We start from the raw sequence: 55161 nt of genomic DNA, 5'->3' as shown, positions 1-55161 counted from the left end.
CCAAATCACGGGCCGGTCACGGCCGAAGGCCTCTGGCGGGACCTCAGGCGGTGTGCCGGTCGGTGAGGGTCAGCACCTCGTCGAGGACGGCCAGGCCCTCCTTGGCCTCGGCCTCGGTGACGTTGCACGGCGGCACGACGTGGAAGCGGTTCATGTTGGTGAACGGCCACAGGCCACGCTTCTTGCACTCCGCCGCCAGCTCGGCCATCGGCGCGTTGGCGGCGCCGGCCGCGTTGTAGGGGGTGAGCGGCTCGCGCGTCTCGCGGTTCTTCACCAGCTCGACGGCCCAGAAGACACCGAGGCCGCGGACCTCGCCGATGGACGGGTGCCGCTCGGCCATCGCGCGCAGCTCGGGGCCGATCACGGTCTCGCCGACGTGCTTGGCGTTCTCGACGATGCCCTCCTCGGCCATGGCGTTGATCGTCGCCACGGCGGAGGCGCAGGCCAGCGGGTGGCCCGAGTAGGTCAGGCCGCCCGGGAAGGGGCGCTCGGCGAAGGTCGCGGCGATCTCGCCGCTGATCGCGACGCCGCCCAGCGGGACGTAGCCGGAGTTGACGCCCTTGGCGAAGGTCAGCAGGTCCGGGGTGACGCCCCAGTGGTCGGCGGCGAACCACTCGCCGGTGCGGCCGAAACCGGCCATGACCTCGTCCAGGATGAAGACGATCCCGTAGCGGTCGCAGATCTCGCGGACGCCCGCGAGGTAGCCGGTCGGCGGGATCAGGATGCCGGCGGTGCCGACGACGGTCTCCAGGATGATGGCGGCGACGGTCTGCGGACCCTCGAACGCGATCGTGTCCTCCAGGTGCGCCAGCGCGCGCTCGCACTCCTGCGCCTCGTTCTCGGCGTGGAAGTTGGAGCGGTACGGGTACGGGCCCCAGAAGTGCACGACGCCGGAGACGCCGGTCTCGTTCGGCCAGCGACGCGGGTCGCCGGTCAGCGCGATCGCGTTGGCCGTGGCGCCGTGGTACGAGCGGTAGGTGGAGAGCACCTTCTGGCGGCCGGTGTGCAGCCGCGCCATGCGGATGGCGTTCTCGTTGGCCTCGGCGCCGCCGTTGGTGAAGAAGATCTTGTCGAGGTCGCCCGGGGTGCGCTCCGCGATCAGGCGGGCCGCCTCGGAGCGGGACTCGATGGCGAAGGCCGGCGCGAAGGTGCAGAGCTTGGCGGCCTGCTCCTGGATCGCGGCGACGACCTTGGGGTGCTGGTGGCCGATGTTGGTGTTCACCAGCTGCGAGGAGAAGTCGAGGTAGCGCTTGCCCTCGAAGTCCCAGAAGTACGACCCCTCGGCCCCGGCCACGGCGAGGGGGTCGATCAGGGACTGCGCGGACCACGAGTGGAAGACGTGGGCACGGTCGGCAGCCTTGACCGCCTGGCCGAGTGCCGGGTTTGGGGAGATCGTCATGCGCGCCAGCGTATTTTCCGCCTGTCGCCCCCGGAACGGACAGCTTGTCTGGCGATCCGAGGGCAGGGCGACAGCTTGTCAGCCGAGCTCAGCACGGCATGACGTAGAGCAGGAACTCCGTCTTCTCGCCGTTGCGGTCGTAGGCGGAGCGAGCGCGGTAGTTGTCGTCCGCCGTGTTCCAGCGGATCTGGTACCAGCCACGCACGCGGCCGAGCCGGCGGAGCTCGGCGAGGATCGCGTCGACCGTGCCGCCGCCGCGGTGCCCGGGGTCGACGAAGAGATCGTGCAGGAAACCGCGGGTGCCACGCAGCGGCGAGTGGTCCGGGCTGATGTGGGCCAGCCCGATGGCCCTTCCGTCAGCGTCACGCGCGAGCAGGCACTCGACCGGGTGGTTCTCGTCGTGGATCCAGGCCCAGGATTCCGCGAACCGCTCCTCCGTCAGTTCCACGTGGTAGAACTCGGCATAGCCGGTGAAGAGCTCCCGCCAGCGGGGGTAGTCGGCTTCCGTCGGGGCGGAGATGACGATGTCGCTCATGATGATGCCCTTTCAGCCCTGCGCCAGTCGGTCGGCCAGCCGCTGCTTGGCCTCCGGCCACTCGTCGATGTTCATGCCGAAGTAGACGCTGTCGCGCCAACTGCCGTCACCACGCTGCACCTGGCGGCGGAGCACGCCCTCGCGCTGCGCGCCGAGACGGGCGATGGCGGCCTGCGAGCGCTCGTTGTTGATGTCCGTCTTCCACTGCACCCGGCCGTAGCCGAGCTCCTCGAAGGCGTGGGTGAGCAGCAGCAGCTTGGCCTCGGTGTTGGCGGCGGTGCGCCAGTGGGAGCGGGCGTACCAGGTCCAGCCGATCTCCAGGCGCTCGTCCTGCTCCTGGATGTCCAGAAAGGTGGTCCAGCCCACGGGCCGCCCCGTCGCCAGGTCGACGACGGCGAAGGCCACGAACCGCTTCGGGCCGTGCAGCAGGACGTCGGCGTACTCGGCCAGCTCCTCGGCGCTGCGGGGCGCCGGGCGGATCCAGCGGAAGACCTCCGACGCGTCGGGCTCCAGCGCCTCCCACAGCGCGGGCACGTGGTCGAGGGTGAGCGGCTCCAGCCGGACGTGGCGTCCGGTGAGCACGACAGGAAGCGGGGTCTTCGAGGTCATGTTCGAAACATAGCCGCACTTTGCACTAGAAGCAATGAATATCTGCATTAGTACAATGTCTCCGGGCGCGAAAAAGCCCCCGTCCGGAAGGGCGGGGGCCAGTTCGGAAGAAGCTGCTACAGCAGCGAGTGCACCTGGATCGTCTCGGTCCGGCCGGGGCCGACGCCGATGGCGGAGATGCGGCAGCGGGAGAGCTCCTCCAGCGCCTTCACGTAGTCCTGCGCGTTCTTCGGCAGGTCGTCGAAGGTCTGCGCCTTGGTGATGTCCTCGGACCAGCCGGGCAGCTTCTCGTAGATCGGCTTCGCGTGGTGGAAGTCGGTCTGCGAGAACGGCACCTCTTCGACGCGCTTGCCGTCGATCTCGTACGCGACGCAGACGGGGATCTCCTCCCAGCCGGTCAGCACGTCCAGCTTGGTGAGGAAGACGTCGGTCAGGCCGTTGATCCGGGTCGCGTAGCGGGCGATCGGGGCGTCGAACCAGCCGCAGCGGCGGTCGCGGCCGGTGGTCACGCCGCGCTCGCCGCCGATGCGGCGCAGCGCCTCGCCGTCCTCGTCGAACAGCTCGGTCGGGAACGGGCCGGAGCCGACGCGGGTGGTGTAGGCCTTGAGGATGCCGATCACACGGTCGATCCTGGTGGGACCGATGCCGGTGCCGGTGCAGGCACCGCCGGAGGTCGGGTTGGACGAGGTCACGAACGGATAGGTGCCGTGGTCGACGTCGAGCAGGGTGCCCTGGCCGCCCTCCATCAGCACGACCTTGCCGTCCTCCAGCGCCTGATTGAGCAGCAGCGCGGTGTCGGCGACGAACGGGCGCAGCTTCTCGGCGTAGCCGAGGTACTCCTCGACGACCAGTTCGGCCGGCATGGCCCGGCGGTTGTAGAGCTTGACCAGGATCTGGTTCTTGTCGTTGAGCGCCGCGTCGACCTTCTGCCGCAGGATGCTCTCGTCGAACAGGTCCTGGACCCGGATGCCGATGCGGTTGATCTTGTCGGCGTAGGACGGGCCGATGCCGCGGCCGGTGGTGCCGATCTTCCGCTTGCCCAGGAACCGCTCGGACACCTTGTCCAGGGTCCGGTGGTAGGGGGTGATCAGGTGCGCGTTGCCCGAGATGAGCAGCTTGGACGTGTCCACACCGCGGTCCTGCAGGCCGGCCAGCTCGGAGAGGAGCACGGCCGGGTCGATGACCACACCGTTGCCGATCACCGGGACGCAGTTCGGGCTGAGAATGCCGGAGGGGAGCAGGTGCAGCGCGTACTTCTGGTCGCCTACGACCACCGTGTGACCGGCGTTGTTGCCGCCCTGATAGCGGACCACGTAGTCGACCGAGCCGCCGAGAAGGTCTGTCGCCTTCCCCTTGCCCTCGTCTCCCCACTGAGCACCGACCAGCACGAGTGCGGGCACAGGCGTACACCCCTTTCGGGCGGGGCAAAACTCACGGCGGAAGGCCGCCGCACTGGCCCCGGATAGACCAAGCCCCTGGCGCAAAAGCGCAAGGGGCTCTTACACCGAGAGATTACCCGAGGAAGGACCACGGTGTCGGCTGAGCGTTCGGCGGGCGAGCCCGTGTTGGTCCTGGTCTCCCCTGCGGCGCTGGCCCTGGACGGCGAGTCGGTACGGGTCGCCAAGGACGTGCTCGGCGCTGCCCTGACGATGAAGACGGCGGTGCCGGAGAACCTGTCCGATCTTGATCGACTGCTGGCCCGGCGCGGCCGCAGGCGACCGGTTGTTATCGGCGACGACCGCTATCTGCAACAGGTGGTTCAACTTCTGCATCAGCAGGCCACACTGGACGAAGCCCCCGTCGCGGTGATCCCGGTCGGCCGCGGACCGCGCACCGAACTGGCCCGCGCGCTCGGCGCGGAGGTGCGCCCCGTCCAGGCCGCGCGCGCCGTCGTCCGCGGCGCGGACCGCCCGCTCGATCTGCTCGTCGACGACGGTGGCGGGGTGGTTCTCGGCGGCGTCCGCATCCCCGCGCAGCGTTCGCCCAGGGCGAACAGAGCTCCGTCCACCTGGTGGACAGATCTCGCCGGACTGGTCGTCCGGGCGCTGTCACGGCCGCTCCCCGCACCGCAACAACTCCGGGTGGAGGCGGACGGACAGGTGCTGGCCGATCCCTCGCACCCGCTGCGCGCACTGGCGCTCCGCAGCCACGACGGCGCGGCGGAGCTGCGCATCGACGCCTGCGTCCCGGTCCAGGCCCGCCGGGTCACGGTGGGCGGCTCGCTCTTCACCTACGAGGCGGACCACACCCTGAGCGCGCCGGTCCGCGAGCGCACCTGGACGGTGGAACCGGCCGCCTGGTCCCTGCGGGTGCCGCACCGGCCGTAGTCGCCGCGGCTCCCGGCCCCACCCCGGCGTCCCGCTCCCGGTCTTACTCCGCTTCCCGCTCCGGCCCTACTCCGGCTTCCCGGCGACCCGGAGGTCCGTGCCGGACCGCGTGACGGCATGGCGCGGCAGCGCCTGCGTGGCCGGGCCGCGCAGGACCGCACCGGTCGCGGCGTCGAACGCGGAGTCGTGGCAGGGGCAGACGAAGGCACCGTCCTTCGGTGGCAGGACCGTGCATCCGGCGTGCGTGCACGCGCCGGAGAAGGCGCAGAAGGTACCCGGCTTCGGCTGGACCACGAAGATCGGATCGCCGCTGCCGGGCGCGCTGAGCTGCACCGCGCCGCCGACCGGGACCTTCGAGACCGCGACGCTCACACCCGTGGCCGTCCCGCCTCCCGAGGGACCGCCCGACGGCCCACCCCCTGGCCCGCCCGGCTGCCCGCCCGTCGGTGCGGCGGCGCCCGTCACCGGCCCCCGGGACCGTGCGGTCAGCGCCCCCGCGAGCAGCCCGCCGCCGACCACGGCGAGGACGGCGGTCCCGGTCTCGAGCACCGCGCGCCGCCTGCTCTCGCCGCTCGCGAGCCGGCCCGAACGGCGGGCCCCCAGCCAGGCGTCGAGCGAGAGCGAGGGCGTCCCGGCGAGGAGCAGCGGGGTCCAGGCCGCGAGATACGCCAGGTCGTTGCCGAGGAAGTACGGATACGTCCGCCAACTGACCGTCAGAAAGAGGGTCAGGCTGAGCACCGCACCGCCGGCCGCCGCCATCCGGCCGAAGAGCCCGAGGAGGGTGCCCAGGCCGACCGCGAGCTCGCCGAAGGCGAGAGCGGTGCCGGTCACCGTCGGAGCGTGGCGGGCCAGGCGCAGCAGCGGCGCGGCGGGGCTGTGCTGGGCGAGCGCGGCCTGGAGCTGGGACAGGTACGAGGCGGGATCCCCGGCCCCGGCCAGGTAGTGCGGGTCGCCCAGCTTGACCAGACCGGCGTAGCAGAAGGTCACGCCGAGAAAGAGTCGCAGCGGCAGCAGCGCCTGGCGGCGCAGGGAGTCGGTGGGGAGCGTCATCGTCATGGTCGAGGTCGTCCAGGGTTCGTGTTCGTCAGGCGGTGAACGGCGCTCAGTCCGCCGAAGTGCTGCCACCGGAGGCGGACCGGCACGCGACCGCCGCCGCGCCGTCGAGCTGCGGGCAGAGCTTCGTCCGGGCGGACTTGTCGTGGAAGTTGACGTTCCAGTAGCTGACCATGCCGCCCACACAGGCCGGTCGCTGCCACGGCTGCGGCGCCGCCTCGCACTGGGCGGCCGTCCACCCGGGCCGGTCGATGTTGTACTTCATCAGCCGCGAGCCCGTCCCCCGGGTGCAGGACTGCTGTCCGCCCGCGGTGGGCGCGTTCAGACACCAGCTCAGCGCCTGGACGAAGCTCGCCGGGTGGTTCACGTAGTCGTGCGTCTGCAGGTAGTAGATCGGGGCGTAGAAGTAGCAGGCGGACTGGAAGACCGACGGCTGCTCCGGGCAGGGGTACAGCGGCTCCGCCGCCAGGCGCTGCGCGGGGAGCTGCGCCAGGGCCGCGGGGTCGTCCTCGTCGGGCTCGAAGAGCTGCATGAAGACACCCTCCGAGCAGGCCACCACCTGGTAGGTCTGCCCGAAGCGGTCGCAGAGCCGCTCCGCCTTCGACACGTCCAGATGCGAGACGAACATCGCGCCGTGCCCGATGCCGTGGATGCACGAGGCCGCCAGCTGTGGCGCGCACAGGGTGGTGACGGCGGCCACCGGGTCGGGGCTCTGGGCCAGCGTCTCCTCGACGATGCCGTGCAGGTAGCCGGAGCCGCAGACGTCGTTGCGGAAGGCGGCAGCCTTGCTGAAGCTGCCGTACTTCTTCAGCGCCGCATGCCCGAGGTCGTGCGCGACGGGGTGACAGAACCGGCTGACCTGCGGTTGGACCTCGGTGATGTGCTCCAGGTCGTCGAGGGCGACGCCGGGGTCGGTGCGGTTCAGCTCCGCGACGAGGTGGGTGCGCAGGGTGCTCTGGGTCCACAGCGCGGGCGTGGCCGGGACCGAGGGCGTCGGCGAGGGCCCGGTGGTCGTGGGCGGCGCGGACGCCACGGCCACCGGAACGGCCCACGCGGTCGTCGCGACGGCCCACACTCCTGCGGCGAACAGACAGAATGCGGCCAGGAGAGCGGTTGCTCTGCCCACGATCGTCCCCCTGCGACGTGCACCGATGCTTTGCTGCACGGAACGATGCCATCCGGGGGCGAACGAGTTCCGCCCGGGGCCCCGCTGTCGTCTAACCGTGACATCCGAGGAACACGGCGCTGCCCCCCGAAACGCCGCAATGGCAGACTGGCAGCCATGTCCATTCACGAGAACCTGCTCGGTGGCCCGGAGCCGACGCTCCTGCCCGAGGACGAGCAGCCGTACCAGCAGATGGCCGAGCAGTCCGCGTCCCCCGCGCAGATCGCGGCGGCGCACCCGACCTTCTCCCTGGCCTGGGCCCAGCTGGCGGACGAGTCCTTCGCCGCGGGTCGCGTGGTCGAGTCGTACGCCTACGCGCGCACGGGCTACCACCGGGGCCTGGACCAGCTGCGTCGTGCCGGCTGGAAGGGCCACGGGCCGATCCCGTGGGACCACCGGGGCAACCGCGGCTTCCTGCGCTGCCTGGCCGCGCTGGCCCGCGCCGCCGACTCCATCGGCGAGACCGACGAGGCGGCCCGCTGCTGGGCCTTCCTCAAGGACAGCAGCCCCGAGGCCTACACCGAGCTGAAGCAGTAGACGGTCAGCAGAACGAAGACGAGGGCCCCGGAACCGCCGAGCGGTTCCGGGGCCCTCATACATGACCTACTTCAGCTTGTTGCCCGCCGAGCGCAGCTGCTTGGCGGCCTCCAGCACGCGGGCGGCCATGCCCGCCTCGGCCAGCTTGCCCCAGGTGCGCGGGTCGTAGGTGTTCTTCTTGCCGACCTCGCCGTCGACCTTCAGCACGCCGTCGTAGTTGCGGAACATGTGGTCCACGACCGGGCGGGTGAAGGCGTACTGGGTGTCGGTGTCCAGGTTCATCTTGACGACGCCGTTCTCCAGCGCGGTCTCGATCTCCTCGACGCTCGAGCCGGAGCCGCCGTGGAAGACGAAGTCGAACGGCTCGGTCTTGCCGTACTGCTTGCCGATCGCGTCCTGCAGCTCGCGCAGCAGCTCCGGCTTGAGGACGACGTTGCCCGGCTTGTAGACGCCGTGCACGTTGCCGAAGGAGGCGGCCAGCAGGTAGCGGCCCTTCTCGCCCAGACCCAGGGCCTCGGCGGTGCGCACCGCGTCGTTGACCGTGGTGTAGAGGGAGTCGTTGATCTCGTGGGAGACGCCGTCCTCCTCGCCGCCGGTCGGGGTGATCTCGACCTCGAGGATGATCTTGGCGGCGCGGGCCTGGGCCAGCAGCTCCTCGGCGATGGCCAGGTTGTCGTTCAGGGTCTCGGCGGAGCCGTCCCACATGTGCGACTGGAAGAGCGGGTTCTCGCCGCGGGCCACGCGCTCGGCGGAGATCGCCAGCAGCGGGCGGACGTAGCCGTCCAGCTTGTCCTTGGGGCAGTGGTCGGTGTGCAGGGCGATGTTGACGTCGTACTTCGCGGCCACGATGTACGCGAACTCGGCGAGGGCCACCGCGCCCGTCACCATGTCCTTGCTGTACTGACCGCCCAGGAACTCGGCGCCGCCGGTCGAGATCTGAACGATGCCGTCGCTCTCGGCCTCGGCGAAGCCGCGCAGGGCCGCGTGCAGGGTCTGCGAGGAGGTGACGTTGATCGCGGGGTAGGCGAACTTGCCTGCCTTGGCCCGGTCCAGCATCTCGTTGTAGACCTCGGGCGTTGCGATAGGCATGCGAACCGCTCCTGTCGGGGTGGGCGTCCAACCATGGGGTGAAGGTGCTGACGCCGGACTTCGTCGACCGGGCACCGTGCGCCATTCTCGCACTGCGGTGCAACCCCTTCATCCCCTCGCTCGGCAGGTCACGGGGGGACCTAGGTCCCCCTCCGGACTTCCCGCGGTGCCGGGCGGGACAACGTGCGGTCACCCACGACCGCTACTCTGCGCGGGTGACCCAGAACCTCGCGCTCAACCTGAGCACCCTGCTGGACGCGAAGGCCCTGATCGCTCAGGTCGGTGCGTACGGACTGCTCGCGATCGTCTTCGCCGAGACGGGCCTGCTGATCGGCTTCTTCCTGCCCGGCGACTCGCTGCTGATCCTCGGCGGCGTCGCCGCGTCCGGCGCGGGCAAGGCGCTGCTCGGCACCCAGATGTCGATCGGGACGCTGCTCGTCGGCGCGCCGATCTGCGCGATCGCGGGCGCGCAGCTGGGCCACCTGCTGGGCGTGAAGGTCGGCTCGCGGATGTTCGACCGGCCGAACTCGAAGCTGTTCAAGCGGGACCACGTGGTCAAGGCGGAGCAGTACTTCAACCGCTTCGGCCCGGCGAAGGCCGTGGTCATGGCCCGCTTCGTGCCGGTGGTGCGCACCTTCCTGAACCCGGTGGCGGGGACCCTGGAGATGCCGGCCCGCACCTTCCTGGTCTGGAACGCCGTCGGCGGCCTGGTGTGGACCGAGGCCATGCTGCTGATCGGCTACAAGTTCGGCTCGTCGATGGCTCCGGTGATCGACAAGTACCTGATCCCGGCGGTGGGCCTGATCGTGCTGCTCTCGGTGATCCCGATCATCATCGAGGTGGTGCGCGGTCGCCGCGAGGGCGGCCAGGGCGGCGGGACGGCGCTGGCCGACGGACCGTCCGCGGTCCCGCCCGCGCAGGCCGCGGGCCGCGGAGGACGCCACCGCAAGCGGTGACGCCCTCGCGCGACGAATGCGCCTACAGGCCGAGGTCGCTCAGCTCGTAGGCGAAGAGGTAGGGCAGGCCCGCGTCGGCGATCGCCTGCGCGGCGCTGCGCTCGACGATGGTGGCGACGGCGACGACCTCGCCGCCCGCCTCACGCACCGCCTCGACGGCGGTGAGCGGCGAGCCGCCGGTGGTGGAGGTGTCCTCGACGACCAGGACCCGGCGGCCCTTCACGTCCGTGCCCTCGATCCGGCGCTGCATGCCGTGCGCCTTCTGGGCCTTGCGCACCACGAAGGCGTCCAGGCGCTGCCCGCGCGCCGCGGAGGCGTGCAGCATCGCGGTGGCGACCGGGTCCGCGCCGAGCGTGAGCCCGCCGACGGCGTCGAAGTCGAGGTCCTTGGTGAGGTCGAGCATGACCTGGCCGACGAGCGGGGCGGCCACGCCGTCCAGCGTCACGCGGCGAAGGTCGACGTAGTAGTCCGACTCCAGGCCGGACGAGAGGATGACTTTGCCGTGGACGACGGCCTTGGTCTTGATCTCTTCGAGAAGCGCGTCACGCGTAGTGCTCATGAGGCTCCAGCTTAGCTGCGGAGCTCAGCCGCGGCGCCACGACCAGGTCGTGGTGACCTCGAGAGGTTCGATCGGGGTGACCAGGTGGGGGGCGGTGTTGAGGCCGTTCGGGGGGCCCGACTGCGGTTCGACGCAGAGGGCGTCGGCCTGGTGGTCGAAGACCACCGCCCAGGGGCAGTCGCTGGTGATCCGCAGGGCGAGCTCGTCGCCCCAGGTCAGCGTGGCCTCGACCCCGTCCGGGAAGGCGAAGCAGTCGTCCCAGGGCCCCGGGGCCGGGTCGATGCGGCGGCCCGTCGGCAGGTAGTCCGCGCCGCGCTCCTCCTGCCAGGCGGGCGCGAAGTCCAGCGCGGCCTGCGGTCCGTCGGCGCGCAGCCGCTTGCGGAACCACGGGTGCCAGCCCGCCTGCGCCGGGAAGGAGTCCCGCAGCGCCTCCACCGAGATCGTGATCCTCAGCTGCTCCGGCGTCAGCTCGAACAGCTGGGTCACCCGGCCCGGGTAGGGCCAGGGCTCCGCGAGTTCGTGGACGAGGGCCGCGCTCACGCCCTCGTCCGTCGCGGCGGGCGCGGTCGCGACGCGCCAGCGTCCGCGCAACGCGGTGCCGTGGGCGGCGTGCGGCACCAGGTCGAGCGGCAGCTGGTGCCGGACCGGCCCGTTGTTGAACCGCCCCCGCTCCAGCCGGCCCGCCCACGGCGCCATCGGGAACGAGCCGTATCCGAAGACGTCACCGTTGGGATCCGCGACGTCCTGCGAGGTACGCAGCAGCTCCGTACCGCCCAGGCACAGGCTGCCGAGCCGGCCCCCCGCCCCGGGCAGGAGCGTCACGGCCGCGTCGCCCGCGGAGAGCAGGACGGGGGCGAGGTCGAGCACAGGTGGTCCTTCCTTCCGGAACGGTCGAGCCTTCCGGAGCGGCGGCGGGGAGGTCGTGCGGTCAGCGGGAGCGGCGCAGGGCGCGGGCGAGCAGCAGCGCGCCGCCGAGGAGGGCGACACCGCCGCCCACGAGCCACGGTGTGGGGATGCGGTCCGGCGTGAGGACCGGCGGCTCCCCCATCCGCGGCTCCGGGCCGCCCCACCGCGCCGACGCCCGCGAACGTGCGCTGCGCGCGGGCAGGGCGGGGGCGTAGCGCCCGCGCGGCGGGGCGTGGTCCACCTCCTCGGCGGAGCGGCCGACGATGTGCCGCCGCGCCGGGTCCGCGGTCGCCTCGGCCGGCGTGGGGAGGCCGTCCAGATCGGAGAACTCGGGCAGCGCGGCGAGGTCCTGCAGCTCCTCCTCCAGCGGGCCGAGGTCGTTCAGGTCGCCCAGTCCCTCAACGAGGAAGAACTCCGACGCGTCCGACGGCGGCTCCGGCACGGGCGGGACGTCCTCGTCGGCGCGCTCCGCGAGGTCCAGGCAGAAACGGTCCAGCAGTTTGCGGGCGGCGGTCTGGACGGACGCGCTCGACAGCTCCTCGATACGGCCGGTGCCCTGAAGGGACGTCACGAACAGGACCCGGGTCTCCAGGCCCGGGTCCGGCGTGTCCGGGTCGAGCCGCAGGAGGACCGTCCCGGTGACGCCGCCCGTGCCCACGGCCTGCCGGCCGTCGAGCGCGAAGCGGAACACGTCGGGATCGTCTCCGCCGTCCCCCGCGTCCCCACCGTCTCCGGCGTGACCGTCCCCCGCGTCGAGTCGGCGCAGCTCGCCCCGGTAGGTGATGGAGGTGCTGCCGATCCGCAGCTTCAGCCGCCCCTCGAGCGGGGTCCCGCCGTCCTCGTCGGGGGTGAACCCGGGCAGGCACACCGCGAGCAGCTCGGGCCGGCCCAGGGACCGCCGGAGCGCCTGCGGCGAGAGTGGTACCAGAACCTCATGCTCCATGCCGGCTGAGCCTACCCAGCCGACGGCTCCGAGGAACCGATTCGCACGCGGGGAAGTCGCACCGTGCCGGAGGACGCCGGGCGTCACAGCGGTCCCAGGAGGGTCGCAACCCGCGACGGCGTGCCGGTCGGCTCGGTCAGCGGCTGGACGTCCTGGAGCGCGGAACGGGGCAGCGTCGTGGCCGAGGCGAGGACGAAGTGCCAGGTGGCGTCGCCCGCCGGGAGCTCGCCGCAGGCGACCGCGTCCCGGCCGGCGGCCAGGTAGGCGTGCGGGGTGAGGCCCACCGCGCGCAGGGTGTCGGCGACGGACCACAGGTGGTCGGCCGCGTGGACGACCAGGCGCCCGCCGGGAGCCAGCATCCGGCGGACGAGGCCGTAGAACTCGCGGGTGTAGAGCTTGTCGGCCGCGTCCAGCCCGGCGGAGGGCAGATCGGCGACGATCACGTCGTAGGGGTGCTCCTGGACCGGCGCGGTGCGCAGCCAGCCGAAGGCGTCGGCGGTGACGGTCTGGACCCGCGGGTCGGCCAGCGCCGCGCCGTTCAGCTCGCGCAGCACCGGGTCGTCGGTGCCGAGCCGCAGCAGCACCGGGTCCTGTTCCACGACGGTGACGCGGCGGACCCCTGGCGCGGCCAGGATCTGACGGGCTGCCAACCCGTCCCCGCCGCCGAGGACGAGCACCCGGGCGCGGCGCCCGCCGCGCAGCGCGGGGCGGGTGAGGTCGGCGTGGTACGCGGCCTGGTCGTGGCCGCAGACGGCGAGCCGGCCGCTGAGGTAGAGCCGGGCGGCGTCCGCACTGCGGTCGGTCCCCCCGGCGCCACCGGTCAGGATGATCTGCTGGAACCGGCTCTGCGCGCTGACCCGGACCGGCCCGCCGTAGAGCCGCCGCTGCGCCGCGCGTTCGAACGCGCCGCTGCCGGCCCACGCCAGCGCGAGCACCACGACGACCACGCCGCTGCACAACCCGAGCAACAGCCGCACCCGGGGCGCCGGTTCGGCGCGGAACAGCCAGAACGCGATCAGCCCGCCGGCGACGGTGTTGACCACGCCGGTCAGCAGCGCGCCGGTCAGTTGACCGAGCGTCGGCAGCAGCAGGAACGGGAAGGCGAGCCCGCCGACCAGCGCGCCGACGTAGTCCGCGGCGAACAGGTCCGCGACGGCGCGGCCCGCCTCCTGTCGGCGGATCCGCTGCATCAGCGTCATCAGCAGCGGGATCTCCGCGCCGATCAGCAGACCGATCAGGGAGGCGAAGCCGACCAACGCGACCTGGTAGTGGCCGAGCCAGACGTAGCAGCCGTAGAGCGCGATCACGGAGAGGCCGCCGACCAGCGCGAGCAGGCTCTCGACCAGGGCGAAGGAGGCGGCCGGGCGCAAGGTGAACCGTTTGGCCAACAGGGAGCCGACGCCCATGGCGCAGACCATCACCGAGAGCACGACAGAGGCCTGGGTCACGGAGTCGCCCAACAGGTAGCTGCCGAGGGCGACCAGCTCCAGCTCGTAGACCAACCCGCAGGCGGCGCAGACGAAGGCCGCGAGCAGCACCAGCAGACGGGCGGCTCGGGGGGTGGGGTTGATCACGAAGAAACGCTAGGCGACGGACCCGTCCGGGTTCTGCGCCCGGACGGGTGATCCAAGCAGCATCACTTTGACGCGGCGGACACCTGAGCGGACATCCGGGTCAATCATCCGATGACCGCCCGACGAACGCGCGCTGCGGCCGGACCGTCCGGCGAAGCACGGGACCACTACCAGTCGCGGCGGCGCAGGGTCGAGCGCGTGCAGACCAAACGACCCTCCTGTGGATAGGCGTGCCAGGTGCGCCAGAGGATGCCCTCCTCGTCACCACCGGCGAGCAGCGCGGTGAAAGCGTTCGGGTCTCCGGGGAAGACTCCGGCCAGCCCGTGCGGGTGGTTCTCCACTAGGGCCAGCAACTCCTGGGCCCGGCAGTCGAAATCATGTTTCGTCAGTTTTTCGATGCGCGCCGCGAATTCGTACTCCCAGCCGCGCACCTGCTCGGCGGCCCGGGCCGGCAACGGGGTGCGGCGGCCCGGCATGCAGGCCACCGTCTCGACGCAGGCGTCCGGGCCCTGCTCGTTCCGGTCCAGGACGACCTGGTGGGAGGCGCCGAGAAGGCGCAGTTGGAGGCCGTTCGGGCCGAGGTCGAGATCGAGGACGGCGAGGGCCGGGAGCAGCCCGCTCCCCAGGCACCAGGCGAGATCGCCGGCACGGGTGTCGGTATAGGTCGTGTGGAGGGTGGTGAGCATTCTCGGCTCCGCGTACTCGGGTCACTCGACAACGCCGGGCGCCGCTCGGCATGCGCGGACACACCGCACCATGGCAAAGAAGTGACATGGCTACGGCATGAATGGCATGAACGGACCGAAGGGCACCGCGGCGGAGAGACATTCGGGGACTCAGGAAGCAGCGAAGCACGAATGCTCCGTGTCCGTAGGGGATTTACCCATTTTCGACACCGCTCCCCCATCCGGCCCGCAAATGGCACGAGTTCCCTGGCACGCTGATGGAGACGGCTTTGACGTGCCGTGATTCCCGGCGAACTCGGCGGCGATCTCCAGAACATGTGCCGGGCGATCATTCTGCAGGCATATCCGGCATTTTTCGGGCCGTCAGGATCACTCGTCCGTGTGCCACCCGAACGGACCCGTGTGTCGTCAGCCCCGAAGTGGACACTCACTCCTTCGACGGAGCTGGACGCCCCCGGCGAGAGGCCCGACAATCGGCACCATGAACGACCCCGCCGCGTCACGGCTTCCGGAACCGCGTACCGCGCTGCTCCGAATGGACGAGTACGCCGCCTCCGAACGCCTCTCGGACGTAGACCGGGAGCTGGTCGTCGACCGGCTGCGGGAGCACGCGGTGCAGGGGCGGCTCTCCCACGACACCTTCCTGCGCCGCATGGAGCTGGCCTTCGCCGCCCGCTCCCGGCACGAGCTGGACGAGCTCACCGCCGACCTGCCGACGGAGGGCCGGCTCACCCGGGCGCTGGCCCGGGCCGTCGGCACGCTCGCGACGCTCAAGGTGCGGCTGGACAACGCCTGGCGCACACCGCAGTTGCCGGCACTGCCGTTGCCGCGCGACCCGGCCGGCCCGGTGAAGATCGGCCGGCTGGCCGGCTGCGACCTGAAGCTGGGCGACGAGTCGGTCTCCCGGGTCCACGCCGAACTGCGGCTGGAGGGCGGCGTCTGGCTGCTGCGCGACCTCGGCTCCACCAACGGCACGCAGGTCAACGGCTGGCGGGTGATCGGCACCGTGCCCGTCCGGGCCGGCGACCGGGTCAGCTTCGGTTCCGTCAGCTTCCGGCTCGCCCTCGCGAGCGCGCAGACCGCACGGGCCTGACATAGGGGCCCGGGCCCTTCACCGTGCGCATCACCGGCGCGCTCCACGGCCCCTCCACCCGCGCGGCCTTCGCCTCCGGCCTCCAACCGGTCTTCCTCACCGCCGGCCTCACCGGTCTCGCGGCGGGCCTCCTGGTCCTCACCACGGTCCGCCGCCCGACCCCGGCGACCACGGCTACGCCGATGACCGCCTCGGCGGACGCTCCGGTGGTTGCTCAGCCCGACCCGGCGGGCGCCCGCTGACGCACCACAAAGGCCCGGCCACCGCACAGCTGCGACGGCCGGGCCTTCGGTGGTGGTGCGCGTTCAGCCCGCCGAATAGCCCTCGACGGAGGCGGTCAGGTCGAACGGGCTGAGGTCGCCGATGTTCAACTTGATCCAGCCGTTGACCACCGGCAGGTAGACCAGGCTCGCGATGTTCTGACCCGCCGTCACCGTCAGCGCGCCACCGTAGCTGCGGTAGTCGACGATCCCGCCGCTGTAGTGGGCGTTCAGCGCCGCGAGCCGCACGGCGACCGCCGTCGCACCGGCCGGGATGCCGGCGACACCGGCCACCTTGACCCAAACCGCTCCGTTGCCGGTGATCGGGCCCCGCCGGACGCCGAGTCCGGTCAGGGTGTCGAAAACGGGCGTGGACGCGACGGTGACCATCGCCTGGGTGGACGGAGCCGACGCGGCGGGAAGGTAGAACCCCTCCACCTCGGCGCGGACGTTGGTCCAGCCCGCCGAGTTGCGTACGGTGACCGTCCCATCCGGCGCCACCGGGACGAGCAGCGTCGTGGTGTGCCGCTGGCCTGGGTAGGCGTAGACCCCGTCGGCGCCGGGGCCCGCCCCGCGGCCGCCCTGGAACGTCAGCCGGCTGAAGGCGGTGGAGCCGGACGTCGTGACGCTCAGCTCGACCAGGGGCGACCCTTCGCCCGTCGCATAGGACCAGGTGGTGTTCGGGGCGGAAGGACCGGGGACAGCGGAGAACCGCATCGAGCCGCCGGGGCCGATCTTGGCAGGGTGCTGACTCTGTGTGGTGTCGAGTACGGCGAGCCACTGGGTCGGGTAGCCGATGGAGGCCTCGGGGACGAAGACGAGCCCCTGGGTGCCCGGGGTCAGCGTGGAGTAGCCCTCGACCTCGGCCGAGAGGTAGGCACGCCCGGAGAGGTTCGTCAGGTCCACGTAGCCGCCGGCCCCGACGGGCACGTCGATCAGGCTGCTGCTCGCCTGCCGTGCCGGGTAGAGCACAGTCGGCAGCCCCGGCCGGGTCCTTCCCTCCGCATAGGCCGTCACGGAGCCGGACATCCCGGCGCCGACCGCCGTGACGTTCAACCGCACAGCGGCGGCGTCGCCAGGCACACCCGCGACGCCTGCGACCTTCAGCCGCAGCGTCCGGCCTGGCCCGACGACGCTCCTGGACGTCCCGGTGCCGCGGTAGGTGTCCAGCGTGGTGACCGGCGTCGTCCGCGTGAACTGCGGTCCGACGCTGATGTTCTGCCGGATGCTCGCCGTCTGCCCGCCGGCGTCCGTCACCTTGACGCGGACGGTGTACAGCCCCGCTCGCGCGTAGGTGTGCGGCAGGTTCCAGCAACTGCCCGTGACCGGCTTCGAACCGTCCCCGAAGTCGGCCGTGCACGAGGAGATGGTGAACGGGGAGTGGAAGTCCGCACCGGCGAAGACGACGTTCAACGGCGCTGAAGGCTCGGCCCCGAGCCGGGGGTAGAACACCTGAAGGGGTCCGGGCGGATTGACCGTCTCCCACAGAGTGAAGGAGTGCTGAGTCCCGTCGGTCGGCGAGGTCTCTGTGACGGTCACCTGGTAGCGCTTGCTGCCACCGCCCGGCACGGCCGCGTAGGTGTGGTGGACCACGGGGGCCGTCGTCGTGGCCTCGGACGTCCCGTCACCGAAGTCGTAGGTGCGGCTGACGGTGTCGCCCCACGGGTTGTCATCAACGGCGGTGAAGGCGACGGTGGATCCGTAGGCGACGTTGTCGGCGGACAGGGTCGGGCTCTCGGCCTGGAACGGGTCCTGCGCCTCGAGCGCACCTCGGTCGTAGTAACCCACGCCCGTACCGGAGTTGGACACGAGCGGGTCGTCCACGCGAGCGTTTCCGCGAGCGTCGGTGGGCAGCTCGCCCGGTGCCAGGGCGTCGGCCGAGTCGATCTGCAGCGTGTTGGTCACGCGCGGGTTGCTCGCCCCCGTCCAGGCCCCGGCGCCCAGGTCATGCGCGCCCTGGCCGGACGCGGATCGGAAGGCGGGGACGTCGTTGATCGCCCGCCCCGCCCACTCGTACAGCGGACTGCCATTGACCGTGTAGCCCAGGTTGTAGTCGACCTTGGCGCCGACCGTGGAGTCCGCGACCACCGTGATCGGGCCGGCGAAGACATTGTTCTCGATCACCGTGCCGGTCGACGCATGGTCCACCGTGATCGGCGGCGCAGCAGCCGCACCGCCGTCGAGGGTGCTGCTGACAAGGTCAACCCCCGCCGCCGCGGACACGTGCACGCCCAGCGTCCCGGCGCTGATCCAGTCGGTCGTCAGGACGACGTCCGAGCTACCGGGATCGACCTGAACCGCGGTGCCCGCGTCGTAGAGGAACGAGCGGCTGACCGTGATCTGCGAGCTGTCACCGCCGATCTCCAGGCCCGTGGCGGCGGTCCCTGCCAGCATCCCGAAGCCGTCCAGGGTGACCGCGTGCGCGGAAGTGAGCTGCATCGTCGTCGCACTGAGGCCCTGCAGGCGGAGATCGTGTGCACCGGTGACCGACAACCTGGTCAGGTGCCCGGCCCCGGCGATCGTGATCGGCGCGCCCGGCGTCCCGGAGTGTGTGAGGTCGACGTCCCCGTACTGACCCCAACCCTGCACGTGCACCGTGTCGCCCGGCTGCGCGGCGTCCACCGCGGTCTGCAGCGAGCAGTATGGCTGTGCAGCGGTGCCGGGGCCGTTGTTCGAGCAGCCGGCGAGCTGGTTGTCCACATACAGGTCCGTGCCTGCCGCCGCAGCGGACGAGGCGGGCAACGTCAGCCCCGCCGCCACCACCGCCAGCACCAGCGCACCGGACAAACGCGCACGCTTCATAGCATCCCCCCACCCCTGATCAGCCAAGACGGCGCGGGGATCATGCCACAGCACGGAGGTGGCGCGAAAGCGGTATCCCGTGGCGGGATTTGAGCGGCTCGGCGCGACAGTGGCCAGGGGATCGGGATGCCACGGACGGACGCCCCGGGGCCCCGAACCCTGGGGCTCGGACATCCCCCTGGTGACCACCTCGATGACGCCAGCTCCGGGGTTCTGGTGACCCAGGCCACTCCGTTTTCACGCACCCGTTCACCGCTGACTGTGCCGGCGAGGCAGCCGAACCAACGGTATGATCGATGGTATGGCAACCAAGAAGTACACCGTGACCCTGCCTGAGGAGCTCGCTGAGGAGATCCGTTCCGAGGTGGGCTCCGGTGGCTTCAGCCGTTATGTCACGCGGGCGGTCGAGCGCCAGCGCGAGCGGGACCGGCTGCACGAGGCCGTTTCCTGGTGGGAGTCCGAGTACGGCCTCGTCACGGCCGATGAGCTAGCTGAGGCAGAAGCGGAACGCAGAGAGATCGAGCGAGCCCATGCCGAGCGCGAGGAGCGCGAGAAGAAGGCGCGGAAGGCAGCCGAGCCGTCCGGAGAGGCGGCGTGAGCGCGGGACAGGTGTACCTGCTCGACAGCGAGGGCCTCTCGCAGTGGGTGCGCGGCGAGCGTCGTATGGGCCTACGCCTCAAGGACGCGGACCGCTCGGACATCCCGGTGGTGACCACCTCCATGACCCTCGTCGAGGCGTATCACGGCAAGATCCAACGACCAGCCTGGCGGTGGGCCTTGTCGCGACTGCGGGTGGAACCAGTGACCGAGCAGATCGCCAGCGATGCCATCGATCTGCTTGAGCGCACCGGCCTGCACGGGCACAAGTACGCGATGGACGCCGTCCTTGCCGCCGTAGCCCTGCGACAGCCAGGCCGCGTCACGATCTTCACGTCCGACGAGGACGACATGCGCCGGCTCTGCGGCGACCGTGTGGTGGTCGTCAAGCTCTGACATCAGATACTTGCCCACCTGAGTCCGTAGACCACTTCACGTCATTACCGGGAGAACCCGTGACCGACAGCAAGAACATCAACAACCCCGTGGGCATGGGCGGCGGCCAGCGCAAAAGGCTTTCGCGCGCCGAAAGGCAGAACAACGGTCCGCACCGCAACCTCGACCGCCAGGGTGCGGCCGACCAGAAGGCGGAGTTGGTGCGCAAGATGCGTGAGAAGGCAGGCGCGGCCGAGGCTGCCGCGCAGCCGGGCGACGACACCGCACAAAGCTGACGCACGACCACCGCAGCGCAGCCCGGGTGGGCCTGGCTCGTGGCGGCGTCAGCGTTCGGCGAGACGCCGCAGCCGGTCGACCGCTTCGAGCAGGACGGAGTCCTGCTTGCAGAAGGTGAAACGCACCTGGGTGCGGCCCGCCTCCTTGTCGTCGTAGAAGACGGAGTTGGGGATCGCCACCACGCCACAGCGCTCCGGCAGCGCACGGCAGAAGGCGTAGGCGTCCTTCTCGCCGAAGGGGGCGATGTCGGTGGTGATGAAGTAGGTGCCCTGGGGCTCGAAGACCTCGAAGCCGGCCGCGCGCAGGCCGGCGTCGAGGAGGTCGCGCTTGCGTTGGAGGTCGGCGCGGAGGGTGGTGAAGTAGGAGTCCGGCAGGCGGAGGGCGTCCGCGACCGCGTACTGGAACGGGCCGGCGCTGACGTAGGTGAGGTACTGCTTGGCGGTGCGGACGGCAGCGACCAGCTCCGGGGTGGCCGTGACCCAGCCGACCTTCCAGCCGGTGAAGGAGAAGGTCTTGCCGGCCGAGGAGATGGAGACGGTCCGCTCGCGCATGCCCGGCAGGGAGGCGAGTGGGCGGTGGGCGGCCGGGGCGAAGACGAGGTGCTCGTAGACCTCGTCCGTGACGACGAGGAGGTCGTGCTCGACGGCGAGCTCGGCGATGGTGCCGAGCTCGTCCGCGCTGAGCACCATGCCGGTGGGGTTGTGCGGGGAGTTGAGCAGCAGCAGCCGGGTGCGCGGGGTGATCAGCGCACGCAGCTCGTCCAGGTCCGGGCGGAAGGACGGCGCGCGCAGCGTCAGAGGGACCCGGGTGGCGCCCGCCATGGCGATACAGGCGGCGTAGGAGTCGTAGAACGGCTCGAAGGCGATCACCTCGTCGCCGGGTTCGAGCAGGGCCAGCATCGCGGCGGCGATCGCCTCGGTGGCCCCGGCGGTGACCAGCACCTCCGTGTCCGGGTCGAACTCGAGGCCGTGGAAGCGCTGCTGGTGCTCGGCGACGGCGGCGCGCAGCTCCGGGATCCCCGGCCCCGGCGGGTACTGGTTGCCGCGCCCCGCAAGCACCGCGTCCGCCGCGGCCTGCGCGATCTCGCGCGGACCGTCGGTGTCCGGAAAGCCCTGGCCCAGGTTGATCGACCCGGTGGCCGTGGCCAGCGCGGACATCTCCGCGAAGATCGTCGTCCCCATGCCCGCCAACCGGCGGTTCAGCAGCGGCCTGTCGCTCATGACCGCAGCATAGGGGGTCGGCCCGGGCGGAAAGGAGGAGGCGGCTTAGGACCGTGGACCGAGGCCGTGGGCGGGCGCGGCGCCTAGCGTCGGGGCGAGGGGTTCGAGAGCGGACCCGGTCTAGGCGAGGAGCGGGCCGTGCGGGCGAGTGTGGTGCGGGAGTACGGGGAGCCGGAGCGGCTGCGGCTGGAGGAGGTGCCGGATCCGGTGCCCGGGGAGGGCCAGCTGCTGGTGCGGGTCGCGGCGGCCGGGGTGCAGTTCGTGGAGACGCAGGTGCGCGCCGGGGCCATGGCCGGGACGCCGCTCGCGCCCGGCTCGCTGCCGTGGACACCGGGGCGGGAGGTCGCGGGCGAGGTGGTGGCCGTCGGGGCGGGGGTGGACCGCGCCCTGCTCGGGAGCCGGGTCGCCGGGCAGACCCCGCAGGCGGGCGGTTACGCGGAGCTGGCGCTCCTGGACACGGCGGCGGCGCATCCGGTCCCGGCGGCGCTGGGGGCGGCGGAGGCCGTCTCGCTGCTGGGGACCGGCCGCACCGCGGTGGCCCTGGGCGAGCTGGCCGGGATCGGCCCGGACGACGTGGTGCTGGTGGAGTCCGCGGCGGGCGCGGTCGGGGCGCTGCTGCTCCAGCTCGCCCGCGCGGCGGGCGCGGCCCGGGTGATCGGGTTGGCCCGCGGCGAGCGCAAGCTGGCCCTGGCGCGCGAGTTCGGCGCCGACACCGTGGTGGACTACGGCGCGCCGGGCTGGTCGGCGGCGCTGCGCGACGCCGGGGTCAGCGTGGTCTTCGACGGCGTCGGTGGCAGCGTGGGCCGGGAGGCCTTCGAACTGCTGGGCCCGGGCGGCCGGTTCGTCACCTTCGGGTTCTCCAGCGGGGCCGGGACCAAGCTGGGCGAGGGCGAGGCAGCCGGACGGGGCGTCGAGGTGCTCTCCTACTGGGGCCCGCCGGTCGGCCCGCGCGGGCCCGAGACGCAGCTGCGGCAGACGCGCGAGGCCCTCACGGCCGCGGCGAGCGGCCGGCTGCGCCCGTTCGTCGGCGCCGCCTTCCCGCTGGCCGACGCGGGCGCCGCGCACCGGGCCATCGAGCGCCGCGAAACGGTGGGGAAGACGGTCCTGCTGCCGTAGACCGACAACACAGGCCGTACGACGGCAGGACGCCGGAGCATCAGCTGGCGGCGGCCGGGGCCGGGGGGACGTTCTTGAGCAACCGCTGAGCCAGCGTCAGCGCCTGGGCGCCGGTCTTGCTCTGGTCGTTGTACATCGTGGTGACCAGGAGCCGGCCCGAGCGGATGGCGACGAGCGTCTCCCCGCCCTGGATGTCCGGCGAGGTGAGGACCGCCTTGACCGCCTCGTCGCCCAGACCGGGCAGGGCGTTGAGCTTGACACGCATCGTGTAAGTGCCGCCGCTGACCTTGGCGGGGAAGGACCTGCACTCGGTGAAGACCTTCTTGAGCGCCGCGAACTCCTGAGCGGCGCGGGTGCCCTGGTAGGCGTTCAGCTGCTGGTAGAACTCGTTGCCGGCGGGGTCGGCGAAGTCGTTGCCCGCGGCGGCGGACGGACCCACCCCGCCCGCCTCCATCCAGTCGGTGCGGCCCAGCTGGTCACAGGCCTCCGTCTTGGCGACCGCCTTGTCACTCGGTTGTGCCAACCCCTCGCCGGAGTTCACCACGGCCTTGCGGTCGGACTTCAGCTTCGGGACCACGCTCGCGGGCAGCAGCCAGCCGGAGAGCTGGATGCCGTTCGGCAGGCCCGCGTTCGGGTCGGCCGGGGCGGAGGAGGGGGAGGGCGACGCGACGGCCGAGGAGGTCGAGCCCGCGTTCACGGTGGTCCCGCCGGGGGACGAACAGGCCGTCAGGGCCAGGGCCGTGCCGGCACAGAGGGCTGCGGCGAGGGCGCGACGGGGGTGCGTGGTCATGGTGGAACGCCTCTTCGGAGCCGGAGGGGTGGCAGGTGGGGGTGCCCACGCACGCCGAAGGCCCGTTCACGCGGCCTCGGGTGTACGGCGGGAGAAGGACAGCATCGCATCCCCCACGATCGTGGCGTCCACCGGCTCAGCCGACCCCGCAACGGCAGGAGCCCGAGGTCCCGGCAGGGACCTCGGGCTCCTCACTGGAGTCTGCGGCTCAGCCGACCGTCGTCGGCTGAGCGCCCGCGGAGCTCGCCGACAGCCAGTCGGACCAGCTCAGCGTGAACGCCGCGTAGCCGTTGTCGCCCGCGACCTTGCCGCGCGGCGAGCCGGTGATGGTGACCGGGTCACCGGGCTGGGTGAGGTTGAAGAACCACTTCGAGTCGTCCCAGGACAGGTGCACGCAGCCGTGCGAGCCGTAGCTGTGGCCCGGGTCCGGGTCGCCCGTGGAGTAGTGCACGTAGGTGCCGGAGTCCGTGAGGTGCACGTCCCAGGGCAGCGTCAGGTCGTAGTAGTTGGGCGTGCCCTTGGTGCAGTCGATGCCGACGCTGCAGGAGGTCATCCGGACGGTGGGCTCCTTGTCCAGGACGGCCATGGTGCCGTCCCAGGAGGGGAAGTCCGGGCTGCCGGCGTCGATCGGCATGGTCCTGATCAACGAGCCGTTCTTGTAGACCTTCATCGAGTGGCCGGGGACGTTGACCGTGGACTCGATGTCGGCGCCGACGGTGAAGCTGTGGTGGTAGTTGTGCGTGCCCCAGCGGCCGTTTCCGTCACCGACGTTGTTCAGGTCCGCGTCGATCGAGACCTTGGTGCCGGACGGCCAGTAGTTCTGCGGGCGCCAGTCGACCCGGCGGCTGCTGAACCAGTGCCACGCGCCGGTCATCGGGACCGAGGTGGTGACCTTCAGCGCCTGCTCGACGGCCTTGCGGGCGGAGGGGTCGACGGAGTGGGTGAAGACGATGGATATCGGCTGCGCCACGCCGACGGTCTCGCCGTCGACGGGGTACATCGAGTCCAGCAGCACCGGCGGACCGGCCGGGTGGGTGGGTGAGGGGCTCGCCGACGGGCTGGCCTTCGTGCTCGCGCCGCCCGACGGGCTGCCGCTGCCGCTCGCGAGCGCGGAGGGGGTCCCCTTGGCCGACGTCGCGGAGGCGGTGCCCCCGCAACCGCTGGCACCGAACGCGACCGCGCCCGCCAGCAGTGCTATTCCTATGCCGCTCTTGATACGGCCCCGCCTGATCCGCCCCACGCGCCCCACGCCACCTGCTCCGCTCGCGTCACTTCGCCATCACTGGATGTTTTCAACATGTCCAGAGAGACCGAACCCTACGCAAGCGGTTGCAGGCGTCATGTAAAGCAAGGGTCAAGATTAGGACTCGGCGGAGTCGCCGTCGGCCTCGCCGGGCTTGTCGTCCACGTCCTTGACCAGGCCGAGGCGCTCGTTCATCCACTGGTTGAAGGTGACGCAGGCCTGGACCCAGTTCACGACCATGGCCGCGAAGTAGTTGATGTTCACACCCATGCCGACGATCATCTGCGTCTCGCCGACGACGCGCAGCTCACCCTCGTCGGTGGTCTGGGTGTAGACCTTGGGCCACAGGGTCTCGCGGTTCCACTCGTCCAGCGCCTCGAGCAGCGCGGGCTTGGCCGCCAGCTCGTGGGCGTACGCGTAGAAGGCACGGACCGCGAAGAGCTCCTTCTGCTCGCCGCGGAACATGAAGTAGACCTGGAACTCCTCCCAGGGCGCGACGACGTCGCCCTCGGCGTCCTCGCCGTGCTTCAGCTGCATCTGGTCGAGCAGCTGCTTGACCAGCTCCGGGTCCGGGATGATCACCGGCGGCGGACCCTGCGGCGTCGACGGCTGCTGAGGCTGCCCGCCGAAGTTGGGGATGGCGGACGGGTCGATGGTCACGACAGGTGTTCCCTTCGGGGATTACGGCTTGCCTCTCTCATCCTGCCTCACTCCGGGGCGCCAAGCCCAGTGTCCCCCTACTCCACCAGATGGACATGGGCGCGGCAGCCCCCGCCGACCGCTCCTTGCCGGCCGGGCCACTGCCGCCCAGGTTTACCCCCGCTACCGCCGCCGGTGCAGGATCCAATTCAACCGCCCACCCGATGTGGCGAGTTGGCGCTCACGGCCATGCTTCCTACTGCTCACACGGAACCACCGCAAACACAGCAGAGGAAGGACGAATCGTGAGGAAGCTCCTGAACCGCCTGGCCGTCGGCGCGACCGCGCTGCTTGCGCTCGCGGCGGGAACCACCGCCGCGGCCGAGTCGGCGTCGGCCGCCCCCACGGGGGCCAAGGCACCGGCATCGGTCTGCTCCGACCCGACCTGGGGCGGCCGCTACTTCTGCGGCGGCGCCTACGGCAACGGCGAGACCTGGGTGAACCTGCCGAACGGGGAACGGCAGGTCTTCGTGGTCGGCACGAACCACCAGATGTACACACAGTGGATCTACAAGTACCACCACGGCTCCGGCTGGCAGTCCATGGGCGGCGTGCTGGACAGCTGGGTCACCGTGCGGCAGTACGACGGGGCCGCGTTCAGCACGGTCTCCATCGGCTCCGACGGGAAGGCCTGGGCCCGGGACCGCGGCCCGAGCGGGAACTGGACCGAATGGCACGCCGTGGGGTCGGGCTACTTCGTCTTCGACAAGAACGCGAGCGACCCGTCCGACTCGCGGATGACCTGGTTCTGGGCCAGGAACAACGGCGGGACGCCGCTGGTCGGCTCCGAGACCTGGCGGGCCGGCTCCGGCATGGGCTCGGAGAACGACTGCTACAGCAACAACGGCTGGCTGCCCAACGGCTGGTACAACGGCTACGAGCACAGCACCTACTGGAGCTCGATCATCCCGACGATGAACTGGGAGCTCAGCGACAAGGCGTGCAGCCGGGGCACGGTGACGCGCTCGGCCCTCTTCATCCACTCGAAGACGCCGTCCTCGTGGGCCCACGCGCCGAACCCGTACCACTCCAACGGGTGCATCCACCTGTCGCCGTCGGACATCCTCACAGCCGACCGGTACAGCCGGGCGCACGGCGGGCCGGGCTACGGCACGCACTTCTACCGCAACCTGGTGCTGGTCACGCAGTAGCCGCCCGGTGCGTCGGCCGACCCACGGGGGGCCGGCCGACGCACGGACCGCGGGGCCGCGGGGCCGCGGGGGTCAGCCGACGCTCGGCACGACCAGCCCGTGTTCGTAGGCGTGCACCACGGCCTGGGCCCGGCTGCTCAGGCCCAGCTTGGTCATCGCCCGGTTGAGGTGGGTCTTCACGGTGGCCTGGCTGACGTGCAGGCGCTGGGCGATGTCCTGGTTGTCCAGCCCCTTGGCGACCAGCCGCAGCACCTGGTTCTCCCGGCCGGTGAGCAGCTCCAGGTCGCGGCTCTGCTGCGGCTCCGGACGCACCTGCTCTGGGGCGAACGCCTCGATCAGCCGCCGGGTGATGTTCGGGGCGAGCAACGTGTCGCCGTGCGCCACGGTGGAGATCCCGGCGAGCAGCCGGTCCGGTCCGGTGTCCTTGAGCAGGAAGCCGCTGGCGCCGGCCTGGATCGCCTTGTAGACGTACTCGTCCAGGTCGAACGTGGTCAGGATGAGCACCTTGGGCCGGTGCGGGGAGTCCGGCGCGAGCAGGCGGCGGGTGGCGGCGATGCCGTCCAGGCGGGGCATCCGCACGTCCATGAGGACGATGTCCGGACGGGTGGCCCAGGCCAGTTCGACGGCCGCCTCGCCGTCCTCCGCCTCGCCGACGACGTCGAGCCCCGGCGCCGCGCGCAACAGGGCGGCCAGGCCGGCGCGGATCAGCACCTGGTCGTCCGCCACCAGCACACTCGTCATGGAGCCTCCCCCGACCCTGTCAGTGCTCCGTCATGGTAGTGCCGGGAAGGGGGAGCTCGAAGGCGATCTCGAAGCCGCCCCCGGCGAGCGGGCCCGCCGTGAGCGCGCCGCCGTACAGCTCGGCCCGCTCCCGCATGCCGAGCAGGCCCTTGCCGCCGCCGCCCGCCACCGCCCGGTGGACCTCCGGCACGGCGGGCCCCGCGCCGCGGCCCGAGTCGCGCACGGCGCCGTGCAGGACGCCGCCGCGCCGGTAGTCGAGGGTCACCTGCGCCGTCGCGCCCGGGGCGTGCTTGATGATGTTGGTCAGGCTCTCCTGGACGATCCGGTACGCGCACAGGTCCGGACCGGGCGGCAGCGCTACGGCCTCGCCCCGGCGCTCCAGGGCGACCTCGACCCCCGCGCCGCGCACCCGCTCCAGCAGCGCGGGCAGCTGGGCCAGGCCGGGCGAGGGACCGTCCGGGGCCGGCTCGGCGTCGGCGGGGTCGGCGTCGGCCGGGTCGGTGCGCAGCAGGCCGAGCAGCCGGCGCATCTCCTCCAGCGCCTCCCCCGCGGTGGCGACGGTGGTGTCGAGCGCCCGCTCCGCCGTCTCCCGGTCGCTCGGCAGCACGTAGCGGGCCAGCCCGGCCTGGACGCAGACCACGGAGAGGTGGTGCGCGACCAGGTCGTGCAGCTCGCGGGCTATCCGGGTGCGCTCCAGCATCGCGGCGCGCCGCAGCCGGTCCCGCTGTTCCTCACGCAAGCGCTGTGCCGCCTCGGCCAGTTGGCGGTTGCGCAGGTTGACCAGCCGGGCGGAGGCGCCGAACCGCCACAGGATCGCCGGGAAGGCGACGGCCTGCGCCACGACGGAGACCATCGAGGAGTCGTGCGTGCGCAGGCCGCCGAAGACCCAGACGGCGGCCATCGCCGCCCAGGCGCCGGCCGTGACGCGGGCCGGCCGACGCGAGGCCACGGTGTAGAAGGCGAGCATCGGCGCCAGGCTGTTGACGACCGGCCAGTACCCGAGCGCGATGTACCAGGCCCAGAGCCCGCCACAGATCAGCAGCAGGCCCAGCGGCAGCCGCCGCCGGACCACCGCGAGCAGGTTGATCACGCAGGTCAGCGCGACGGCGGTGAGATCGAAGGGGCGCCACTGGTTCGGCGTCGCGGTCAGCCCGCCGAGCAGCGCCAGGCAGGTCTGGATCAGCGCGATCAGCGCGTCCGAGCCGATCGCGACGACCGCGGACGGGAGGCGGCGCAGCGGCGCGGGCAGCGGGTCGAGCTGCGGGTCGGGCAGCGGCTCGGGCAGCGGCTCGGGCGAGGGCATGGGCGGCACCCTAGACACAGAACCGGCCCGTCCGCGTCCACCTGAGGTTTACCCCCGGTGCGGACGCGGACGGGCCCGGCCGTCACCCCTTGGCCTCAGCCCTTGCCCTCAGCCCTGCGGTCAGCCCTTGCGCGCCACCGTGAGCTGGTCGGCGCCCTCGTCGGCGTCGACCAGGACGGTGTCGCCGTCACGGACGTCGCCCGCCAGGATCGCGCGGGCGAGCTGGTCGCCGATCGCGGACTGGATCAGGCGGCGCAGCGGGCGGGCGCCGTAGGCCGGGTCGTAGCCGGTGATCGACAGCCAGTCGCGGGCCGCCTCGGTGACGTCCAGGGTGATCCGGCGGTCGGCGAGACGTCGGTCCAGCGCGGCGACCTGGAGGTCGACGATCCGGCCCAGCTCGGCCGTGGAGAGCGGCTCGAAGACCACGATGTCGTCGAGGCGGTTGAGGAACTCCGGCTTGAAGGAGGCCCGGACCACCTCCAGGACCCGGTCCTTCTTGGCCGATTCCTCGACCGTCGGGTCCACCAGGAACTGACTGCCCAGGTTCGAGGTCAGGATCAGGATGGTGTTGCGGAAGTCCACCGTCCGCCCCTGACCGTCCGTCAGCCGACCGTCGTCGAGCACCTGCAGCAGGATGTCGAAAACCTCCGGGTGCGCCTTCTCCACCTCGTCCAGCAGCACCACCGTGTACGGGCGGCGCCGGACGGCCTCGGTGAGCTGGCCGCCCTCCTCGTAGCCGACGTAGCCGGGGGGCGCGCCGACCAGGCGGGCGACGCTGTGCTTCTCGCTGTACTCGCTCATGTCGATGCGGACCATGGCCCGCTCGTCGTCGAAGAGGAAGTCGGCGAGCGCCTTGGCCAGCTCGGTCTTGCCGACGCCGGTCGGGCCGAGGAAGAGGAACGAGCCGGTGGGACGGTCCGGGTCGGCGATGCCGGAGCGGGCGCGCCGCACCGCGTCGGAGACGGCCTGGACGGCGGCGAACTGACCCACCAGACGCTGCCCGAGTTCGTCCTCCATCCGCAACAACTTCGCTGTCTCGCCCTCCATCAGGCGGCCGGCCGGAATGCCCGTCCAGGCCGCCACCACGTCGGCCACGTCGTCCGGGCCGACCCCCTCCTTGACCATGGAGGAAGTAGTGGACTCGGCGCGCGCGGCGTCCGTCGCGTCCGCCAACTCCTGCTCGGCGGCCGGGATGTCCGCGTACATCAGCCGCGACGCGGAGGCGAAGTCGCCGTCGCGCTGGGCGCGTTCGGCCTGGCCACGCAGGCCGTCGAGGCGCTCCTTGAGCTCGCCGACCTTGTTGAGGCTGCTCTTCTCCTGCTGCCAGCGCGCGGTCAGCGCGCCCAACTGCTCCTGCTTGTCCGCGAGGTCGCGGCGCAGCCGGTCCAACCGCTCGACGGAGGCGGCGTCGGACTCCTTGGACAGCGCCATCTCCTCCATCCGCAGCCGGTCGACGGAGCGCTGCAGCTCGTCGATCTCGACCGGGGAGGAGTCGATCTCCATGCGCAGCCGGGACGCGGCCTCGTCGACCAGGTCGATGGCCTTGTCCGGCAGGAAACGGGAGGTGATGTAGCGGTTGGACAGGGTGGCGGCCGCGACCAGCGCCGCGTCCGCGATCTGCACCTTGTGGTGGGCCTCGTAGCGGCCCTTGAGCCCGCGCAGGATCGCGATGGTGTCCTCGACGCTGGGCTCGCCGACCAGCACCTGCTGGAAGCGGCGCTCCAGCGCGGCGTCCTTCTCGATCCGCTCGCGGTACTCGTCCAGCGTGGTCGCGCCGACCATGCGCAGCTCGCCGCGGGCCAGCATGGGCTTGAGCATGTTGCCCGCGTCCATGGCCGAGTCTCCCCCGGCACCCGCGCCGACGAGCGTGTGCAGCTCGTCGATGAAGGTGATGACCTGGCCCTCGCTGGCCTTGATGTCGTTCAGGACGGCCTTCAGCCGCTCCTCGAACTCGCCGCGGTACTTGGCGCCCGCGACCATCGCGCCCAGGTCGAGCGCGACCAGGCGCTTGCCGCGCAGCGACTCCGGCACGTCGCCGGCGACGATGCGCTGGGCGAGGCCCTCGACGACGGCGGTCTTGCCGACGCCGGGCTCGCCGATCAGCACCGGGTTGTTCTTGGTGCGGCGCGACAGCACCTGCACCACGCGGCGGATCTCGTGGTCGCGGCCGATGACCGGGTCCAGCTTGCCGTCGCGGGCGGCCTGGGTGAGGTCGGTGCCGTACTTCTCCAGCGCCTTGTAGCTGCCCTCGGGGTCCGGGGAGGTGACCTTGGCGCTGCCGCGGACCTGCTTGAACGCGTCGAGCAGGGCCTTGGGGGTGGCGCCCTCGGCCTTGAGCGCCTCGGCGGCCGAACCGCCCTCGGCCGCGAGGCCGACCATCAGGTGCTCGGTCGAGACGTACTGGTCGTCCAGCTCGGCCGCGCGGGCCGCGGCCTCGTTCAGCACGGCGACGGTCTGCCGTGCCAGCTGCGGCGCGGCGACCGTCGAGCCCTGCGCGCTGGGCAGCGCGAGGGCGAGTCGCTCGACCGCGCCGCGCAGCCGCGCCGGGTCGGCGCCGACCGCCTCCAGCAGCGGTCGGGCGACGCCCTCGGGCTGCTCCAGCAGGGCGAGGAGGACGTGCACGGGCGTCACGTCCGGATTGCCCGCCCCCGACGCCTGCCGGATCGCCGCGGACAGGGCCTCCTGGGCCTTGGTGGTGAGCTTGCTGGCATCCACGTGTGTTCGGTCCTCCTCCGGTCGCACCCGGACTCTCGCCTATGTCTGCTGGATCCAGCATGACATAAGTTGAGTCTATTCCGCTCAACCTTGTGAGCGGTCCCGTCCGGGCCGTCAGGCCTCCCGGTGGTGCTCCTCGGCGTTCAGGTGATCGACGCAGACCGCGACGCAGATCAGCAGCGCGACGTCCTGGTCGTCGGCGATGTCGATCGCGTAGGTGTCGCGGATCGAGAACCACTTGCGGCTGACCGTGGCGATGCGGCGGCCGTCGCGCTCCATATGGAACTCGTGGTCGGTGAAGTTGCCGATCACCTCGATCTCGCCGCCGCCGACGCCGTCCTCCAGCTCGGCGAGGTACTTGTCGCGGAAGACCGTGATCAGCTTCTTCTTCACCGTCGCGATCTTGTGATCCTCCCGCTCGACGACCATGGCGTCGCGGACGGAGATCAGCTTCTTCTTGATCACGGCGTCGATGTGGCCGGTCGCGTGGTTCTTCAGCTCGAAGGTCTCCCGGATGCGCAGCGCCTTGCCGTCGACCAGGAAGGCCTTCTCGCCGTGCTCGGTGGTGATCCAGTGGTCGTCGCCGATACCGAAGACCCGCTCGCGCATCAGAAACTTCATCGCGCTGTCCCTCTTTCGCATGTGGCGGAACGTCATCGGCCATGCTGCCATCCGGGGACGATTCAGCCCATCACGACGGCACGCGGAACAGCTCCTCCTCGGACGTCCCCGCGTCCGGGGTGCGGACCTCGGCGCGGCCGCGGGCAGCGCTACCGTCTCCCGCATGACCACGCTGGAAGAGGCCGACTCAGCGGGCACACCGGGACCGCTGCTGGGCGCGGGCCGCACCGCCGACGTCTATGCGCTCCCCGGCGGCCGGGTACTGCGGCGTTACCGCGACGGCAGTGACGCCACCGGTGAACTCGCGGTCATGGCCCGCCTGTTCGAGCAGGGTTACGCCGTCCCGCGGGTCTGGCCCGGCCCGACGCGGCAGGACCTGGTCATGGAGCGCATCTCGGGAGCGACCCTCGCCGAGGCCGTCGCCGCCGGTACCGTCTCCGCCGACGCCGCCGGCGACGTGCTCGCCACCCTGCTGCGGTCGCTGCACGCCCTCCCCGCGCACCGCTCCACCGACCCGGCGGACCGGGTGCTGCACCTGGACTTCCACCCGTTGAACGTCATGCTGACGCCCGACGGCCCCGTCGTGATCGACTGGGCCAACACCATGGAGGGTCCGCCCGCCCTCGACCGCGCCATGTCCGCCCTGATCCTGGCCCAGGCGGCCGTCTCCATGCCCGAGTTCGCCACCCTCGCCCGCGCGGTCCTGCAGCCGTTCCTCGATCGGCTCGGCCCGCTCGACCCCACCGCCCTGGCCCGGGCCCGCGCCCTGCGCGCCGCCGACCCGACGCTCAGCGCGGCCGAGGTCGCGGCCCTGGACGAGGCGCTCGCCCTGCTCGGGCCGCTCGGCCGGCCCGCCTGACGGCTCAGCCGCTCCGCGAGGTGATCGGACGGCCGGTGGAGGCGTCGACAAGCTGGCGAGTGCCCAGCGGGGCGTGGAGGGTGGTGGAGACCTCGACCAGGGTGACGTACGGCGGGCAGATGCCGGAGGGGCGGGTCACGGTGAGGGTCAGGCGGACGTCCGTCGCGGATTCCTGGGCCTGGAGGGAGAGACGGCGGCAACCGCCGCCGAGCGTCTGGGTGGTGAGTTTGAGGCCGCCGTCCTGAACGAGGACGGCGGTGATCGGCACCTTCACGCCGGGGTAGGTCGGCGGCGCCGTGGTCGGCGCGGAGCCCGCGCCACCGGAGGGGGAGGAGGACGTGGCGGCTCCCGAGCCGGTCCCGGCGCTGCAGCACGTCAGCAGCGTGCCGGCAATCGCCAAGGCCGCCAGCCGCATCCCTTGCTCACGTCTCATGTCGTCCGCCTCATGCCTCTTCGATGCTCGCACGAACCATTCGGTTCCCCCGGCATTCCGAGGGCGGGGAATTCCGGGCCGCGCACCCCCGACTCCCCGGATGATGGCGGCATGGGAAAGACGTACGCACGCATCGACGGCCGGCTGCGCGAGTTCATCGAGGCGCAGCACCTCTTCTTCACCGCCACCGCGCCGCTCTCCGGCGACGGCACGGTGAACCTCTCGCCCAAGGGCCTCAGCGGCTCCTTCGCCGTGCTCGACGAACAGACCGTGGCCTACCTCGACTTCGCCGGGAGCAACGCCGAGACCGTCGCCCACCTGCGGGAGAACGGCCGCATCACGCTGATGTGGTGCGCGTTCGACGGTCCGCCGAACATCGTGCGGGTGCACGGGCGCGGCGAGCCCGTCTTCCGCGACGACCCGCGCTGGCCGGAGCTGATGACCCACTTCCCCGCCATCGACCCGGCCCCGCACGGCCCGCGCGCGATCATCGTGGTCACCGCGGAACTGGTCCGCGACACCTGCGGCTACGCCGTGCCGTTCATGACCTACGACGAGGACCGGCCGCTGCACCGCTCCCGCTTCGAGCGGGAGACGGACCAGAGCCTGGACGCCTACTTCCACAAGAAGGAGCACATCGGGCAGAGCCTCGACGGCCTGCCGGGACTTCCGCTCCCGCTCCCGCCACTGCCGACGTCCTCCTGAACCGCCTTCTCTTCCCTGACAATGGTTGTCAGGGAAGATCCGTAGCTTCCCTGCATGAGAACCGAACGGCTCCTCCTCGGCGCGGCCTTCGCGACGGCGCTCGGCAACAACGTCCAGCTGATCAGCGGGGCGTTGCTGATGATCCGCCAACAGCACACGATGCTCTCGGTCGGCTGGCTGTTCATCGCCGTGGCGCTGCCGCAGGCCCTGCTCTCGCCGTTCTTCGGACGGGTCGCCGACCGCTTCGACCGGCGACGCCTGTGGATCGGCTGCGACCTCTCCAGTGCCGGCCTCGCCCTGGCCCTGCCGGTCTGGCTCGCGGCGGGCGGCTCCACCGCCGTCGGCGTCTACGGCGCCAACTTCGCTCTCGCGCTGGTCAGCGCGCTGTTCCTGCCGGTCTCCGCCGCGTTGGTCAAGGAGCGGGTCGAGGGCGCCCGGCTGCGCCGCTTCAACGGCGGCTTCGAGACGGCCACCCAGGCCGGCATGCTGCTCTCCGCCACCGTCGGCGGCCTGGCCGTGCAGCGCTTCGGCGCGCCCCCGCTGCTCGTCTTCAACGCGGCGACCTTCGCGATCTCCGCGGTCTGCGCCGTCCTCGTGGGCACACGCCGACCCGCCCCGGCTCCGGCCCCGGGCACGCCGCTGCCCGCCACGACGACGGAACCGACGGCCGTCACCTCGCTCTCGCTGCGGCGGGTGATCGTCCTCTACGCCCAGGGCAGCGTCGTCGTCACCGTCTTCAACGCGCTGCTGCCCACCTTCGTCCTCGCCGAACTCCACCGGGGCGCAGGCACGTTCGGCGCGGTCGACGCGCTCGGCAGCCTCGGCTTCCTGCTCGCCGCCGCCGTCTACCGCCAGGTGGCCCGGCGTCACCCCGATCTGCGGATCGCGCTCGTGGGCTTCCTGGCCTGCAACGTCCTCATGGTGCTGCAGGGGCTCTTCGGGGTGCTCGGGCTCGTCCTGCTGGTCCCCTCCGGGGCCTTCGTCTTCGGCCAGGCCCGGATCGCCTCGCGCAACCTGCTGATGGCCACCGCGGACACCGACACCATCGGCCGCGCCTTCGGTCGCGCCAACGCGGGCGGCCTGGCCGCCACGATCGTGGCGATGCTCGTCGTCGCCACCGTCACGGACCACTCCGACGCCCGCTACGGCTTCGCCACCACGGCGCTGCTCGGTGCCCTCGCCACGCTCTCGGCGGCCCTCCAGCACCGCCGCGCCGTGCGACCGCGGGCGACGCCCGTCGTCCCGCAGGCCGCGGCCACCCCGGCGATCCTGGAGGGCGGCCGGGCCGTCGCCGGCAAGGCGCCCTCCGCATGACAGATCCTCACCGGGGCCGCTGTTCACGCACTGTGACGAAACCTAGTCTGGCTTCCCGGCCCACCGGAACGCTACCCTCCACCCGTCACAGCTGACTCGCAGGTCGCGCACGCTTTGCACACCTGCGACCTGGTCCTGAGAGGGATCCTCCCCCATGCAGATCCGCCCTGTCCGCACCGCGATAGCGGTCGCGGCCCTGGCCGGCGCCGCCCTGGTCGGCACCGCCCCCGTCGCCTCCGCCGCACCGCAGAGCGTCGCGACGTCCTCCTGCCAGATCAACGCGTCGCTGACCGGCCTGGCCGGCAAGACGCTGGTCGCCGGCGGCGCGCCCGTCTCCGCGCACGTCTCGTTCACCAACGTCTCCGGCAAGGCGCTGTCCACCTTCGCCGAGGTCCTCACCGCCGGCCCGACCTCGGCCGGCCCCAACGACGCGCTCACGATCCGGGGTGAGCACGGCGGCAAGTGGATGACCCTCCCCTACATGGAGAAGGGCGTCATCGGCTTCCACATCTCGTCCCCGGGCGACGACCACCTGGTCGCGGGCAACGTCGACGCCGCCCCGCTGACGGTCAGCGTCCCGAAGGGCACGCCCACCGGCACCTACGCCCTCGTCGCCACAAGCATCGGCGACAACCTCGGCCCCGCGACCCACGCAACGCAGGGTCTCCCCGCCGGCTTCCACGGTTGCCACGGTGGCGTCTCGATCTCCGCAGCGACGTTCAAGGTCGTGGCCGCCGGCAAGCCCACCCCGGCCCCGAGCACGTCCACCGCTCCCGCGACGCCGTCGCCCAGCCCGAGCAGCACCCTGGCCGAAACCGGTGGCGGCTCCGACACCGGCCTGATCGCCGGCGGCGCCGCCGCGCTCATCGCCCTCGGCGCGGGCGCGGTCGTCCTCACCCGCCGTCGCGGCGGCCAGCACAACTGACCCGCGTGGCCCGCACCCGAAGCCGGGTGCGGGCCTCCGCGTCCACGAAGGGTCGGCTACTTCGTGACGGTGAAGTAGAGCCAGGAGGTCTGGCCGGGGACGATCGCGTCCTCCTGGGTGATGCTGCCGACGCTCACCCGGTAGAGCCCGCCGACGGTGAAGCCCTGGTCCAGACGCACGTCCTTGACGGGCTTTCCGTTCAACCAGCGGTTCCCGTAGTGGCTGTCGGTGTGCCACGTCCCGGCCCAGAACTTCTGCACGAGCGGCGAGACCGAGTAGACCCAGACCGCGGGGACCGCTGTGATGACGTCCACCGGCGTGGTGGCGTGATGGAAGACGGCGTAGGGGCCGCCGTGCAGGGTGACCGTCCGGTACTGGCCGGTCAGCTTCTGGTGCAGCACGGCCCGCACGTTCACCCACACCTCCGTCGAGGTGGCCGGCCACGTACCGGAGTCACCCGCGAAGCGTGCGTAGACGTTCAGCAGTCCCGTCGCCCGCACGGTGGCCTTGAACAGGCCGTGGCTGTCCACGTTCCCGCTGGCCAACACGTACACGGGCCCGGTGATCGGCGGGCTCGCGTAGATCGTCACGAACCGGCTGGAGTGCGTCGCCGCCAGGTGCGCGGTCAGCGTCACCAGGCCCCCGTAGTCGACGGTCGACGCACTCGCCCGCAGCCCGATCCACGTTCCGCTCTTCGCCGCGGAAGCCTGCGCGGGCCCGACCCCCACGCCCAACAGACAGGCCAACGCGGCGATCACCGTCACGCATGCCGTTCTTGCTCGCCGGATCCTCAACTTCTTCTCCCCCCAGGGTGAAAGTCCCGTCAGGGCCGCAGACGCGCGTGGAGATGCGCGTCGTGCCGGCCGTCATCGAGTTGCCAGACGCTGCGGCGGACGCCCTCCAGCACGAACCCGGTCTTCTCGGCGACCCGGCAGGAGCCGGTGTTGGCCACCGCGTGCCCGAGCTCGAGCCGTTGGAAGCCCGCCGCGTCGAAGGCCCAGGCGGTCATCGCCGCCACGGCGCGCGGAGCGACGCCCCGGCCACGCGCGGCCGGCACGGTCCAGTACGCGACGTGGGCCGTGCCGTCGTCGAAGTTCAGCAGCTTCAGCCCGGCGCGGCCCAACAGCTCACCGCCTACGGCGTCGACCACCGCCCACCCCACCTCCCGCTCGGCGGCCCAACCGGCCCGCCACGCGTCGAGCTGCTCCTCGGCCTCCGCGACGGAGTCCATCCCCCGCGCGTGCCACCGCCGCACCCCCGGATCCTGGTAGGCCGCCAGCACCGCGGGCGCGTCGTCGACCGCCCAGGGCCTCAGCAGCAGGCCGTCACCGGCCGGAAGAACGGGCTGCTCCCGCGAAGCGAGGGAACCGTACGGCACCGTCGGCGCGACAAGTGTGGGCACGCCGCGCATTATCCAAGCTCCCCGGCCACCCCCGCACCGGGAACGCCATCGGAGGCAGGGATGGCATCACGCGCACGCGTTCTGACGCTGAGTCGACTACGGGCGAGCGACCTTGATCCGCGAGCGTCCGGAAGCCTCAACCAGCTTCTCGATATCCCCGAGGTCATCCGTCAGGATGGGCGCATCGAGGTGCTCGATCGCCGCCAGAACGACGCTCGCGTCCACCACGTCGTAGCTACCCGCGCGCCGACACAGCTCGGCTGCGGCCTTCGCCCGCTCCTCCGTGAGGGTCAGAACTTCACAACCTCGAAGGACCCGGTGCAGAACGGCCGCCGCGGGACGCGTGTTCCACGCCTGGGCCAGCACGCCCGCGGGCACCAACGGTCGGACCCGCGCGACGAGCAACGTCTCGTGCTGGGCCACGAAAGCCCGGTCGTTCCTCTCCGCGGCGATCAAGGCTCCGGTGTCGTACACGATCGCGTTCACGCGCTCGGCCGCCCGGACTTGGGCAACCAGCCCATCAGCTCGTCCACTCGCTCCGCGGCCTCCCGGCGTTCCTCGGCCGTGAAGGCACCGTGCTCATGCTGGTATTCCGCCATCGCAGCAAGGCCGTCGAGCCTCCGCTGCTCGTTGGCGAAGTAGTCGACCAACGCATGCGTGACGACCGTCGAGATCTGCTGTTGTCGTTGCGCTGCGACGGCGCGAAGTGTGGCGCTGAGCTCCTCGTCGATGCTGATGCTCAGCTTGGCCTTGTCGCCCATATTCCAACCGTAATACAGGAGCCGCCCCGGCGGCCGCAGCTGCGCGTGGAATGCGCCCACAGCCCGATGCGGTTGGATGCAGGTATGGCATCACGTGCACGCGTTCGCGCCCCCGAGCTGGTCGGTAAGGGTGGCTGGCTCAACACCGGCGGCAAGGATCTGACCCTCGCGGATCTGCGGGGAAAGATCGTTCTGCTCGATTTCTGGACCTTCTGCTGCATCAACTGTCTGCACGTCCTCGACGAGCTCAGGGAGCTCGAGGAGGCGCACCGGGAGACGTTGGTGATCATCGGGGTGCACTCGCCGAAGTTCGTGCACGAGGCCGAGCACCAGGCCGTGGTGGACGCCGTGGCGCGGTACGAGGTGGAGCACCCGGTGCTGGACGATCCCGAGCTCGCGACCTGGAAGCAGTACGCGGTGCGGGCGTGGCCGACGCTGGTAGTGGTCGATCCCGAGGGGTACGTGGTCGCGCAGCACGCCGGGGAGGGGCACGCGCACGCGATCGCCGCGCTGGTGGAGGAGCTGGAGGCGGAGCACGGGGCCAAGGGGACGCTGCGGCGCGGGGACGGGCCGTACGTGGCGCCGAAGGCGGCGCCCGGGGCGCTCAAGTTCCCCGGGAAGGCCGTGCGGCTGCCCGGTGGCGGGTTCCTGGTGGCGGACTCCGGGCACCACAGCCTGGTCGAGCTGGCCGCCGACGGGGAGACCGTGGTGCGGCGGATCGGCGGTGGTGAGCGCGGGTTCGCGGACGGGAAGGCCGAGGACGCGCGGTTCAGCGAACCGCAGGGCGTCGCGCTGGTCGACGGCCGGCCGTACGACGTCGTCGTGGCGGACACGGTCAACCACGCGCTGCGCGGGGTGAACCTGGCGACCGGCGAGGTCACGACGCTCGCGGGCACCGGCCGGCAGTGGTGGCAGAACTCCGCGACCAGCGGTCCCGCGCGGGAGGTGGACCTGTCCTCGCCGTGGGACGTCGCCTGGTTCGACGGCCGGGTGTGGATCGCGATGGCCGGGACGCACCAGCTGTGGAGCTTCGACCCGGAGGCCGGGACGGTCCAGGTGGAGGCCGGGACGACGAACGAGGGGCTGGTCGACGGGCCCGCCGCCGAGGCGTGGTTCGCGCAGCCGTCGGGGCTGGCGACCGCCGCCGACGGGAGCCGGCTCTGGGTCGCGGACTCCGAGACGTCCGCCGTCCGGTTCGTCGAGGCCGGGACGCACGAGGTGCGCACCGCCGTCGGGACGGGGCTGTTCGACTTCGGGCACCGGGACGGCGATGCCACGCAGGCGCTGCTGCAGCACCCGCTCGGGGTGACCGTGCTGCCCGACGGCTCGGTGGCGATCGCGGACACGTACAACCACGCGCTGCGCCGGTTCGACCCGGGGACGGGCCAGGTCAGCACGCTCGCCACGGATCTGCGCGAGCCGTCGGGCGCGGTCGTGGACGGGGACGAGATCGTGGTGGTCGAGTCCGCCCGGCACCGGCTGACCCGGCTGCGGCTGCCCGAGGAGGCGGTGCAGGTGGAGGCCGCCGCGCACCGGACGCAACGGCCGGCGACCGAGATCGCGGGCGGCACGCTCGCGCTGGACGTCGTCTTCACCCCGCCGGCCGGGCAGAAGCTGGACGAGACCTACGGCCCGGCCACCCGACTGCTGGTCAGCTCCACGCCGCCGGAGCTGATCCTGGAGGGCGCCGGTCCGGACACCGCGCTGCGACGCGCGCTGACGCTGAACCCGGACGTGACCGAGGGCGTCCTGCACGTCTCCGCCATGGCCGCGTCCTGCGACGCGGATCCGGCGATCGAGTTCCCGACCTGCCATGTGCACCAGCAGGACTGGGGCGTGCCGGTCCGCGTCACCGACGGCGGTACGGACCGGCTGGCACTCGTGCTGGCAGGGATGGACGAAGGCTAGCCCCGACGAACGACAGCCTCAGCTCTCGAGGAAGGCCTTGAGGGCCGAGGCCAGCAGGAACGGGTCGTCCGCCCCGCACAGCTCGCGCGCGGAGTGCATGGACAGGGCGGCGACGCCGCAGTCCACCGTCGCGATGCCGAGGCGGGCGGCCGTGATCGGGCCGATGGTGGTGCCGCAGGGCACGGAGTTGTTGGAGACGAAGCTCTGCCACGGCACGCCCGCCTTCTCGCAGGCGGCGGCGAAGACGGCGCGGCCGGTCGCGTTGGTGGCGTAGCGGTTGTTGACGTTGACCTTGAGGATCGGGCCGCCGTTCGGCATCGGGTGGTGGCCCGGCTCGTGCCGCTCGCTGTAGTTGGGGTGGACCGCGTGGCCCATGTCCGAGGAGAGGCAGATGGTGCCGGCCAGCGCGCGGGCGCGGTCCTCGAGGGTGCCACCGCGGGCGAAGACGGAGCGGTCCAGGACGTTGCCGAGCAGCGGGCCCTGGGCGCCGGTGTCGGACTCGCTGCCGTTCTCCTCGTGGTCGAAGGCGGCCAGCACCGCGATGTGGTCCAGGGTGCCGCCGGCCGCTGCCGCGGCCAGCGCGGCGGTGCCGGCGTGCACGGAGAGCAGGTTGTCGAGGCGCGGTGCGGCCAGCAGCTCGCGGTCGCGGCCGAGGTAGGACGGCGGCTGCACGTCGTGCACCATCAGGTCCCAGCCGACCACGTCGGCCGCGGTGACGCCCGCCGCGGCGGCGACGTAGGAGATCAGCGAGCCCTCGTGGACGTCGCCGAGGCCCCAGATCGGGGTGAGGTGCCGCTGCCGGTCCAGCGTCAGCGCGTCGTTGACGCTGCGGTCCAGGTGGATGGCGAGCTGCGGGACGCGCAGCAGCGCCTCGTCGATCCGGACCAGCACGACGCTGCCGTCGCGCAGCGCGAGGCGGCCGGAGAGGCCGAGGTCGCGGTCGAGCCAGGTGTTGAGCGGGACGCCGCCGTAGATCTCGACGGCGACCTGGCGCCAGCCGTCGGTGCCGGTGTCCGGGATCGGCTTGACCCGCAGGTTGGGCGAGTCGGTGTGGGCGCCGACGATGCGGAACCCGGTGGCCGGGGTGGCGCCCTCGGGCACGTACCAGGCGATGAGCGCGCCGCCGCGGATCAGGTAGCGGCCGCCGAAGGCCGCGTCCCAGGCCGCCGTCTCCTCGACCTGCCGGAAGCCCGCCTTCTCCAGCCGTGCCGCCGCCTCGGCCACCGCGTGGAACGGCGAGGGGCTCGACTGCAGGTAGGCGATGAGGTCATCGGTGTGGCTGCGGTCGAACGCAGGCACGGCCGAGGGCGTGGCGGAAGGCGCGGCGGGGGTCAAGGCTCGCTCCAGACTTGCTGAGAATGTGCTGAGGGTGGGCCGATCTCTGCGGTCGAGCATAGGCCCGACGACGACAGGCGGTTGTTCCATCGCCGTCAAGGCCCGAGCGTGGGCCGAGCACGGCCCCGAGCGCGCGCCCGGACCTGGCCGCGAGCGCGGGCCCGGACGCACGAGGGCCCGGACCCCAGCGGGTCCGGGCCCTCAGCGCTCAGGCGGGCTGCTGATCGGCGGTCGGGCCGATCAGAACGCCTCCTCCGCGAGGTCCATGATCTCGTTGTCGATCCCCTCGGCGATCAGACGCTGGGTGTGCACGTTCGGCAGCACGTTGCGGGCGAAGAAGCGGGCGGCCGCGATCTTGCCCTGGTAGAACGCCACGTCCTTGTCGACGGCGCCCTCCGCCAGCTTGGTCTGGGCGACGGCCGCGGCGCGCAGCAGCAGCCAGCCGACGACCACGTCGCCGGAGGCGAGCAGCAGGCGGGTGGTGTTCTGGCCGACCTTGTACATGTTGCGGACGTCCTGCTCGACGGTGCCGAGCTGGGCCAGCATGGTGCCGACCAGGCCCTCCAGGTCGCCCGCGGCCGAGGCGAGCGCCTCGCGCTCGGCGGCCAGCTCCTCGCCGCCGATGTCGGAGGCGATGGACTTGGAGATCTGCTCCGACAGGGCGGTCAGCGCCTGGCCCTGGTCCTTGACGATCTTCCGGAAGAAGAAGTCCTGGCCCTGGATGGCGGTGGTGCCCTCGTAGAGGGTGTCGATCTTGGAGTCCCGGATGTACTGCTCGATCGGGTACTCCTGCAGGAAGCCGGAGCCGCCGAAGGTCTGCAGGGACTGGGCCAGCTGCTCGTAGGACTTCTCGGAGCCGTAGCCCTTGACGATCGGCAGCAGCAGGTCGTTCAGGCGCTCGGCGGCGGAGGCGTCCTCGCCGCGGGCCTTGAGCAGCTGCACCTCGTCCTGGACGGTCGCGGTGAACAGGACCAGCGCGCGCATGCCCTCGGCGTAGGCCTTCTGGGTCAGCAGCGAGCGGCGCACGTCCGGGTGGTGCGTGATGGTGACGCGCGGGGCGGACTTGTCCAGGAACTGGGCCAGGTCCGGGCCCTGCACGCGCTCCTTGGCGTACTCCAGGGCGTTCAGGTAGCCGGTGGAGAGGGTGGCGATCGCCTTGGTGCCGACCATCATGCGGGCGAACTCGATGATGCGGAACATCTGGCGGATGCCGTCGTGCTTCTCGCCGACCAGCCAGCCCTTGGCCGGGTGCTTGGCGCCGAAGGTCATCTCGCAGGTGTTGGAGGCCTTGAGGCCCATCTTGTGCTCGACGTTGGTGGCGTAGGCGCCGTTGCGCTCGCCCAGCTCGCCGGTCTCCCAGTCGAAGTCGTACTTCGGCACGATGAAGAGCGACAGACCCTTGGTGCCCGGGCCGTGGCCCTCGGGGCGGGCCAGCACCATGTGGATGATGTTCTCGGACATGTCGTGCTCGCCCGAGGTGATGAAGCGCTTGACGCCCTCGATGTGCCAGGAGCCGTCGGGCTGCTGGATGGCCTTGGTGCGGCCGGCGCCCACGTCGGAGCCCGCGTCGGGCTCGGTCAGCACCATGGTGGCGCCCCAGCCCTTGTCGACCATCAGCTGGGCGACCTTGGCCTGCTCCTCGGTGCCCTCCTCGAAGACGACGCCGGCGAAGGCCGGGCCGGAGGAGTACATCCAGATGGCCGGGTTGGCGCCCAGGATCATCTCGGCGTAGGCCCAGACCAGGGAGTTCGGGGTGGGCGTGCCGCCGATGGCCTCGGGGATGCCCAGACGCCAGTACTCGGAGTCCATGAAGGCCTGGTAGCTCTTCTTGAACGTGTCCGGTATCGGCGCGGTGTTGGTCTCCGGGTCGAAGACCGGCGGGTTGCGGTCGGCGTCGGCGAAGGAGGCCGCGAGGTCGTTCTCGGCCAGACGCGCGATCTCGGAAAGGATGGACTTCGCCGTCTCGACGTCCATCTCGGCGAACGGCCCGGTGCCGTAGACCTCGTCACGACCGAGCACCTCGAAGAGGTTGAACTCCAGGTCGCGGAGGTTGGACTTGTAGTGACCCATAGTCGTGAACCCTCAAACTCGATCGACGAGATCTACAGCGATCTACCAGTGAGACCTTCCACCTGCTACCAGCAGGTAGCTGCCATGATGCTACCCAAGGGTAACTTAGATCAACCCCCTGGGACCTGGCGTACGTCACATCGCTCGCTAGCCTTGACCTGTGTACGGCTACGAGCAGCCCCAGCAGGGGCCGAACCCCGGCTATCAGCAGCCCTACCCGGAGCCCTCCCCGCCCTCGCTGGCGGACGCGATCCGGGCCTTCACCTCGGGCGCGATGACGGTCGAGGACTTCCAGTCGATCTTCATCACCTCGAAGATCTACTGCCCACGCGGGGATCGCCCAGGATTCCTCGCGCTGCACAACACGCCCCAGCCGGTGATCCCGATGTTCAGTTCCCTCAAGGAGCTGCGCCGCTACGCGGGCAAGGACTCCAAGTTCTTCACCGTGACCGGGGCGGAGGTGCTGGACCTGCTGCCCACCGGCTACGGGTTCGCGATGGACATGGAGGGCGAGCACCGGATGGTCTTCGACGCCAAGGCGGTCGAACAGATGGTCGACTTCACCATGCGGAGGATGTACGGGTGACGGACGCGTAGGGGAGCTCGTCAGCGGGGCGGGAATTAGTTGACACTTCAACTTGCTTAGAGGTTCAACGTTCAACTACCTTGGACGTGTCGAGCAAAGCAAGGAGGCAGCCATGCCCGCTGTGACCGTAGAGAACCCGCTGGTTCTGCCGCGCGTGGAGACGCCGGACCCGGCCACGACCACGCCGCGCCCGGTCCTGGGCGTGGTCACGGCTCCGGAGGGGTTCGAGGGCGAGGGCTTCCCGGTCCGCCGCGCCTTCGCGAAGATCAACACCAAGTACCTCGACCCGTTCATCATGATGGACCAGATGGGCGAGGTGGAGTACGCGGCCGGTGAGCCCAAGGGCACGCCGTGGCACCCGCACCGCGGCTTCGAGACCGTGACCTACCTGATCGACGGCGAGTTCGTGCATCAGGACTCGACGGGCGGCGGCGGCCACCTGGGCGGCGGCGACACCCAGTGGATGACCGCCGGCGCCGGCATCCTCCACATCGAGACCCCGCCGGAGTCGCTGGTCATGAGCGGCGGCCTGTTCCACGGCATCCAGCTGTGGGTGAACCTGCCGGCCTCGGACAAGATGATCCAGCCGAAGTACCAGGACATCCACGGCGGCCAGGTCAAGCTGCTGACCACCGCGGACGGCGGCGCGGTCCTCCGGCTCATCGCCGGCGACCTCGACGGCCACCAGGGCCCCGGCACGACCTTCACCCCGATCACGCTGCTGCACGCCACGGTCAGCCCCGGCGCGCGGATCACCCTGCCGTGGCGACCGGACTTCAACGCGCTGGTCTACGTCCTCAACGGCGAGGGGACGATCGGCGAGGAGAACCGTCCGATCCACATGGGGCAGTCGGCGGTCTTCGGTGACGGCGACAGCATCGCGCTGCAGGCCTCCGCGATGCAGGAGTCGCGTTCGCCCAACATGGACGTCATCATCCTCGGCGGCGAGCCGATCAAGGAGCCGGTGGCGCACTACGGGCCGTTCGTGATGAACAGTCACCGCGAGCTGCAGCAGGCGATCGAGGACTTCAACTCCGGAAAATTCGGACAGATCCCCGTGACCCGGGACTAGTTCCCAAGGAGAGGGCCCCGTCCACGAATTCAGTGGACGGGGCCCTCGCATATCTGTCACACCTATGCACTAACGTTCACGTCATTCACACAGCATCACGGTGTGTCGAGCGTCTGCAGCGCTCTGCGCCGTGAGCGCACTTTCTTTGGCATGCGCACAGTCATTGGCGCGTGCTTTCTCTGGGGGTAGTACTTTCGTGAAGCTCCGCACCTCTGTGGCCACCGCTGTGGCCGCCACCGCCGCCGTCCTCGCCGTCGGCGCCGCCCCGGCCAACGCGGCCACCACCGCCAAGGTCAACCCGCAGCTGAGCATCTCCGCCAGCACCACCAACGCGACCTACGGCCAGTGGGTCACCCTCACCGCCCACCTGGGCAAGACGGCGTCCAACCGCACCGTCACCATCTACCGCAGCCCGGCGGGCGAGACGACCCAGGTCGTCAAGTCCGGCAAGGTCGACCGCTACGGCAACCTGCGCACCTCCGTCTGGATGGGCCGCAACACCGGCTTCACCGTCAGGTTCGCGGGCGACTCCCGCGACAACGCGGCCGCCCGCGGCGTCTACGTCCACGACGCGGCCGTCATGCACCAGTGGATGACCCAGGGCACCTACTCCGCCGGCCAGAAGCCGACCATCGAGGGCTACGTGTCCCCGAACAAGGCGGGCGAGTCGGTCTACGCCCACCTGCAGGTCTGGTACCAGGGCCGCTGGCAGACCCTTCAGGTCACCCCGAGCAGCTTCCAGCTGAGCTCCAACAGCAGCTTCAAGATCACCACCAGCGGCCTGCCGGCCGGGTACTCCTTCCGTCAGACGTTCACCTTCAACGGTGACGCCCTGAACGGCGGCTCGGGCTACCACTGGGTCTACTTCAAGACCGCCTGAACCACCTCGTAGACCGTCAGCGCAAGGTCGCGTAGAGCGCCGTCGCGTCGTCCTTGGCCTTGCCGCGCGGCCAGCGTGCGCAGGCCGGGTCTGAGGCTTCGGCGTCGCGGACCCGGCGCAGGAGTTCGGCCGGGCCGCGCTGGTCCATCAGACGCATCGCGTCGGGCCAGCCGCCCAGGTCGAACCGGTCGACGAAGCGCGCCGCCCCGTCGGTGAGCGCCGCGAAAGCGCGGAGCTCGGCGAGCGGGGCGGTTCCCGTCTCCGCGTGTTCCGCGGCGCGCGGTAGCGCGGAGGCGACCCACGGGCCGTGCCCGGTGTTGCGCGCGGCCCGGACGGCCAGCGCGTAACGCATGTGCAGGGACGCCCGCTCCGGGCTGCCGTGCGCGGCGGCATGGACCTGGCGGCGCAGCCCCTCCCCCGCCGGGAACGGCTGGTTGTCGCCCATGACGGCGTAGTTCCCCTCCCGGTCCAGCACCAGCTGGGAGTCGCCCAGCACCAGGTACTGCAGGCCGGACCCGTGCGCGCGGGCCGCCACCACCATGGCCGCGGGCGTGTTCGGGTGCGCGAGGTCGCACCGGGCCCCGTGCAGGGACGCCGTCTCGGCGATCGCGTCGCTCAGACACTGCGCCATCGTCCGGTCCGGACGGTCGACCAGACGGGCCAACAGGTGCACGCCCAGCCGCCGGACGAACCAGGCCGTGCCGTGCTCGCAGCCGTTCTCCATCGCGACCGGCGAGCTGCAGCCGTCCAGCAGCACGAACGCGTCCCCGCTGCTGGCGACGAAATCCTCCGAGGGGCGGTCGCCCCGTTGCGGTTCCCCCGCTATCTCCACGCGCATGCAGTCAGTGTGAGACGGCGCGGCGGGCAATGGCAGATGTTTGACGTACCATCACCCGCAATTCGGCTTGTTCGTACACTTGTCCCGAAAGCTGCTGAACTCTCCCACCGACTCCGCGGCCAGTACGGCGTGCCCGATGGCCCGGGTGACGGTGTCGGCCGCCGCGGCGTAGAGCTCGTTGAGCACGCCGGCCTCCACGTGCACGGCGAAGGCACCCGCTCCGGAACCGGCCGTGCCCTCGGGGACCGGCAGCGGGCGTGCGCCGGAGGCGAGGGCGAAGACGGTGTCGCCGTCGGAGAGCAGGTGGATCGGCCGCAGCGCCCGGGCCAGGCCGTCGTGCGCGACCCCGGCGAGCTTGTGGGCCTGCGCCTTGGTCAGCGTCGTGTCGGTGGCGACCACGGCGAGCGTGGTGTTGAGCGACGGCCCGTCGGCGGGCGGCGACGACGGCTCGGCGCGGAGGTCGGGGAACTCGCCCGGCCGGCCGAAGCGGATCGCGTAGAGCTCGCCCGTCACCGGGTCGACCGCGGATCCGACGGCGTTGACGGCCACCAGGGCCCCGAGGGTGACGCCGGAGGGCAGCCGGACCGAGGCTGTGCCGATGCCGCCCTTCAACCCGCCGACGACGGCGCCGGTCCCCGCGCCGACGTTGCCCTGCGCGACCGGCCCCTCCGTGGCCGCGGCGACCGCGGCGCGGCCCAGCGCCGCGTCCGGGCGGGCCCGCCAGTCGCCGCCCCGGCCCAGGTCGAACAGCGCGGCGGTCGGCACCACCGGCACGACCTGACCCGGCTCGGGGCCGACACGGAACCCGCGTCCCTGCTCCTCCAGCCAGGCCATCACGCCCCCGGCGGCGTCCAGCCCGAAGGCGCTGCCGCCGGTCAGCGTCACCGCGTCCACGCGCTGCACGAGGTTGCGCGGGTCCAGCGCGTCCGTCTCCCGCGTCCCCGGCCCCCCACCGCGCACGTCCACTCCCGCGACGGCCCCACCCTCGGGCGCGAGCACCACGGTGACCCCGGTCAGCGCACCCCCACCTACGCGGTGGGCGTGCCCGACCCGGAACCCGGGCACGTCGGTGAGGGAGTTGGTGAGCGCGGATTCGTCTGTCATGACATCAGCCTGGCACCCCTTCAGGGGCGTGCAACGTCCCTCGGCTGAAGAGCGACGCCGAGCGCCCTGAGTACGATGAAAACCATGGTCCCCAGAGCCACCGACGCCGCGTCCGATGACGCCCCCTCCGCGCCCGCGCTCGACGCGGGGGAGGCCGAACGCGTGGCCAGTACCCTGCAAGCGCTGGCGACCCCCTCGCGCCTGCGGATCCTGTCGCGGCTGCGGCAGGGGCCCTGCACGCCGAGTGAGCTCGCCGCCGACGTGGACATGGAGCAGTCGTCCTGCTCGCACCAGCTGCGCCTGCTGCGCAATCTGGGGCTGGTGGTGCGGGAGCGGCAGGGCCGGTCCGTGGTGTACGCGCTCTACGACGAGCACGTGTCCGCGCTGCTGGACCAAGCGATCTACCACGTCGCGCACCTGCGCGTCGGCGGCGTCACCGCGGCGGAGTAGTCCACGGGCTCGGCTCGCCGCGACGGACCGCGCCGGGCGCGCGGCGCGCGGGGCCGCCGGCGCGCCGCGAGGAGGCCAGCTGCCAGGGCACGCTGATGACCATGACGCCGGGCATGAACAGCAGCCGGCTCTTGAGCCACAGCGCGGACTGGTTGTGCAGCGGCTGCTCCCACCAGTGGCCGACCACGTACTCGGGGATGAAGACCGCGACGGCGTCGCGCGGCGACTCTTTGCGCAGACTGCGCACGTAGGCGACGACCGGCTTGGTGATCTCCCGGAAGGGCGAGTCGAGGACCTTGAGGGAGATGTCGATGTCGAACTCCTGCCACTGCCGTTCGAGCTCCGCCGCCTCCTCGCGGTCGACGGCCGCGGTGACCGCCTCCAGCACGTCGGGGCGGAGCGCCTCCGCGTAGCCGATGGCCCGCAGCGTGGCCTTGTGCAGCTTGGAGACCAGGACCACGCCGTGCACTCGGCCGGGCCGGGCCAGCGCGGTCTCCGGGTCCTCGACGGCCAGCTCGTCCGAGACCTCGTCGTAGTGGCGGTGGATCGCCTTCATATTGACGAAGAGGAAGATCGCGGCGACCACGGCCAGCCACGCGCCCTGGGTGAACTTGGTGATCATCACGATGACCAGGACCAGCGCGGTGACACAGGCGCCGAAGCCGTTGATGACCCGGGAGCGCTTCGCCGCCGCGCGCACCTTCGGCTCCGTCTCGCTGCGCAGCAGCTCGTTCCAGTGCCTGACCATGCCGATCTGGGAGAGCGTGAACGAGGTGAAGACACCCAGGATGTAGAGGTGGATCAGGTTGGTGACGTCGGCCTTGTAGGCGACCAGCAGGGCGATGTTGACCAGGGCCAGCGCCACGATGCCGTTGGAGAAGGCGAGCCGGTCGCCGCGGGTGTGCAGCTGGCGCGGCAGGTAGCGGTGCTGGGCGAGGATCGAGGCCAGCAGCGGGAAGCCGTTGAAGGCGGTGTTCGCGGCCAGCACCAGGACCAGCGCGGTGGCGGCCTGGATGTAGTAGAAGAGCACGCTGTGGTCGCCCCCGAAGATCGCCGCGGCGAGCTGGGCGATGACGGTCTGCTGCGGCGCGCTGCCGCAGTTGGGGAAGCCGACGAGCTGGCAGCCGTCGCTGGTGAGGTGGATCTTCGAGGTCAGCGCCAGCACGGTGATGCCGGCGAACATCACCACGGCCGTGATGCCCATGGCCGACATGGTCTGCGCGGCGTTCCTGCTCTTCGGTCTGCGGAAGGCCGGGACGCCGTTGGAGATCGCCTCGACGCCGGTCAGCGCGGTACAGCCGGAGGCGAAGGCGCGCAGCGCGAGCATCAGCAGCGCGAACCCGGTGAGCGTGTTGTTGTGGTCCGTCGGTTTGATCGGGTACTGCGCGCTGGAGGCGATCGGGTTGTGGCCGAAGGCCATCTTGACGAAGCCCGTGATCACCATCAGCAGGATGCCCGCGATGAACAGGTAGGTCGGCGTGGCGAAGGCCTTGCCGGACTCGCGGACGCCGCGCAGGTTCACCGCCGCCAGCAGCACGACGAAGACCACGGCCATCAGCACGCGGTAGGGGGCCAGCCCGGTGAACGCGGAGATGATGTTGTCCACGCCGGAGGCGACGGAGACGGCGACCGTCATCACATAGTCGACCAGCAGCGCGGCCGCGACGACCAGGCCCGGGTTGGCCCCGAGGTTCGAGGAGACGACCTCGTAGGAGCCGCCGCCGCTGGGGTAGGCGTAGACGACCTGACGGTAGGACAGCACCACGACGGCCATCAGCAGCACGACGCCCAAGCCGATCCACGGCGTCAGGTAGAGGAACGCGGTGCCGCCAATGGTGAGTACCAGCAGGATCTCCTGGGTGGCGTAGGCGACCGAGGAGAGCGGGTCCGACGCGAAGATCGGCAGTGCGATCCGCTTCGGCAGCAGCGTCTCACCGAGTTCCTCGCTGCGCATCGCCCGGCCGATCAGCAGCCGCTTCACCACCTGAGGGATGTTCACCACGAACCGAGACTAGGCGATAGCGGACATATTGCCCTTCCCGGCACGCTGCGGGCCCCGAGTCGGGCCAGGGGCCCCGCCGGGGTCGGCCGGCGGGGCGCGTCAGGATCGCGTAGGGGCGGCGGAGGGCGGCGTTAAGGGGGTGTCAGGATGGCTCGGCGGGGCTGCTCCGGGCGGACAGCATGGGGATGCGTCACACAGATGACCACCGCACAGCAACGCCACCCGGGAGGGGCCATGTCGGTACCGGCAGCCATCACTGAGGAGTCCGCACCCCACCCGATACCCGGGGCCGCCGACCCCGCGGAGAGGCATCGCCTGTCCGCGCTCGGCGGCCTCGCCGCGCTCTCGCTGGACGCGATGGCGTCCGTGGCGTACGGGCCCGAGGCGATCGTGCTGGTGCTGGCCACCGCCGGGGCGCACGGGCTCGGGTTCACCCTCCCGGTCACGCTCGCGATCGCCGCGCTGCTGGCGGTGCTGACCTTCTCCTACCGCCAGGTGATCGCCGCGTTCCCGGACGGCGGTGGCTCCTACGCCGTCGCCAAGGCCCACCTCGGCCACCGGACCGCGCTGGTCGCCGCGGCCTCGCTGGTCATCGACTACGTGCTGAACGTCGCGGTCTCGGTGACCGCCGGCGTCGCCGCGCTGACCTCCGCGTTCCCCGGGCTCTACGGGCAGCGGGTGTGGATCTGCCTGGCCGTCCTCGCGGTGGTCACCGCGATCAACCTGCGCGGCATCGCGGAGTCGGCCCGTGCCTTCATGATCCCGACGGTGGTCTTCGTGGCGTCCATCCTGGGCGTGGTCGTCGTCGGCCTGTTCCGCTCGCATCCGGTCGCGCTGCTCGCCACCGGCCACGCCTCGGTCGTCGCCTCCAACGCCACCTCCGTCGGCCTCCTGCTGCTGCTCCGCGCGTTCGCCTCCGGCTGCTCCGCGCTGACCGGCGTCGAGGCGATCGCCAATGCCGTGCCGTCGTTCAAGGCGCCCAGGGTCAAGCGGGCGCAGCACACCGAGATCGCGCTCGGCGGCCTGCTCGGCGTCATGCTGATCGGGCTGGCCGTGCTGATCGGCAGGTTCCACCTGCAACCGGTCGACGGCGTCACCGTGCTGGCCCAGCTGACCGACGCCGCCTTCGGCCATGGCTTCGCCTTCTACCTGGTGCAGTTCGCCACCATGCTGCTGCTCGCCCTCGCCGCGAACACCTCCTTCGGCGGCCTGCCGGTGCTGCTGCGGCTGCTCGCCCGCGACCACCACCTGCCGCATGTCTTCGCGCTCCGCGCCGACCACCAGGTCTACCGCCACGGCGTGCTGGCGCTGGCCGGCGCGTCGGCCGTGCTGCTGGTCGCCTCCGGCGGCGACGTGAACAGCCTCGTCCCGCTCTTCGCCATCGGCGTCTTCGTCGGCTTCACCATCGCCCAGGTCGGCATGGTCCGGCACTGGTGGCGCTCGCGCTGCCCGGGCTGGCGCGGCAAGGCGCTGATGAACGGCTTCGGCGCGCTGCTCACCGCGGCCGCGACGGCGGTCGAGACGCTGACCAAGTTCACCGAGGGCGCCTGGCTGGTCGTCACCCTGCTGCCGCTGCTGGTCCTGCTCTTCACCGCGGTGCGGCGCGGCTACGCCCGCATCGGCGCGAAGCTGGAGCTCGGCGTCGTCCCGGCCGCGCCGGAACCGCGGCACTCGCTGGTCGTCGTCCCCGTGGGCGCGATGTCCCGGCTGACCCGCGAGGCGCTGTCCGCCGCGGTCTCGCTGGGCGACGAGGTCGTCGCCGTGACGGTCGTCCCCGGCGAGGCGGACGAGGAGGAGCGGGCCGGGGCGGAGTCGCTGCGCCGCGACTGGGAGTTGTGGGCGCCCGGGGTCCCGCTGGTCGAGGTCGCCTCGGCGCGACGGGAGCTGGCGCGCCCGATCGTCGGGTACGTCCGCTCGTTGCGCGGCGAGGCCGGCGGCCACGCGTACGACCGGGTCACCGTCCTGGTCCCCGAGGTCGAGCCGGAGCACTGGTGGACCTGGCCGCTGCACAACCAGCGCGGAGCGCTGATCAGCCGGGCGGTCCGGCGCGGCACCGACGCGACGGTCTGCCGGCTCCGGCTGCGGCTGACCGAGTAGGCCGACCCGGGGGCGCTCCGCGTCGCCACGCTAGGGGCGCGTATGGATGCGTCGGGGCGGCGTATGGAACGCGTCAAGATTGCACGGGGCAACCGCCTGCCGCGGGTGAGATGGCGGGGTGTTCGAGGATTCCACCCCTGCGTCGATGCCGACCCCGCTGCTGTTCGTCGTCGCCTTCGGCGTCGCCGCCGTGGCGTCGGTGGTCGTGGGCGCGCTGGCGACGCCGAAGCACGCCGTGGTGGGGCTGGTGCTGGTCGGTGTCGCCTGCGCGGCCGTCGCGCGGCGGGGGAGGAACCTCGGGGCCGCGCTGGTGATCGCGCCGGTCTTCTGGCTCTGTTACGACGGGTTCGTCGAGCACCGGGACGGCGTGCTCGGCTGGGGCGGCTGGACGGAGACCTGGCGGCTCGCCGTCCTCCTCGCGGCGGCCGCGCTGCCGCTCCTCGTGCGGGGTGTGCGCCGGCTGTGGTCCGCGCGAACGCGCTTTCGTCGGGGGTCACTTGAGTGGTTCGAGCCGGAGATGCCGGAGCGCGGGCATCCGTCCGCCTGGAACTGACGCTCGCTCAGACTTCTTTCGCAGCAGGTCAGTTGCTCAGATGTGGTAACCAAACGCTCATTAGGTGCCGACCTCGGCCGAACGGGTGATTGGAGCAACCCCCTCACCAGGCGAAGAATGGATCCCTATTCGCTGAATTGCAGGTTTAATTTAGACAAACGCGCAGGTCAGAATGGGTGGAAGAAATTCTTACAGCCCTCTTGCCCGACCCCGGTGCTCTTATATGCTGTGCCCGCCGTGGCCGCATTGCCAAAAAATCTTGATTGCGATGCGGATACGCCTGTTACTTCATGCTTTCTGGAGAGGAAGCACAGGTGCCGGAGCAAGAAATGATCCAAATCGCCGTGGCCAAACCGGTGATCGGCGAAGCCGAGATCGAGGCCGCCGTTCGCGTCCTGCGCAGCGGAAACGTGGTGCAGGGACCGGAAGTCGCCGGATTCGAGGAGGAGTTCTCCCGACTCGTCGACGGCCGCCATTGCGTTGCCGTGAACTCGGGGACCTCCGCGCTGCAGCTGGCGCTGCTGGCGATGGGAATCGGGCCGGGTGACGAGGTCGTCGTGCCGTCGTTCTCGTTCGCGGCGACGGCGAACGCGGTGCGCCTGGTCGGCGCGGAGCCCGTCTTCGCCGACATCGAACGGGACAGCTTCTGCCTCGACCCGGAGGCCGCCGCCGCGGCGATCGGCCCGCGCACGGCCGCGCTCATGCCCGTGCACCTCTACGGCCACCCGGCCGCCATGGAGGCCCTGGTGGCGCTCGCCGAGCGTCACGGTCTGGCCCTGGTCGAGGACGCCGCGCAGGCCCACCTGGCCTCGCTCGGCGGCAGGCCCGTCGGCGCCTTCGGCACCACCGGCTGCTTCAGCTTCTACCCCACCAAGAACATGCACTCCCTCGAGGGCGGCATGGTCACCACCGGCGACGCGGCCCTCGCCCGCCGGGTGCGGCTGCTGCGCAACCAGGGCATGGAGCAGCGCTACGCGAACGAGATCGTCGGTGCCAACCTGCGCATGACGGACGTCTCCGCCGCGATCGGCCGGGTCCAGCTGGGCCGACTCCCGGAGTGGACCGAGCGCCGCCGGGCCAACGCCAAGGCGCTGGACGCGGGCATCACCACGCTGGTGACCCCGCCGGTCGCGCCGGGCGCCGAGCACGTCTACCACCAGTACACGGTCCGCGTCCCGGAGGGGATCGGCCGCGAGGCGGCGCAGCAGGCGCTCGCCGCGGCCGGCGTAGGCAGCGCCGTGTACTACCCGACGCCGATCCACCGGCTCACCCCCTACGCCTCCGAGGGCTCGTCGAGCGAGCGGACCTGGGACCTGCCGGAGACGGAGCGCGCCGCGGCCGAGGTACTGTCGCTGCCGGTGCATCCGTCGCTCGGCGAGGCGGAGTTGGACCGGATCGTGGCCGCCTGCAACACGCTCGGAGCCGAGCAGTGACCGCGGGAGACCGGCCGCTGCGGGCCGGACTGGTGGGCGTCGGCGCCATGGGGCGCCACCACTACCGGGTGCTGAGCGGACTGGCCGGCGTGGAGCTGGTCGGCGTGGTGGACCCGGCGGCCGACCCGGCCGGCGTGGTCCGGGGCGTCCCGGTCGTGGCAGACGTGCAGCAGCTGATCGCCCTCGGCGTCGACTACGCCGTGGTGGCCTGCCCGACCGCGCTGCACGAGGAGGTCGCGGTCGCGCTGGCCGCGGCGGACGTGCACGTGCTGATCGAGAAGCCGCTGGCCGACACCGTCGAGGGCGCGCGCCGCGTGGTCGAGGCCTTCGAGTCACGCGGACTGGTCGGCGCCGTCGGCCACATCGAGCGGTTCAACCCGGCGCTGCAGAACCTGCGCGGACGGCTGGAGGCGGGCGAGCTGGGCGAGGTCTACCAGGTGGTGACCCACCGCCAGGGCCCCTTCCCGCACCGGATCGCCGACGTGGGCGTGGTCAAGGACCTGGCCACCCACGACATCGACCTCACCGGCTGGGTCACCGGCCAGGAGTACGAGTCGGTGGCCGCGCACACGGTCTCCCGCAGCGGCCGCCCGCACGAGGACATGGTCGCCGTGGTCGGCCGGCTCAGCGACGGCACCATGGTGAACCACCTGGTCAACTGGCTCAGCCCGCTGAAGGAACGGCGCACCGTGGTGACCGGCGACAAGGGCTGCTTCGTCGCCGACACCCTCACCGCCGACCTGACCTTCTACGCCAACGGCGCCATCGACACCGAGTGGGAGGCGCTGCGCGCCTTCCGCGGCGTCGCCGAGGGCGACATGATCCGCTTCGCGATCCCCAAGCGCGAGCCGCTGCTGGTCGAACACGAGAGCTTCCGCGACGCGGTCGTCGGCAAGCAGGCGGACATCGTGACGCTGCGCCAGGGCCTGCGCACGGTCGAGGTCTCCGCGGCGGTCCTGGCCTCCGCCGAGTCCGGCGGCACGGTCAAGATCCCCTCAGCCCGGATACCCACCGCGTGAGCGCGCCGGCCATGTCCGACCAGGAGAGCGCCCCGCGGCCGTCGACGGCCGCGG

The 55161-nt window shown here is 71.5% G+C and carries 54 protein-coding genes and 1 pseudogene; 23 read left to right on the top strand and 32 right to left on the bottom strand.

From position 1 onward, the window contains the following. Positions 1-43: 43 nt before the first annotated feature. The 4 genes from DN069_RS21180 to DN069_RS21165 form a co-directional block, all read right to left on the bottom strand. Entirely contained in the window at positions 44-1399 is a 1356-nt protein-coding gene (locus DN069_RS21180) for an aspartate aminotransferase family protein (RefSeq protein WP_111503134.1), read from the bottom strand. 88 nt (positions 1400-1487) lie between these two features. Beyond that, positions 1488-1934, bottom strand: a complete 447-nt coding sequence (locus tag DN069_RS21175; RefSeq protein WP_111503132.1) for a GNAT family N-acetyltransferase — start codon at positions 1932-1934, stop codon at positions 1488-1490. 12 nt (positions 1935-1946) lie between these two features. Then, positions 1947-2543, bottom strand: a complete 597-nt coding sequence (locus DN069_RS21170) for a GNAT family N-acetyltransferase (RefSeq protein WP_111503130.1) — start codon at positions 2541-2543, stop codon at positions 1947-1949. A 116-nt stretch (positions 2544-2659) separates the two neighbouring features. Further along, entirely contained in the window at positions 2660-3943 is a 1284-nt protein-coding gene (locus DN069_RS21165) for an adenylosuccinate synthase (RefSeq protein ID WP_111503128.1), read from the bottom strand. Between the two features lie 132 nt (positions 3944-4075). On the opposite strand from DN069_RS21165, the gene DN069_RS21160 reads away from it, so the two are divergent. Then, positions 4076-4870, top strand: coding sequence for a diacylglycerol kinase family protein (locus DN069_RS21160; RefSeq protein ID WP_243639517.1), 795 nt, complete (start codon positions 4076-4078; stop codon positions 4868-4870). A 66-nt stretch (positions 4871-4936) separates the two neighbouring features. Here the strand turns inward: DN069_RS21160 and DN069_RS42890 are convergent, their stop codons facing one another. The 3 genes and pseudogenes from DN069_RS42890 to DN069_RS21150 all read right to left on the bottom strand — a co-directional run bounded on the left by DN069_RS42890 (position 4937) and on the right by DN069_RS21150 (position 7049). Next, entirely contained in the window at positions 4937-5203 is a 267-nt protein-coding gene (locus DN069_RS42890; protein ID WP_279387919.1) for a Rieske (2Fe-2S) protein, read from the bottom strand. A gap of 246 nt (positions 5204-5449) precedes the next feature. Continuing rightward, a pseudogene (locus DN069_RS42885) lies at positions 5450-5926 on the bottom strand (DoxX family membrane protein); the annotation flags it as partial. 46 nt (positions 5927-5972) lie between these two features. Next, entirely contained in the window at positions 5973-7049 is a 1077-nt protein-coding gene (locus tag DN069_RS21150; RefSeq protein WP_133259995.1) for a hypothetical protein, read from the bottom strand. A gap of 156 nt (positions 7050-7205) precedes the next feature. On the opposite strand from DN069_RS21150, the gene DN069_RS21145 reads away from it, so the two are divergent. Then, positions 7206-7625, top strand: coding sequence for a DUF3151 domain-containing protein (locus DN069_RS21145; protein WP_111503122.1), 420 nt, complete (start codon positions 7206-7208; stop codon positions 7623-7625). 66 nt (positions 7626-7691) lie between these two features. Here the strand turns inward: DN069_RS21145 and fbaA are convergent, their stop codons facing one another. Further along, positions 7692-8714, bottom strand: coding sequence for a class II fructose-bisphosphate aldolase (fbaA, locus tag DN069_RS21140; protein ID WP_111503120.1), 1023 nt, complete (start codon positions 8712-8714; stop codon positions 7692-7694). Between the two features lie 215 nt (positions 8715-8929). On the opposite strand from fbaA, the gene DN069_RS21135 reads away from it, so the two are divergent. Continuing rightward, positions 8930-9670 carry a DedA family protein gene (locus DN069_RS21135; RefSeq protein WP_111503118.1) on the top strand — a complete coding sequence of 247 codons (741 nt, stop codon included), beginning with the start codon at positions 8930-8932 and terminating at the stop codon, positions 9668-9670. A 22-nt stretch (positions 9671-9692) separates the two neighbouring features. Here DN069_RS21135 and pyrE read toward each other — a convergent pair whose 3' ends face one another. From pyrE to DN069_RS21110, 5 genes are all read right to left on the bottom strand, one after another. Then, positions 9693-10229: an orotate phosphoribosyltransferase gene (gene pyrE, locus DN069_RS21130; RefSeq protein WP_111503116.1), complete on the bottom strand. Its 537-nt coding sequence runs from the start codon at positions 10227-10229 to the stop codon at positions 9693-9695. Positions 10230-10253: 24 nt separating this feature from the next. Beyond that, positions 10254-11096, bottom strand: a complete 843-nt coding sequence (locus DN069_RS21125; RefSeq protein ID WP_111503114.1) for an aldose epimerase family protein — start codon at positions 11094-11096, stop codon at positions 10254-10256. A gap of 61 nt (positions 11097-11157) precedes the next feature. Further along, positions 11158-12078 (bottom strand): SRPBCC family protein, encoded by a 921-nt coding sequence (locus DN069_RS21120; protein ID WP_111503112.1) that lies wholly within the window; start codon positions 12076-12078, stop codon positions 11158-11160. An 83-nt stretch (positions 12079-12161) separates the two neighbouring features. After that, positions 12162-13652 carry a polyamine aminopropyltransferase gene (locus tag DN069_RS21115; protein ID WP_207892215.1) on the bottom strand — a complete coding sequence of 497 codons (1491 nt, stop codon included), beginning with the start codon at positions 13650-13652 and terminating at the stop codon, positions 12162-12164. Positions 13653-13819: 167 nt separating this feature from the next. After that, positions 13820-14338, bottom strand: coding sequence for a DUF2617 family protein (locus DN069_RS21110; protein ID WP_111503110.1), 519 nt, complete (start codon positions 14336-14338; stop codon positions 13820-13822). Between the two features lie 535 nt (positions 14339-14873). Here DN069_RS21110 and DN069_RS21105 point away from each other — a divergent pair. Together DN069_RS21105 and DN069_RS21100 are read left to right on the top strand one after the other, a co-directional pair. Continuing rightward, the gene (locus DN069_RS21105; RefSeq protein ID WP_243639523.1) at positions 14874-15431 is read left to right on the top strand and encodes a DUF1707 and FHA domain-containing protein; all 558 of its coding nucleotides are present in this window, start codon (positions 14874-14876) and stop codon (positions 15429-15431) included. Between the two features lie 23 nt (positions 15432-15454). Continuing rightward, the gene (locus DN069_RS21100; protein WP_111503106.1) at positions 15455-15673 is read left to right on the top strand and encodes a hypothetical protein; all 219 of its coding nucleotides are present in this window, start codon (positions 15455-15457) and stop codon (positions 15671-15673) included. Positions 15674-15736: 63 nt separating this feature from the next. Here the strand turns inward: DN069_RS21100 and DN069_RS21095 are convergent, their stop codons facing one another. Further along, on the bottom strand, positions 15737-18493 hold the full coding sequence (locus DN069_RS21095; protein ID WP_165845582.1) for a PKD domain-containing protein: 2757 nt from the start codon (positions 18491-18493) through the stop codon (positions 15737-15739). A gap of 301 nt (positions 18494-18794) precedes the next feature. Between DN069_RS21095 and DN069_RS21090 the strand changes: the two genes are divergently transcribed. The 3 genes from DN069_RS21090 to DN069_RS21080 are packed head-to-tail and all read left to right on the top strand — an operon-like array spanning position 18795 to position 19761. Beyond that, positions 18795-19091: a hypothetical protein gene (locus DN069_RS21090; RefSeq protein WP_111503173.1), complete on the top strand. Its 297-nt coding sequence runs from the start codon at positions 18795-18797 to the stop codon at positions 19089-19091. A gap of 11 nt (positions 19092-19102) precedes the next feature. Beyond that, positions 19103-19486, top strand: coding sequence for a type II toxin-antitoxin system VapC family toxin (locus DN069_RS21085; protein ID WP_279387917.1), 384 nt, complete (start codon positions 19103-19105; stop codon positions 19484-19486). A gap of 59 nt (positions 19487-19545) precedes the next feature. Then, complete coding sequence (locus tag DN069_RS21080) at positions 19546-19761, top strand: DUF6243 family protein (RefSeq protein ID WP_111503100.1); 216 nt, start codon at positions 19546-19548, stop codon at positions 19759-19761. Positions 19762-19809: 48 nt separating this feature from the next. On the opposite strand, the gene DN069_RS21075 is transcribed toward DN069_RS21080, so the two are convergent. After that, positions 19810-20982, bottom strand: coding sequence for a pyridoxal phosphate-dependent aminotransferase (locus DN069_RS21075; RefSeq protein ID WP_111503098.1), 1173 nt, complete (start codon positions 20980-20982; stop codon positions 19810-19812). Between the two features lie 138 nt (positions 20983-21120). Between DN069_RS21075 and DN069_RS21070 the strand changes: the two genes are divergently transcribed. Continuing rightward, positions 21121-22098 (top strand): zinc-binding dehydrogenase, encoded by a 978-nt coding sequence (locus tag DN069_RS21070; protein ID WP_111503096.1) that lies wholly within the window; start codon positions 21121-21123, stop codon positions 22096-22098. A gap of 40 nt (positions 22099-22138) precedes the next feature. Here DN069_RS21070 and DN069_RS21065 read toward each other — a convergent pair whose 3' ends face one another. From DN069_RS21065 to DN069_RS21055, 3 genes are all read right to left on the bottom strand, one after another. After that, a complete protein-coding gene (locus DN069_RS21065) occupies positions 22139-22888 on the bottom strand; it encodes a hypothetical protein (protein ID WP_111503094.1) in 750 nt (249 codons plus the stop codon). A 208-nt stretch (positions 22889-23096) separates the two neighbouring features. Next, entirely contained in the window at positions 23097-24128 is a 1032-nt protein-coding gene (locus DN069_RS21060; RefSeq protein WP_111503092.1) for a L,D-transpeptidase, read from the bottom strand. 120 nt (positions 24129-24248) lie between these two features. Beyond that, positions 24249-24791 carry a type III secretion system chaperone family protein gene (locus DN069_RS21055; protein ID WP_111503090.1) on the bottom strand — a complete coding sequence of 181 codons (543 nt, stop codon included), beginning with the start codon at positions 24789-24791 and terminating at the stop codon, positions 24249-24251. A gap of 284 nt (positions 24792-25075) precedes the next feature. Between DN069_RS21055 and DN069_RS21050 the strand changes: the two genes are divergently transcribed. Next, positions 25076-25981, top strand: coding sequence for a PLL family lectin (locus tag DN069_RS21050; RefSeq protein ID WP_111503088.1), 906 nt, complete (start codon positions 25076-25078; stop codon positions 25979-25981). A 72-nt stretch (positions 25982-26053) separates the two neighbouring features. Here the strand turns inward: DN069_RS21050 and DN069_RS21045 are convergent, their stop codons facing one another. From DN069_RS21045 to DN069_RS21030, 4 genes are all read right to left on the bottom strand, one after another. Beyond that, a complete protein-coding gene (locus DN069_RS21045) occupies positions 26054-26722 on the bottom strand; it encodes a response regulator (protein ID WP_111503086.1) in 669 nt (222 codons plus the stop codon). Positions 26723-26741: 19 nt separating this feature from the next. Continuing rightward, a complete protein-coding gene (locus DN069_RS21040; RefSeq protein WP_111503084.1) occupies positions 26742-28025 on the bottom strand; it encodes a sensor histidine kinase in 1284 nt (427 codons plus the stop codon). A 120-nt stretch (positions 28026-28145) separates the two neighbouring features. Beyond that, positions 28146-30740 (bottom strand): ATP-dependent chaperone ClpB, encoded by a 2595-nt coding sequence (gene clpB / locus DN069_RS21035; protein WP_111503082.1) that lies wholly within the window; start codon positions 30738-30740, stop codon positions 28146-28148. Positions 30741-30854: 114 nt separating this feature from the next. Further along, positions 30855-31361 (bottom strand): LURP-one-related/scramblase family protein, encoded by a 507-nt coding sequence (locus DN069_RS21030; RefSeq protein WP_111503080.1) that lies wholly within the window; start codon positions 31359-31361, stop codon positions 30855-30857. A 163-nt stretch (positions 31362-31524) separates the two neighbouring features. Between DN069_RS21030 and DN069_RS21025 the strand changes: the two genes are divergently transcribed. Then, a complete protein-coding gene (locus DN069_RS21025) occupies positions 31525-32220 on the top strand; it encodes a phosphotransferase (RefSeq protein ID WP_111503078.1) in 696 nt (231 codons plus the stop codon). 4 nt (positions 32221-32224) lie between these two features. Here the strand turns inward: DN069_RS21025 and DN069_RS21020 are convergent, their stop codons facing one another. Next, positions 32225-32653, bottom strand: coding sequence for a hypothetical protein (locus tag DN069_RS21020; protein WP_133259994.1), 429 nt, complete (start codon positions 32651-32653; stop codon positions 32225-32227). Between the two features lie 111 nt (positions 32654-32764). On the opposite strand from DN069_RS21020, the gene DN069_RS21015 reads away from it, so the two are divergent. The 3 genes from DN069_RS21015 to DN069_RS21005 all read left to right on the top strand — a co-directional run bounded on the left by DN069_RS21015 (position 32765) and on the right by DN069_RS21005 (position 35597). Beyond that, complete coding sequence (locus tag DN069_RS21015) at positions 32765-33358, top strand: pyridoxamine 5'-phosphate oxidase family protein (protein WP_111503074.1); 594 nt, start codon at positions 32765-32767, stop codon at positions 33356-33358. Between the two features lie 54 nt (positions 33359-33412). After that, positions 33413-34672: an MFS transporter gene (locus DN069_RS21010; protein WP_111503072.1), complete on the top strand. Its 1260-nt coding sequence runs from the start codon at positions 33413-33415 to the stop codon at positions 34670-34672. Between the two features lie 154 nt (positions 34673-34826). Continuing rightward, positions 34827-35597 (top strand): LAETG motif-containing sortase-dependent surface protein, encoded by a 771-nt coding sequence (locus DN069_RS21005; protein ID WP_111503070.1) that lies wholly within the window; start codon positions 34827-34829, stop codon positions 35595-35597. Positions 35598-35653: 56 nt separating this feature from the next. On the opposite strand, the gene DN069_RS21000 is transcribed toward DN069_RS21005, so the two are convergent. From DN069_RS21000 to DN069_RS20985, 4 genes are all read right to left on the bottom strand, one after another. Then, positions 35654-36361, bottom strand: coding sequence for a hypothetical protein (locus DN069_RS21000; protein ID WP_111503068.1), 708 nt, complete (start codon positions 36359-36361; stop codon positions 35654-35656). A 59-nt stretch (positions 36362-36420) separates the two neighbouring features. Beyond that, complete coding sequence (locus DN069_RS20995; protein ID WP_341538492.1) at positions 36421-37008, bottom strand: GNAT family N-acetyltransferase; 588 nt, start codon at positions 37006-37008, stop codon at positions 36421-36423. An 87-nt stretch (positions 37009-37095) separates the two neighbouring features. Beyond that, complete coding sequence (locus DN069_RS20990; RefSeq protein ID WP_111503066.1) at positions 37096-37485, bottom strand: hypothetical protein; 390 nt, start codon at positions 37483-37485, stop codon at positions 37096-37098. After that, positions 37482-37760, bottom strand: a complete 279-nt coding sequence (locus tag DN069_RS20985) for a hypothetical protein (RefSeq protein ID WP_133259993.1) — start codon at positions 37758-37760, stop codon at positions 37482-37484. The genes DN069_RS20990 and DN069_RS20985 overlap by 4 nt, the downstream gene beginning before the upstream one ends. 84 nt (positions 37761-37844) lie before the next feature. Here DN069_RS20985 and DN069_RS20980 point away from each other — a divergent pair, with 84 nt between their 5' ends. Continuing rightward, positions 37845-39668, top strand: a complete 1824-nt coding sequence (locus DN069_RS20980; RefSeq protein WP_111503062.1) for an NHL domain-containing thioredoxin family protein — start codon at positions 37845-37847, stop codon at positions 39666-39668. Positions 39669-39686: 18 nt separating this feature from the next. On the opposite strand, the gene DN069_RS20975 is transcribed toward DN069_RS20980, so the two are convergent. Together DN069_RS20975 and DN069_RS20970 are read right to left on the bottom strand one after the other, a co-directional pair. Next, a complete protein-coding gene (locus DN069_RS20975) occupies positions 39687-40967 on the bottom strand; it encodes a M18 family aminopeptidase (RefSeq protein WP_243639514.1) in 1281 nt (426 codons plus the stop codon). 276 nt (positions 40968-41243) lie between these two features. Then, positions 41244-43073 (bottom strand): acyl-CoA dehydrogenase, encoded by a 1830-nt coding sequence (locus DN069_RS20970; protein ID WP_111503058.1) that lies wholly within the window; start codon positions 43071-43073, stop codon positions 41244-41246. Between the two features lie 160 nt (positions 43074-43233). Between DN069_RS20970 and DN069_RS20965 the strand changes: the two genes are divergently transcribed. The 3 genes from DN069_RS20965 to DN069_RS20955 all read left to right on the top strand — a co-directional run bounded on the left by DN069_RS20965 (position 43234) and on the right by DN069_RS20955 (position 45611). After that, complete coding sequence (locus DN069_RS20965) at positions 43234-43659, top strand: SseB family protein (protein ID WP_111503056.1); 426 nt, start codon at positions 43234-43236, stop codon at positions 43657-43659. Positions 43660-43771: 112 nt separating this feature from the next. Next, positions 43772-44731: a pirin family protein gene (locus DN069_RS20960; RefSeq protein ID WP_111503054.1), complete on the top strand. Its 960-nt coding sequence runs from the start codon at positions 43772-43774 to the stop codon at positions 44729-44731. A gap of 196 nt (positions 44732-44927) precedes the next feature. Continuing rightward, complete coding sequence (locus tag DN069_RS20955; protein WP_111503052.1) at positions 44928-45611, top strand: hypothetical protein; 684 nt, start codon at positions 44928-44930, stop codon at positions 45609-45611. 16 nt (positions 45612-45627) lie between these two features. Here DN069_RS20955 and DN069_RS20950 read toward each other — a convergent pair whose 3' ends face one another. After that, the gene (locus tag DN069_RS20950) at positions 45628-46449 is read right to left on the bottom strand and encodes a protein phosphatase 2C domain-containing protein (RefSeq protein WP_111503050.1); all 822 of its coding nucleotides are present in this window, start codon (positions 46447-46449) and stop codon (positions 45628-45630) included. A gap of 51 nt (positions 46450-46500) precedes the next feature. After that, positions 46501-47553: a P1 family peptidase gene (locus DN069_RS20945; protein WP_111503048.1), complete on the bottom strand. Its 1053-nt coding sequence runs from the start codon at positions 47551-47553 to the stop codon at positions 46501-46503. Positions 47554-47637: 84 nt separating this feature from the next. On the opposite strand from DN069_RS20945, the gene DN069_RS20940 reads away from it, so the two are divergent. Beyond that, positions 47638-48003 (top strand): ArsR/SmtB family transcription factor, encoded by a 366-nt coding sequence (locus tag DN069_RS20940; RefSeq protein WP_111503046.1) that lies wholly within the window; start codon positions 47638-47640, stop codon positions 48001-48003. Here the strand turns inward: DN069_RS20940 and DN069_RS20935 are convergent. Next, positions 47987-49957: an APC family permease gene (locus tag DN069_RS20935; protein WP_111503169.1), complete on the bottom strand. Its 1971-nt coding sequence runs from the start codon at positions 49955-49957 to the stop codon at positions 47987-47989. The two genes, DN069_RS20940 and DN069_RS20935, sit on opposite strands and share 17 nt — an antisense overlap. A 282-nt stretch (positions 49958-50239) precedes the next feature. Here DN069_RS20935 and DN069_RS20930 point away from each other — a divergent pair, with 282 nt between their 5' ends. The 4 genes from DN069_RS20930 to DN069_RS20915 all read left to right on the top strand — a co-directional run bounded on the left by DN069_RS20930 (position 50240) and on the right by DN069_RS20915 (position 55107). Next, complete coding sequence (locus DN069_RS20930; RefSeq protein ID WP_111503044.1) at positions 50240-52102, top strand: APC family permease; 1863 nt, start codon at positions 50240-50242, stop codon at positions 52100-52102. Between the two features lie 118 nt (positions 52103-52220). Further along, the gene (locus DN069_RS20925; RefSeq protein WP_165845581.1) at positions 52221-52655 is read left to right on the top strand and encodes a hypothetical protein; all 435 of its coding nucleotides are present in this window, start codon (positions 52221-52223) and stop codon (positions 52653-52655) included. Positions 52656-52984: 329 nt separating this feature from the next. Next, positions 52985-54088 carry a DegT/DnrJ/EryC1/StrS family aminotransferase gene (locus DN069_RS20920; RefSeq protein WP_111503040.1) on the top strand — a complete coding sequence of 368 codons (1104 nt, stop codon included), beginning with the start codon at positions 52985-52987 and terminating at the stop codon, positions 54086-54088. Between the two features lie 47 nt (positions 54089-54135). Beyond that, the gene (locus tag DN069_RS20915) at positions 54136-55107 is read left to right on the top strand and encodes a Gfo/Idh/MocA family oxidoreductase (RefSeq protein ID WP_243639521.1); all 972 of its coding nucleotides are present in this window, start codon (positions 54136-54138) and stop codon (positions 55105-55107) included. Positions 55108-55161 lie beyond the last annotated feature (54 nt).

Source organism: Streptacidiphilus pinicola (assembly GCF_003258295.1).
Lineage (GTDB): Bacteria > Actinomycetota > Actinomycetes > Streptomycetales > Streptomycetaceae > Streptacidiphilus > Streptacidiphilus pinicola.
Note: the sequence above shows the minus strand (reverse complement) of the source record. Positions and strands in the feature narration are given on the sequence as shown.

What these genes read in the sequence shown, in the direction of transcription:
- DN069_RS20970 (WP_111503058.1), bottom strand. Translation starts at nt 43,073, where the DNA reads ATGGGTCACTACAAGTCCAACCTCCGCGACCTGGAGTTCAACCTCTTC.
- DN069_RS21025 (WP_111503078.1), top strand. Translation starts at nt 31,525, where the DNA reads ATGACCACGCTGGAAGAGGCCGACTCAGCGGGCACACCGGGACCGCTG.
- DN069_RS20920 (WP_111503040.1), top strand. Translation starts at nt 52,985, where the DNA reads ATGATCCAAATCGCCGTGGCCAAACCGGTGATCGGCGAAGCCGAGATC.
- DN069_RS20995 (WP_341538492.1), bottom strand. Translation starts at nt 37,008, where the DNA reads ATGCGCGGCGTGCCCACACTTGTCGCGCCGACGGTGCCGTACGGTTCC.
- DN069_RS21010 (WP_111503072.1), top strand. Translation starts at nt 33,413, where the DNA reads ATGAGAACCGAACGGCTCCTCCTCGGCGCGGCCTTCGCGACGGCGCTC.
- DN069_RS21105 (WP_243639523.1), top strand. Translation starts at nt 14,874, where the DNA reads ATGGACGAGTACGCCGCCTCCGAACGCCTCTCGGACGTAGACCGGGAG.
- DN069_RS20980 (WP_111503062.1), top strand. Translation starts at nt 37,845, where the DNA reads ATGGCATCACGTGCACGCGTTCGCGCCCCCGAGCTGGTCGGTAAGGGT.
- DN069_RS20940 (WP_111503046.1), top strand. Translation starts at nt 47,638, where the DNA reads ATGGTCCCCAGAGCCACCGACGCCGCGTCCGATGACGCCCCCTCCGCG.
- DN069_RS21095 (WP_165845582.1), bottom strand. Translation starts at nt 18,493, where the DNA reads ATGAAGCGTGCGCGTTTGTCCGGTGCGCTGGTGCTGGCGGTGGTGGCG.
- DN069_RS21065 (WP_111503094.1), bottom strand. Translation starts at nt 22,888, where the DNA reads ATGACCACGCACCCCCGTCGCGCCCTCGCCGCAGCCCTCTGTGCCGGC.
- DN069_RS20985 (WP_133259993.1), bottom strand. Translation starts at nt 37,760, where the DNA reads ATGGGCGACAAGGCCAAGCTGAGCATCAGCATCGACGAGGAGCTCAGC.
- DN069_RS21020 (WP_133259994.1), bottom strand. Translation starts at nt 32,653, where the DNA reads ATGAGACGTGAGCAAGGGATGCGGCTGGCGGCCTTGGCGATTGCCGGC.
- DN069_RS20930 (WP_111503044.1), top strand. Translation starts at nt 50,240, where the DNA reads ATGTCGGTACCGGCAGCCATCACTGAGGAGTCCGCACCCCACCCGATA.
- DN069_RS21015 (WP_111503074.1), top strand. Translation starts at nt 32,765, where the DNA reads ATGGGAAAGACGTACGCACGCATCGACGGCCGGCTGCGCGAGTTCATC.
- DN069_RS20915 (WP_243639521.1), top strand. Translation starts at nt 54,136, where the DNA reads ATGGGGCGCCACCACTACCGGGTGCTGAGCGGACTGGCCGGCGTGGAG.
- fbaA (WP_111503120.1), bottom strand. Translation starts at nt 8,714, where the DNA reads ATGCCTATCGCAACGCCCGAGGTCTACAACGAGATGCTGGACCGGGCC.
- DN069_RS21180 (WP_111503134.1), bottom strand. Translation starts at nt 1,399, where the DNA reads ATGACGATCTCCCCAAACCCGGCACTCGGCCAGGCGGTCAAGGCTGCC.
- DN069_RS20945 (WP_111503048.1), bottom strand. Translation starts at nt 47,553, where the DNA reads ATGACAGACGAATCCGCGCTCACCAACTCCCTCACCGACGTGCCCGGG.
- DN069_RS21145 (WP_111503122.1), top strand. Translation starts at nt 7,206, where the DNA reads ATGTCCATTCACGAGAACCTGCTCGGTGGCCCGGAGCCGACGCTCCTG.
- pyrE (WP_111503116.1), bottom strand. Translation starts at nt 10,229, where the DNA reads ATGAGCACTACGCGTGACGCGCTTCTCGAAGAGATCAAGACCAAGGCC.
- DN069_RS21170 (WP_111503130.1), bottom strand. Translation starts at nt 2,543, where the DNA reads ATGACCTCGAAGACCCCGCTTCCTGTCGTGCTCACCGGACGCCACGTC.
- DN069_RS21030 (WP_111503080.1), bottom strand. Translation starts at nt 31,361, where the DNA reads ATGAAGTTTCTGATGCGCGAGCGGGTCTTCGGTATCGGCGACGACCAC.
- DN069_RS21005 (WP_111503070.1), top strand. Translation starts at nt 34,827, where the DNA reads ATGCAGATCCGCCCTGTCCGCACCGCGATAGCGGTCGCGGCCCTGGCC.
- DN069_RS21175 (WP_111503132.1), bottom strand. Translation starts at nt 1,934, where the DNA reads ATGAGCGACATCGTCATCTCCGCCCCGACGGAAGCCGACTACCCCCGC.
- DN069_RS21045 (WP_111503086.1), bottom strand. Translation starts at nt 26,722, where the DNA reads ATGACGAGTGTGCTGGTGGCGGACGACCAGGTGCTGATCCGCGCCGGC.
- DN069_RS20935 (WP_111503169.1), bottom strand. Translation starts at nt 49,957, where the DNA reads ATGCGCAGCGAGGAACTCGGTGAGACGCTGCTGCCGAAGCGGATCGCA.
- DN069_RS20950 (WP_111503050.1), bottom strand. Translation starts at nt 46,449, where the DNA reads ATGCGCGTGGAGATAGCGGGGGAACCGCAACGGGGCGACCGCCCCTCG.
- DN069_RS21090 (WP_111503173.1), top strand. Translation starts at nt 18,795, where the DNA reads ATGGCAACCAAGAAGTACACCGTGACCCTGCCTGAGGAGCTCGCTGAG.
- DN069_RS21120 (WP_111503112.1), bottom strand. Translation starts at nt 12,078, where the DNA reads ATGGAGCATGAGGTTCTGGTACCACTCTCGCCGCAGGCGCTCCGGCGG.
- DN069_RS20960 (WP_111503054.1), top strand. Translation starts at nt 43,772, where the DNA reads ATGCCCGCTGTGACCGTAGAGAACCCGCTGGTTCTGCCGCGCGTGGAG.
- DN069_RS21110 (WP_111503110.1), bottom strand. Translation starts at nt 14,338, where the DNA reads ATGCTCACCACCCTCCACACGACCTATACCGACACCCGTGCCGGCGAT.
- DN069_RS21075 (WP_111503098.1), bottom strand. Translation starts at nt 20,982, where the DNA reads ATGAGCGACAGGCCGCTGCTGAACCGCCGGTTGGCGGGCATGGGGACG.
- DN069_RS21040 (WP_111503084.1), bottom strand. Translation starts at nt 28,025, where the DNA reads ATGCCCTCGCCCGAGCCGCTGCCCGAGCCGCTGCCCGACCCGCAGCTC.